This is a genomic window from Limnohabitans sp., from assembly GCF_046052765.1.
Classification (GTDB): Bacteria; Pseudomonadota; Gammaproteobacteria; order Burkholderiales; family Burkholderiaceae_C; genus Limnohabitans.
This window is the reverse complement of the sequence record NZ_JAVLFQ010000083.1, coordinates 1-56,929: the sequence shown is the minus strand read 5'-3', so window position 1 is coordinate 56,929 and position 56,929 is coordinate 1. Positions and strand designations below refer to the sequence as shown.

Annotated in this window: 55 protein-coding genes (1 of these 55 cut by a window edge); 27 read left to right on the top strand and 28 right to left on the bottom strand. The window is 54.7% G+C overall.

Features of this window, described 5'->3' with window-relative positions; all coding sequences use genetic code 11:
* The 4 genes from AC9UG7_RS12015 to AC9UG7_RS12000 form a co-directional block, all read right to left on the bottom strand.
* Positions 1-125, bottom strand: the beginning of a protein-coding gene (locus AC9UG7_RS12015) for a cytochrome-c peroxidase (RefSeq protein WP_509588100.1). The gene continues 1,153 nt to the left of window position 1, outside the view; 125 of the gene's 1,278 nt are visible here — the first part of the coding sequence; the start codon lies at positions 123-125; the stop codon falls past the left edge of the window.
* A gap of 184 nt (positions 126-309) precedes the next feature.
* Positions 310-1,731 carry a sensor histidine kinase gene (locus AC9UG7_RS12010; protein WP_509588123.1) on the bottom strand — a complete coding sequence of 474 codons (1,422 nt, stop codon included), beginning with the start codon at positions 1,729-1,731 and terminating at the stop codon, positions 310-312.
* Positions 1,732-1,747: 16 nt separating this feature from the next.
* Entirely contained in the window at positions 1,748-2,431 is a 684-nt protein-coding gene (locus AC9UG7_RS12005; protein ID WP_509588097.1) for a response regulator, read from the bottom strand.
* A gap of 89 nt (positions 2,432-2,520) precedes the next feature.
* The gene (locus tag AC9UG7_RS12000; protein ID WP_509588093.1) at positions 2,521-3,009 is read right to left on the bottom strand and encodes a MarR family winged helix-turn-helix transcriptional regulator; all 489 of its coding nucleotides are present in this window, start codon (positions 3,007-3,009) and stop codon (positions 2,521-2,523) included.
* Positions 3,010-3,151: 142 nt separating this feature from the next.
* Between AC9UG7_RS12000 and recA the strand changes: the two genes are divergently transcribed.
* A complete protein-coding gene (recA, locus tag AC9UG7_RS11995; RefSeq protein ID WP_509588090.1) occupies positions 3,152-4,213 on the top strand; it encodes a recombinase RecA in 1,062 nt (353 codons plus the stop codon).
* Positions 4,210-4,731 (top strand): recombination regulator RecX, encoded by a 522-nt coding sequence (recX, locus tag AC9UG7_RS11990; RefSeq protein ID WP_509588087.1) that lies wholly within the window; start codon positions 4,210-4,212, stop codon positions 4,729-4,731. The genes recA and recX overlap by 4 nt, the downstream gene beginning before the upstream one ends.
* 120 nt (positions 4,732-4,851) lie before the next feature.
* On the opposite strand, the gene argC is transcribed toward recX, so the two are convergent.
* A complete protein-coding gene (gene argC, locus AC9UG7_RS11985; protein WP_509588085.1) occupies positions 4,852-5,784 on the bottom strand; it encodes an N-acetyl-gamma-glutamyl-phosphate reductase in 933 nt (310 codons plus the stop codon).
* A 226-nt stretch (positions 5,785-6,010) separates the two neighbouring features.
* Here argC and sucC point away from each other — a divergent pair, with 226 nt between their 5' ends.
* From sucC to AC9UG7_RS11965, 4 genes are all read left to right on the top strand, one after another.
* On the top strand, positions 6,011-7,171 hold the full coding sequence (gene sucC / locus AC9UG7_RS11980; protein ID WP_509588082.1) for an ADP-forming succinate--CoA ligase subunit beta: 1,161 nt from the start codon (positions 6,011-6,013) through the stop codon (positions 7,169-7,171).
* A gap of 112 nt (positions 7,172-7,283) precedes the next feature.
* Positions 7,284-8,177, top strand: a complete 894-nt coding sequence (sucD, locus tag AC9UG7_RS11975) for a succinate--CoA ligase subunit alpha (RefSeq protein WP_509588079.1) — start codon at positions 7,284-7,286, stop codon at positions 8,175-8,177.
* 3 nt (positions 8,178-8,180) lie between these two features.
* Positions 8,181-8,882 carry a TerC family protein gene (locus AC9UG7_RS11970; RefSeq protein WP_509588120.1) on the top strand — a complete coding sequence of 234 codons (702 nt, stop codon included), beginning with the start codon at positions 8,181-8,183 and terminating at the stop codon, positions 8,880-8,882.
* A gap of 89 nt (positions 8,883-8,971) precedes the next feature.
* Positions 8,972-9,484 carry a pilin gene (locus tag AC9UG7_RS11965; RefSeq protein WP_509588076.1) on the top strand — a complete coding sequence of 171 codons (513 nt, stop codon included), beginning with the start codon at positions 8,972-8,974 and terminating at the stop codon, positions 9,482-9,484.
* A 49-nt stretch (positions 9,485-9,533) separates the two neighbouring features.
* Here AC9UG7_RS11965 and moaC read toward each other — a convergent pair whose 3' ends face one another.
* Positions 9,534-10,010, bottom strand: coding sequence for a cyclic pyranopterin monophosphate synthase MoaC (moaC, locus tag AC9UG7_RS11960; RefSeq protein WP_509588117.1), 477 nt, complete (start codon positions 10,008-10,010; stop codon positions 9,534-9,536).
* Positions 10,011-10,122: 112 nt separating this feature from the next.
* On the opposite strand from moaC, the gene AC9UG7_RS11955 reads away from it, so the two are divergent.
* Together AC9UG7_RS11955 and AC9UG7_RS11950 are read left to right on the top strand one after the other, a co-directional pair.
* Positions 10,123-11,658 (top strand): M48 family metalloprotease, encoded by a 1,536-nt coding sequence (locus tag AC9UG7_RS11955; protein WP_509588074.1) that lies wholly within the window; start codon positions 10,123-10,125, stop codon positions 11,656-11,658.
* The gene (locus AC9UG7_RS11950; protein ID WP_509588071.1) at positions 11,655-12,095 is read left to right on the top strand and encodes a DUF3717 domain-containing protein; all 441 of its coding nucleotides are present in this window, start codon (positions 11,655-11,657) and stop codon (positions 12,093-12,095) included. The genes AC9UG7_RS11955 and AC9UG7_RS11950 overlap by 4 nt, the downstream gene beginning before the upstream one ends.
* A 74-nt stretch (positions 12,096-12,169) precedes the next feature.
* On the opposite strand, the gene purB is transcribed toward AC9UG7_RS11950, so the two are convergent.
* The gene (gene purB, locus AC9UG7_RS11945) at positions 12,170-13,591 is read right to left on the bottom strand and encodes an adenylosuccinate lyase (protein WP_509588068.1); all 1,422 of its coding nucleotides are present in this window, start codon (positions 13,589-13,591) and stop codon (positions 12,170-12,172) included.
* Positions 13,592-13,678: 87 nt separating this feature from the next.
* On the opposite strand from purB, the gene AC9UG7_RS11940 reads away from it, so the two are divergent.
* Positions 13,679-14,293 carry a glutathione S-transferase C-terminal domain-containing protein gene (locus AC9UG7_RS11940; protein WP_509588065.1) on the top strand — a complete coding sequence of 205 codons (615 nt, stop codon included), beginning with the start codon at positions 13,679-13,681 and terminating at the stop codon, positions 14,291-14,293.
* A gap of 49 nt (positions 14,294-14,342) precedes the next feature.
* On the opposite strand, the gene AC9UG7_RS11935 is transcribed toward AC9UG7_RS11940, so the two are convergent.
* The 9 genes from AC9UG7_RS11935 to glnE all read right to left on the bottom strand — a co-directional run bounded on the left by AC9UG7_RS11935 (position 14,343) and on the right by glnE (position 24,211).
* Positions 14,343-14,804, bottom strand: coding sequence for a nuclear transport factor 2 family protein (locus AC9UG7_RS11935; RefSeq protein ID WP_509588062.1), 462 nt, complete (start codon positions 14,802-14,804; stop codon positions 14,343-14,345).
* Positions 14,805-14,806: 2 nt separating this feature from the next.
* Entirely contained in the window at positions 14,807-15,595 is a 789-nt protein-coding gene (locus AC9UG7_RS11930) for an SDR family NAD(P)-dependent oxidoreductase (RefSeq protein WP_509588059.1), read from the bottom strand.
* A complete protein-coding gene (locus AC9UG7_RS11925) occupies positions 15,595-16,131 on the bottom strand; it encodes a DUF3833 domain-containing protein (RefSeq protein WP_509588056.1) in 537 nt (178 codons plus the stop codon). Before AC9UG7_RS11925 ends, AC9UG7_RS11930 begins: the two co-directional genes overlap by 1 nt.
* A gap of 2 nt (positions 16,132-16,133) precedes the next feature.
* On the bottom strand, positions 16,134-17,417 hold the full coding sequence (locus tag AC9UG7_RS11920; protein WP_509588053.1) for an MFS transporter: 1,284 nt from the start codon (positions 17,415-17,417) through the stop codon (positions 16,134-16,136).
* Positions 17,414-18,637, bottom strand: a complete 1,224-nt coding sequence (locus AC9UG7_RS11915) for a class I SAM-dependent methyltransferase (RefSeq protein ID WP_509588114.1) — start codon at positions 18,635-18,637, stop codon at positions 17,414-17,416. The genes AC9UG7_RS11920 and AC9UG7_RS11915 overlap by 4 nt, the downstream gene beginning before the upstream one ends.
* A 13-nt stretch (positions 18,638-18,650) precedes the next feature.
* Entirely contained in the window at positions 18,651-19,442 is a 792-nt protein-coding gene (locus AC9UG7_RS11910) for a DUF1365 domain-containing protein (protein WP_509588050.1), read from the bottom strand.
* Complete coding sequence (locus AC9UG7_RS11905) at positions 19,439-20,740, bottom strand: NAD(P)/FAD-dependent oxidoreductase (protein ID WP_509588047.1); 1,302 nt, start codon at positions 20,738-20,740, stop codon at positions 19,439-19,441. The genes AC9UG7_RS11910 and AC9UG7_RS11905 overlap by 4 nt, the downstream gene beginning before the upstream one ends.
* 1 nt (position 20,741) lies before the next feature.
* Positions 20,742-21,344, bottom strand: a complete 603-nt coding sequence (locus tag AC9UG7_RS11900; RefSeq protein WP_509588044.1) for a glutathione peroxidase — start codon at positions 21,342-21,344, stop codon at positions 20,742-20,744.
* A gap of 167 nt (positions 21,345-21,511) precedes the next feature.
* Positions 21,512-24,211: a bifunctional [glutamate--ammonia ligase]-adenylyl-L-tyrosine phosphorylase/[glutamate--ammonia-ligase] adenylyltransferase gene (gene glnE / locus AC9UG7_RS11895; RefSeq protein ID WP_509588041.1), complete on the bottom strand. Its 2,700-nt coding sequence runs from the start codon at positions 24,209-24,211 to the stop codon at positions 21,512-21,514.
* Positions 24,212-24,288: 77 nt separating this feature from the next.
* Between glnE and AC9UG7_RS11890 the strand changes: the two genes are divergently transcribed.
* The 4 genes from AC9UG7_RS11890 to AC9UG7_RS11875 all read left to right on the top strand — a co-directional run bounded on the left by AC9UG7_RS11890 (position 24,289) and on the right by AC9UG7_RS11875 (position 32,349).
* The gene (locus tag AC9UG7_RS11890) at positions 24,289-28,383 is read left to right on the top strand and encodes a YhdP family protein (protein ID WP_509588038.1); all 4,095 of its coding nucleotides are present in this window, start codon (positions 24,289-24,291) and stop codon (positions 28,381-28,383) included.
* Positions 28,380-29,198: a carbon-nitrogen hydrolase family protein gene (locus tag AC9UG7_RS11885; RefSeq protein ID WP_509588035.1), complete on the top strand. Its 819-nt coding sequence runs from the start codon at positions 28,380-28,382 to the stop codon at positions 29,196-29,198. The genes AC9UG7_RS11890 and AC9UG7_RS11885 overlap by 4 nt, the downstream gene beginning before the upstream one ends.
* A 149-nt stretch (positions 29,199-29,347) precedes the next feature.
* Positions 29,348-30,535, top strand: a complete 1,188-nt coding sequence (mltA, locus tag AC9UG7_RS11880) for a murein transglycosylase A (RefSeq protein ID WP_509588032.1) — start codon at positions 29,348-29,350, stop codon at positions 30,533-30,535.
* Between the two features lie 35 nt (positions 30,536-30,570).
* Entirely contained in the window at positions 30,571-32,349 is a 1,779-nt protein-coding gene (locus AC9UG7_RS11875) for a lysoplasmalogenase family protein (protein WP_509588029.1), read from the top strand.
* On the opposite strand, the gene AC9UG7_RS11870 is transcribed toward AC9UG7_RS11875, so the two are convergent.
* Complete coding sequence (locus AC9UG7_RS11870; RefSeq protein WP_509588026.1) at positions 32,322-33,032, bottom strand: alpha/beta fold hydrolase; 711 nt, start codon at positions 33,030-33,032, stop codon at positions 32,322-32,324. The two genes, AC9UG7_RS11875 and AC9UG7_RS11870, sit on opposite strands and share 28 nt — an antisense overlap.
* A 97-nt stretch (positions 33,033-33,129) precedes the next feature.
* A complete protein-coding gene (locus AC9UG7_RS11865) occupies positions 33,130-34,185 on the bottom strand; it encodes a helix-turn-helix transcriptional regulator (RefSeq protein WP_509588023.1) in 1,056 nt (351 codons plus the stop codon).
* Between the two features lie 138 nt (positions 34,186-34,323).
* Here AC9UG7_RS11865 and AC9UG7_RS11860 point away from each other — a divergent pair, with 138 nt between their 5' ends.
* Positions 34,324-35,436 (top strand): histone deacetylase-like amidohydrolase, encoded by a 1,113-nt coding sequence (locus AC9UG7_RS11860; RefSeq protein WP_509588020.1) that lies wholly within the window; start codon positions 34,324-34,326, stop codon positions 35,434-35,436.
* A gap of 179 nt (positions 35,437-35,615) precedes the next feature.
* On the opposite strand, the gene gatB is transcribed toward AC9UG7_RS11860, so the two are convergent.
* Genes gatB through gatC form a run of 3 tightly spaced genes read right to left on the bottom strand, consistent with a single transcriptional unit; the run spans position 35,616 to position 39,035 of the window.
* The gene (gene gatB, locus AC9UG7_RS11855) at positions 35,616-37,151 is read right to left on the bottom strand and encodes an Asp-tRNA(Asn)/Glu-tRNA(Gln) amidotransferase subunit GatB (protein WP_509588017.1); all 1,536 of its coding nucleotides are present in this window, start codon (positions 37,149-37,151) and stop codon (positions 35,616-35,618) included.
* The gene (gene gatA / locus AC9UG7_RS11850) at positions 37,152-38,696 is read right to left on the bottom strand and encodes an Asp-tRNA(Asn)/Glu-tRNA(Gln) amidotransferase subunit GatA (RefSeq protein WP_509588014.1); all 1,545 of its coding nucleotides are present in this window, start codon (positions 38,694-38,696) and stop codon (positions 37,152-37,154) included.
* Positions 38,697-38,699: 3 nt separating this feature from the next.
* On the bottom strand, positions 38,700-39,035 hold the full coding sequence (gene gatC, locus AC9UG7_RS11845; protein ID WP_509588011.1) for an Asp-tRNA(Asn)/Glu-tRNA(Gln) amidotransferase subunit GatC: 336 nt from the start codon (positions 39,033-39,035) through the stop codon (positions 38,700-38,702).
* 94 nt (positions 39,036-39,129) lie between these two features.
* Between gatC and AC9UG7_RS11840 the strand changes: the two genes are divergently transcribed.
* The 4 genes from AC9UG7_RS11840 to mrdA are packed head-to-tail and all read left to right on the top strand — an operon-like array spanning position 39,130 to position 43,603.
* A complete protein-coding gene (locus AC9UG7_RS11840; protein WP_506611603.1) occupies positions 39,130-40,173 on the top strand; it encodes a rod shape-determining protein in 1,044 nt (347 codons plus the stop codon).
* The gene (gene mreC, locus AC9UG7_RS11835) at positions 40,174-41,088 is read left to right on the top strand and encodes a rod shape-determining protein MreC (protein WP_509588008.1); all 915 of its coding nucleotides are present in this window, start codon (positions 40,174-40,176) and stop codon (positions 41,086-41,088) included.
* Positions 41,088-41,618, top strand: coding sequence for a rod shape-determining protein MreD (gene mreD / locus AC9UG7_RS11830; RefSeq protein ID WP_509588111.1), 531 nt, complete (start codon positions 41,088-41,090; stop codon positions 41,616-41,618). The genes mreC and mreD overlap by 1 nt, the downstream gene beginning before the upstream one ends.
* Entirely contained in the window at positions 41,615-43,603 is a 1,989-nt protein-coding gene (gene mrdA, locus AC9UG7_RS11825; RefSeq protein WP_509588006.1) for a penicillin-binding protein 2, read from the top strand. Before mreD ends, mrdA begins: the two co-directional genes overlap by 4 nt.
* Before the next feature lie 2 nt (positions 43,604-43,605).
* On the opposite strand, the gene AC9UG7_RS11820 is transcribed toward mrdA, so the two are convergent.
* From AC9UG7_RS11820 to AC9UG7_RS11795, 6 genes are all read right to left on the bottom strand, one after another.
* Positions 43,606-44,361 (bottom strand): sulfite exporter TauE/SafE family protein, encoded by a 756-nt coding sequence (locus AC9UG7_RS11820; protein ID WP_509588004.1) that lies wholly within the window; start codon positions 44,359-44,361, stop codon positions 43,606-43,608.
* Positions 44,362-44,551: 190 nt separating this feature from the next.
* Positions 44,552-46,273, bottom strand: a complete 1,722-nt coding sequence (locus AC9UG7_RS11815; RefSeq protein WP_509588001.1) for a GMC family oxidoreductase — start codon at positions 46,271-46,273, stop codon at positions 44,552-44,554.
* A 1-nt stretch (position 46,274) separates the two neighbouring features.
* On the bottom strand, positions 46,275-47,786 hold the full coding sequence (locus tag AC9UG7_RS11810) for a CoA-acylating methylmalonate-semialdehyde dehydrogenase (protein WP_509587999.1): 1,512 nt from the start codon (positions 47,784-47,786) through the stop codon (positions 46,275-46,277).
* A gap of 80 nt (positions 47,787-47,866) precedes the next feature.
* Positions 47,867-48,004 carry a hypothetical protein gene (locus AC9UG7_RS11805; protein ID WP_509587997.1) on the bottom strand — a complete coding sequence of 46 codons (138 nt, stop codon included), beginning with the start codon at positions 48,002-48,004 and terminating at the stop codon, positions 47,867-47,869.
* 200 nt (positions 48,005-48,204) lie between these two features.
* Complete coding sequence (locus tag AC9UG7_RS11800; RefSeq protein WP_509587995.1) at positions 48,205-48,657, bottom strand: MaoC family dehydratase; 453 nt, start codon at positions 48,655-48,657, stop codon at positions 48,205-48,207.
* Positions 48,654-49,421 carry an SDR family oxidoreductase gene (locus AC9UG7_RS11795; protein ID WP_509587992.1) on the bottom strand — a complete coding sequence of 256 codons (768 nt, stop codon included), beginning with the start codon at positions 49,419-49,421 and terminating at the stop codon, positions 48,654-48,656. Before AC9UG7_RS11795 ends, AC9UG7_RS11800 begins: the two co-directional genes overlap by 4 nt.
* A gap of 102 nt (positions 49,422-49,523) precedes the next feature.
* Here AC9UG7_RS11795 and AC9UG7_RS11790 point away from each other — a divergent pair, with 102 nt between their 5' ends.
* Together AC9UG7_RS11790 and AC9UG7_RS11785 are read left to right on the top strand one after the other, a co-directional pair.
* Positions 49,524-50,135: a 2-hydroxychromene-2-carboxylate isomerase gene (locus AC9UG7_RS11790; protein WP_509587990.1), complete on the top strand. Its 612-nt coding sequence runs from the start codon at positions 49,524-49,526 to the stop codon at positions 50,133-50,135.
* Between the two features lie 12 nt (positions 50,136-50,147).
* Entirely contained in the window at positions 50,148-50,840 is a 693-nt protein-coding gene (locus AC9UG7_RS11785) for a dienelactone hydrolase family protein (protein WP_509587988.1), read from the top strand.
* Between the two features lie 15 nt (positions 50,841-50,855).
* Here AC9UG7_RS11785 and hemB read toward each other — a convergent pair whose 3' ends face one another.
* Positions 50,856-51,860, bottom strand: a complete 1,005-nt coding sequence (gene hemB / locus AC9UG7_RS11780; protein ID WP_509587986.1) for a porphobilinogen synthase — start codon at positions 51,858-51,860, stop codon at positions 50,856-50,858.
* A gap of 113 nt (positions 51,861-51,973) precedes the next feature.
* On the opposite strand from hemB, the gene AC9UG7_RS11775 reads away from it, so the two are divergent.
* The 7 genes from AC9UG7_RS11775 (at position 51,974) to rpsG (ending at position 56,813) form a co-directional block, all read left to right on the top strand.
* A complete protein-coding gene (locus AC9UG7_RS11775; RefSeq protein WP_509587983.1) occupies positions 51,974-52,402 on the top strand; it encodes a CopD family protein in 429 nt (142 codons plus the stop codon).
* A 6-nt stretch (positions 52,403-52,408) separates the two neighbouring features.
* The gene (locus AC9UG7_RS11770) at positions 52,409-53,536 is read left to right on the top strand and encodes a VanZ family protein (protein WP_509587980.1); all 1,128 of its coding nucleotides are present in this window, start codon (positions 52,409-52,411) and stop codon (positions 53,534-53,536) included.
* Positions 53,533-53,868, top strand: a complete 336-nt coding sequence (locus tag AC9UG7_RS11765; RefSeq protein WP_509587977.1) for a (2Fe-2S) ferredoxin domain-containing protein — start codon at positions 53,533-53,535, stop codon at positions 53,866-53,868. The genes AC9UG7_RS11770 and AC9UG7_RS11765 overlap by 4 nt, the downstream gene beginning before the upstream one ends.
* Positions 53,869-53,872: 4 nt before the next feature.
* On the top strand, positions 53,873-54,496 hold the full coding sequence (locus AC9UG7_RS11760) for an alpha/beta hydrolase (RefSeq protein ID WP_509587975.1): 624 nt from the start codon (positions 53,873-53,875) through the stop codon (positions 54,494-54,496).
* Between the two features lie 28 nt (positions 54,497-54,524).
* Entirely contained in the window at positions 54,525-55,676 is a 1,152-nt protein-coding gene (locus AC9UG7_RS11755) for a D-alanyl-D-alanine carboxypeptidase family protein (RefSeq protein WP_509587973.1), read from the top strand.
* Positions 55,677-55,808: 132 nt separating this feature from the next.
* Positions 55,809-56,186, top strand: coding sequence for a 30S ribosomal protein S12 (gene rpsL, locus AC9UG7_RS11750; protein WP_145895503.1), 378 nt, complete (start codon positions 55,809-55,811; stop codon positions 56,184-56,186).
* Positions 56,187-56,342: 156 nt separating this feature from the next.
* Entirely contained in the window at positions 56,343-56,813 is a 471-nt protein-coding gene (gene rpsG / locus AC9UG7_RS11745; protein ID WP_509587969.1) for a 30S ribosomal protein S7, read from the top strand.
* Positions 56,814-56,929: the final 116 nt, after the last annotated feature.

Below are 56,929 nucleotides of genomic sequence, written 5' to 3'. Positions count from 1 at the left end.
TTTTGCGCAGATGTGCTGACCTGCCACTCAACGGCAAAAGCACACAGAACGAGAAATACTGCCAGCAACCCAAAGGACTGGATGTGGGTGTAAAAAGTGTTGATTGAGCGATTGAAAAATGACATGGATTTGTTTGAAAGCAAACATGACTATATCAAATGAGAATTATTCGCATCTAAAATTTGCTCCAAAAAGCAATGATTCAGCATTTAACGCTCACCAAACCACAAGCGGTGTGAAATATTGACAGGTTGGATGCCTTTTGTTGTCAGTGTTTCGCCATCAGGCGTTTGAACAGAGCCAGTGAGCTTAGGTGGAGAAAACCACACTGAATTTCGCACCGGGCTGGGCCTGTCCTGGCCGGGTATCGGTTAAAAACACTTTGGCTTGGTGTTTTTCAGCGATTTCCAGCACGATGGCCAATCCCAAGCCTGAGCCATCGGCTTCGTTACCAAGGGTGCGGTAAAAAGGCTCAAATACACGTTCTCTCTCGGACTCTGGGATACCGTAGCCGGAATCTTCGATCTCCATGCGCCAGCCCGTGAGCGCTGATCCGCACACGCGGGCCGTCACCACGCCGGGGTTGCTTGGGGTCGAAGGCGTGTAGTTCAAGGCGTTGTCAATCAAATTGCGCACCAACTCCTTGAGCAAGGTGGTGTTACCGCGGACGATGGCAGTGCCGGTGTCCAGCCCCTCAAAGCCCAGATCGATTTTCAAATCCATGGCGCGTGGCAAAGAATCTTTCACCACCTCCATGGTCAACACCGACAAATCACAGTTTTGCTTGACCATGCTCGCGCCACTGCTTTCGGCGCGCGCCAAGGCCAGCAATTGGTTGACAGTATGCGTAGCACGCATGCTGGCGCGACCAATTTGTTTGAGAGATTGTTTTAAATCATCAGCGTTTGCGTCGCTGCGTTGCGCCAAATCGGCTTGCATGCGCAAACCCGCCAACGGTGTTTTCAACTGGTGCGCAGCGTCTGCCAAAAAACGTTTTTGGGTAGCGATAGAGCCTTGTAAGCGCAACAATAAATCGTTGATAGAAGACACCAAGGGCACGACTTCAGAGGGGACGGTCTGTTCGTCCAAAGGACTCATGTCTTCCGGTTTGCGCTGACGGATGCGGTCTTCCAATTCGCTGAGTGGTTTGATGCCGCGTGACAACGCCAGCCAGACCAACAACACCGACAAGGGCAAGATCACCAACAAAGGAAGCATCACGCCTTTGATAATTTCATGCGCCAGCACCTTGCGTTTTTCCAACGTCTCTGCCACCTGAACCAATGCCGGCCTGGCTTGGGAGGGTTCAACCCGCACCCACACATAAGCGACCCTAACGGGTAGGCCGTCCACGATGTCATCGCGCAATCGCAACTCTTCGGTGACCAGTTTTTCATCATCCAAAGGCAGGGGTAAATGCGCATCTCCGCCCAGCAATTCACTGCTGCCGCCCAGCACTTGGAAATACACTTTGTCCGTATCGTCTGCATGCAAAAAAAGCGATCCGTTTGACGGTAATTGAAAGCTCACAGCGCTGGCGTCGCTTTTGACCAGCTGTGCCAATACCACGGCGTTTTGCTTCAAGCCCCGATCGAAGGGCACCTTCGCGATGCCTTCAGCGATCAACCACGTCAAGCCGAATGTGATGGGCCATAAAAGCAAAAAAGGGGTGAGCATCCAATCGAGAATCTCACCAAACAGCGAGCGCTGTCGGCTTTGAAAAAGCTTCACCATGGCTGTGGCACGATCAAGTGGGAGGTGGCAGAATTTTTTCCAGGCAATAGCCAAGACCGCGCACTGTAGCGATACGGATGGGGCCCTTTTCAATTTTTTTGCGCAAGCGGTGTATGTAGACCTCGATAGCGTTGTTGCTCACTTCTTCGCCCCATTCGCACAAGCGTTCAACCAGTTGGTCTTTGCTGACCAGGCGACCGACACGTTGCAACAACACTTCCAATAAACCCAATTCGCGGGCAGACAACTCGACCATGCGACCGTCGATGGTGGCCATGCGACCGGCTTGATCGTAAACGAGCGGCCCGTGTTTGATAGTGACCGTGGTGCTACCCATGCCGCGTCTTGTGAGCGCACGCACGCGTGCTTCGAGTTCATGCAGTGAGAACGGCTTGGCCATGTAATCGTCAGCGCCGTAATCCAAGCCCTTCACACGCTCTTCCACACTGTCTGCGGCTGTGAGTATCAGTACGGGCATGCTGTTGCCGCGCGCACGCAAACGTTTCAAAACTTCCAAGCCGTGCATCTTGGGTAAACCCAGATCGAGAATGAACAAATCGAATTCGCTCGAAGTCATCAACGCAGCATCTGCTTCACTGCCGCTGGCGACATGGTCAACGGCAGCGCCAGAGGCTCGCAATGTGCGTAACAAACCGTCGGCCAGGACTTGGTCATCTTCAGCAATCAGTATGCGCATGAACCGTCTCCCGGAATGTAGCAATGCCGCTTAATTGATTCTAGGTGCATGCATTGTTTATGGGTATAGCAAGTGGTAAGTATCAAGGGTTAACGATAGGCATTGCCGTAGGCTTCCAAGCCTAGGCTCACCACCGTTGCTACCTCATGTCCTACCTCTTGGCGGAACTCCTCTTGCGCCTGTGCCACGGCTTGTTCAAACGCATGCAACCAATCAAGACCCGTGGCAGTGAACAGAATGCGTTTGGCGCGAGTGTCCAGCGGATCAGGCACGCGTTGCACCAAATCCCAAGCCTCGCATTGCGTGACCAAGTCCCCCATCGCCTGCTTGCTCATACCCGCCATTTGGCACAACTCGCTCAACCTGGCACCGTTGAGAGGCAGATGCCGTGTGATGTGAATATGCGCAGCGCTGATCTTGTCTCGTGCGGCCAAGTTGGAAAGCGCCAGAGGTACATCGATGTGCTGCGCCATCAATTCGAGTACGCGTTGGTCGAAGCGGCGCAAGGCGTGGCCTACCAATCGCCCTAGGTGGGTTTGCCGCCAGTCTAAGGCAGAGGCTAACAGGTTGAAATCCATGTCTATATGGTAAGGCAAACTGACAAAAAAATCTATTTACAGAATTTAACAAGACAGATAAAGTACTGTTCAAGTATCCAGCCTGTGTTTCAACACAGTCTTCGATAAATTCACTAAACCACTGACATCAAAGGAGTTTTCCATGGACAACGTCAAAAGCATCGCCGCCGCCGGTGAAAAAGCCAAAGCACTGCAAGCCGCATTGGCGCAGATTGAAAAACAATTCGGCAAGGGCACCATCATGCGCTTGGGTGAAGGCGAGGTGATTGAAGACATACAAGTGGTGTCTACCGGTTCGCTGGGTTTGGATGTGGCTTTGGGTGTGGGCGGCCTGCCGCGCGGACGGGTCATCGAAATTTACGGACCAGAATCTTCCGGTAAAACCACGCTGACATTGCAAGTCATTGCTGAAATGCAAAAAATGGCTGGTACTTGCGCGTTTGTCGATGCCGAGCACGCGCTTGATGTGCAGTATGCGCAAAAGCTAGGCGTCAACTTACAGGAACTGCTCATCAGCCAGCCTGATACCGGCGAGCAGGCGCTGGAAATTGTCGACAGTCTGGTGCGCTCTGGCGCGGTTGATTTGATCGTCATCGACTCGGTAGCGGCGCTCACGCCCAAGGCCGAGTTGGAGGGTGAAATGGGTGACTCCTTGCCTGGCTTGCAGGCCCGCCTCATGAGCCAGGCCTTGCGCAAACTCACCGCGCACATCAAGAAAACCAATTGCACCGTCATCTTTATCAACCAAATACGCATGAAGATCGGCGTCATGTTCGGTTCGCCCGAAACCACCACGGGCGGCAACGCGCTCAAGTTCTACGCGTCTGTGCGTTTGGACATCCGCCGCACCGGCACCATCAAAAAAGGCGAGGAATCGATTGGTAACGAAACCAAGGTCAAGGTGGTTAAAAACAAAGTCGCGCCTCCATTTAAAACAGCCGAGTTCGATATTCTGTTCGGCGAAGGTATCAGTCGCCACGGTGAAATCATAGACATGGGCGTAGCCGCCAAAATCGTTGACAAGTCTGGCGCCTGGTACGCCTACCAAGGTGAAAAAATCGGCCAAGGGCGTGACAATGCACGCGAGTTTTTGCGCGAGAACCCAGTGCTGGCATTCGAGATTGAAAACAAAGTGCGGGAGTCGCTCAACATTCCTTTGCTAACCGCTGAGGTGGAAGAAACCAAGTTGCAAGCTGTCAAGTGAGCCAGGTGTTTCAGTTGATACGAGGTGGCACCCACACGCAGTCGTCGGCCGCGCCAGAGCTGACGACGCAACCACCAGCCTCAGCAAAGGCGCGTGCCGTCAGTCTGTTGGCCCAGCGTGAATACTCGCGCCAGGCATTGCAAGAAAAATTGACGGCAGAAGGGCAAAGCCCAGAAGCGTTGGCGCTGGCCTTAGACCAATTAGAGGCAAGAGGCTTGGTAGACGATAGCCGTGTGGCCGAATCCTTGGTCAATCGGCGTTCTGGCAAATTGGGCGGTATGCGTATCAAGCAAGAGTTGCAGGCTAAGGGCTTATCCCCTGAGGTCGTGGCGACAACCATGGCCAGTTTGAAAGAAACGGAATTGGCACGGGCACAAGCTATTTGGCTCAAAAAGTTCGGACGGGTTGCTGCGGACGCAGCCAACCGCAACAGGCAGGCCCGGTTTTTAGCCACGCGCGGATTCTCCAGCGATGTCGTGCGTCAAGTGGTGTCGGGTTTAGGTGAAGAAGACACCTGAAGCGGCGGGGTGTGCCTGAGGACGAAAAAGCACAGTTGCACAAGTTAAGCAACGAAGGCCGCTTACCCCAACTTATGCACCAAGACCCAAAACAGACAACATAAAAAAATGGATGGGGATTTATGTTGTGTTGGTCAGCATCAAGCGGATGTTTTGTACAGCCGCGCCACTCGCACCTTTGCCGAGGTTATCCAAACGTGCCATCAACACTGCATGACCATGGTTTGTATTGGAAAAAACACGTAACTCCATCAGGTTGGTGTCATTCAATGCAGTGGCGTCTAACTTCAAATCATCAGTCGGTGGCATCACCCGCACACACGGGTCAGTTGCATCATTGGTTAGTGCGTAATGCGCTAGCAGCGCATCATACAAATCATGTGCAGTCACACCACCCGGCAGTAAAGAAAGATGCAACGGTATTTGAACAATCATGCCTTGTTTGAAATTGCCAACGCTGGGCACAAACAGGGGGCGGGTAGTCAATCCCGTGCAATGCATGATTTCAGGAATATGCTTGTGGGATAAACCCAGCGCATAGGACTCAAACAAAGCCGCTGTGCCAGCTTGATAAGCTTCAATCATGGCCCGACCGCCGCCAGAATAGCCGCTGACAGAGGGCAAGCTCAATGGAAAATCGACTGGAATCAATCCTGCATCAATCAAAGGACGGAGCAAGGCTATCGCACCGGTTGCGTAGCAGCCCGGATTAGCCACCCGAGATGCTTGCGCAATCGACTTTGCTTGTCCTTCACACAACTCGGCAAAGCCGTATACCCAATCGGGATCGGTACGGTGAGCAGTTGACGCATCCACTATTTTGGGGCGCTTGCCGGGGAGACTGTTAACCATGGCGACAGACTCCTTGGCGGCATCGTCATGCAAACACAAGACCACCAGATCCACCTCTGCCATCAAAGCCAATTTGGCCGCCGCTTGTTTGCGCTCACTCGCCGCAATGCTGACCACTGTCAAGTCAGGCAGTTGATCCAATGTGTCGCGGATGAGCAATCCCGTGGTTCCCGCTTCGCCGTCAATAAAAATCGAGTGCATCTCAGAATTACTTTCGAAAAAAAGAAAAAGACTGTACCCAAATCGCGTCAAAGTCTATTGACATGCAACTGACAAGCTAAGTTCAGTCACTTTCATGTCATTTTCCTGACAGAAAACTGGCAAGATGATGCAATGCAGCATGATACATTTCCACACCATTCAGCCCATTAAGGGCTTTAACACGGGCCTATCGCAGATGGCCGTACAGGATTGAAAGCGAGTTCTCATGAAAATTCACGAATACCAAGGCAAGGAGATCTTGCGCCAGTTTGCCGTGCCGGTGCCGCGAGGCATCGCAGCCTTTACCGTACAAGAGGCGGTGGAAGCTGCGCAAAAGCTGGGTGGTCCGGTTTGGGTGGTCAAGGCGCAGATACATGCTGGCGGTCGTGGCAAAGGTGGCGGTGTCAAGGTGGCCAAAAGCATTGAGGATGTCAAACGCTTGGCCACTGAGATTTTGGGTATGCAACTGGTGACCCATCAAACCGGTGCATTAGGACAAAAAGTCAGGCGCTTATACATAGAGGATGGCGCAGACATTCAAAAAGAATATTACGTGTCCGTGGTCACCGACCGCGCTTCACAAAAAATCGCATTTATCGCCTCCAGCGAAGGCGGCATGGACATCGAGCAGGTCGCGCATGACACGCCGGACAAAATCATCACAGAATTGATCGACCCGATCAACGGCTTGGGCGACGCCCAAGCTCAAAAAATAGCTGATGCCGTGGGCATTCCTGCAGACTCGACCGCTCAAGCCGTTGATGTGTTTAAAAAGCTATACAACTGTTACATGGAAACGGACGCTTCTTTGGTTGAAATCAATCCGTTGAACCGAGACAGCAAAGGCCATATCGTGGCCTTAGATGCGAAGTTCAACTTTGACGCCAACGCCTTATTCCGACACCCCGACATCGTCGCCTACAGAGACTTGGACGAAGAAGATCCGGCAGAAGTTGAAGCCTCAAAATTTGATCTGGCCTACATCAGTCTGGATGGCAATATCGGCTGCTTGGTCAACGGCGCCGGTTTGGCCATGGCCACCATGGACACCATCAAACTCTTTGGTGCAGAACCCGCCAATTTTCTGGATGTCGGTGGAGGCGCCACACCCGAGAAAGTCACGGAAGCTTTCAAAATCATGTTGAAGAACCCGAAAGTCCAAGCTATTTTGGTCAATATCTTTGGCGGCATCATGAAATGCGACACCATTGCACATGGGGTCATAACAGCGTGTAAAGCCGTGAATTTAAAAGTACCTTTGGTGGTTCGCATGAAGGGCACCAACGAGGACTTAGGCAAAAAAATGCTGGCCGACTCAGGGCTGCCCATCATCAGTGCCGACACCATGGCCGATGCCGCGCAAAAAGTGGTTGCCGCCTTGCATTAGCCACTGCGAGTCACACCCTCTCACCACATGTCTCACTGACTATCGGGAAATTTCAACGGGGATGTCCCCAAAGCCAAAGCCCGCAGCTTGAACTATCAAAAGGATTCGGAAAATGTCCATCTTCATCAATAAAGATACCAAGGTAATTACCCAGGGTATCACCGGTAAAACCGGTCAGTTTCATACCGAAAAATGCCAAGAATATGCCAATGGCAAACAGTGTTTTGTGGCTGGTGTGAACCCTAAAAAAGCCGGCGAATCGATTTTCAACATCCCGATTTACGCATCGGTCAAGCAAGCGGCACAGGAAACCGGCGCGACTGTCTCTGTCATTTATGTACCGCCTGCAGGCGCGGCTGACGCCATTTGGGAAGCAGTTGAAGCGGATCTGGATTTGGCAATTTGTATCACCGAAGGTATTCCGGTGCGCGACATGTTGATGGTGCGTAACCGCATGAAAGCCAAGGAGGCGGCGGGCGGTAAACGCACGTTGCTGCTTGGGCCCAACTGCCCGGGACTGATCACCCCAGATGAAATCAAAATTGGCATCATGCCTGGCCATATTCATCGCAAAGGTCGCATTGGTGTGGTGTCGCGTTCGGGTACCTTGACTTATGAGGCGGTCGCGCAACTCACCGAAATCGGTCTGGGTCAATCCAGTGCGGTAGGCATTGGCGGCGATCCGATCAACGGTTTGAAACACATTGATGTGATGCGCGCATTCAACGAAGACCCAGACACCGACGCCGTCATCATGATCGGAGAAATCGGCGGGCCTGATGAGGCTGAAGCCGCACGCTGGTGCAAAGCCCACATGAAAAAACCCATTGTTGGGTTCATCGCTGGTGTGACTGCGCCCGCAGGTAAGCGCATGGGTCACGCTGGTGCGTTGATCAGTGGCGGCGCTGACACGGCCGAAGCCAAGCTCGCCGTCATGGAAGAGTGCGGCTTCAAGGTCACGCGCAACCCGTCTGAAATGGGCAAGCTTCTCAAAGCCATGCTGTAAATGATGGATATGGTCGTCGGTCCTGACTTCTGGATCGGTTTGCTGAAGATCATCTGGATCAATATCGTGCTGTCAGGTGACAACGCCGTGGTGATCGCCATGGCTGCTCGCTCTTTGCGGCCTGAAGAACAGCGCAAAGCCATTGCCTGGGGGTCGGGTTTTGCGGTGGTATTGCGTATCGCCCTCACGGTGGTGGCGGTTCAGCTCCTGGCCTTGCCGTTTTTACAAATCATTGGTGGCGTGTTGTTGCTGTGGATTGGCATGCAATTGCTGAGCGAAGAAGAAGAAAGCGAAGAGGACGCCAAAACGCACCATAACTTGTATGCAGCCATTCGCACCATTTTGATCGCCGACTTGGTCATGAGTTTGGACAATGTGATCGGCGTAGCAGCTGCCGCCAAAGGCAATTTATTATTGTTGACCATAGGTTTGGGTTTGAGTATTCCGCTGGTCATTTTTGGCAGCTCACTGATGATTGGTTTGATGACGCGGTTTCCCGTCATCATCCAATGGGGTGCTGCGCTCATAGGATGGGTGGCCGGTGAAACCTTGATCAGCGATGTGGTGTTGGCACACCTGATCAGTGAATTGACTTGGTTACATGAGTTGGTACCTGCCGTGTGTGCCATGATGGTGCTGACTTCACAGCGCTGGATACCATGGTTGCGAAAGCAGCCCGCACAAAGCCTAGATAGCGAACCCTGATTAAGTCTTACAAAACGCTTCAGTTGTACTTGCATCGGGTGTTGGTCGGGACCCGGACAATGGTCAATCCCTCACCTAAAGGAGCATCCATGCAAAAGCACAAACAAAACGGGTTCACATTGATTGAGTTGATGGTGGTGGTCGCCATCATCGGCATATTGGCTTCGTTGGCAGTTCCCGCCTACCAAGATTACAGCGTGCGCGCGCGTGTCAGCGAAGGCTTGAGTCTGGCTGGCGCCGCTAAGTTGCAGGTTCAAGATGTTTTCAACAGTGCCAGTTTTTCTACTTCGGGTTATGCCGCAGGCTTCAAACCCCCGGCAGCAACTGCCAATATCAAAAGCGTGGAAATTGAAGCCAGCACAGGCATCATCACTGTGACCACACAAAAAAATGCAGGAAATGGCATTTTGTTGTTGGTGCCGTACACAGGCGCAGCCTCGGCCGCCTCCGCATTGCCAGATGCAACCGCTGAATTCAGTGCACCAGATCAGGCGGCAGTGGCCTGGCGATGTTTGGCCAAGGGTGCCAGCGTACCTGCGGGTTTGACGTTGACAAAAAGTCCTACGCTTGAATCGAAATATGTGCCGTCTGAGTGCCGCTGATAAGAGACCCTTGGACCCCTGTTTCATCAAATATTCATTGTCGACTTAATCAGTCAGCCACAAAACTCCCGCTCTTACCGCCATGCTTTTCCATCAACTTCACACCGTTGATGGTCATGCCTCTGTCCACCGCCTTGCACATGTCATAAATTGTCAGCAAGGCCACTTGCACCGCAGTTAACGCTTCCATTTCCACGCCGGTCTGGCCGTGGGTTTCGACTGTGGCGGTGCAATTCACGCGCGCCGGGTCATGGTGGGTGGAAAAATCCACGGCAACCCGCGTCAGTGCCAAGGGGTGACACAGTGGTATCAAATCAGAGGTTTTCTTGGCGGCTTGGATACCTGCGATACGCGCGATACCAATCACATCGCCTTTTTTGGCAGTGCCTGCTTCGATCAGCGCCAATGTGGCCGGCAACATGGTGATCTCCCCCGCTGCAATGGCCACACGATGGGTGCTGGTTTTGGGGCCGACATCGACCATGTGGGCTTGGCCTTGGTCATCGAAATGTGTAAGTGACATGATAAAAACCTGTTGCGACAGTCTGCTTGATGCCCCGGCTTTCGCCGCGGGCTCGTTCGAGGGGTAACATCTCCCTCCGATCATACGATTTACCTACCTGTCACCTTTGAAAACCATGTTCAAGCGCTCACAACAATTGGCTGCTGCATTGGCAATAGCCTGCTTGGCTGTAGGAGTGAATGCACAAACCGCAAGCAGACTGCCCAATATCGGTGACGGCAGCAGCATGAGCGTGCAACAGGAAAGACGCTTGGGTGAGTCCATCATGCGGCAATTGATGCGTGACCCGGATTACATGGACGACCCTGTGCTGCTTTTTTATTTGCAAAGTATTTGGCAGCCATTGCGCGAATCTTCAAAATTACTTGGGTATTTACAGCCTGAGCTTGATGAGTCCTATGCATGGGATGTGTTGTTAGTCAAAGACCGCACAGTCAATGCATTCGCGCTGCCCGGGGGATTCATGGGCGTGCATTTGGGTTTGATCGCCGTGGTGTCAAACAAAGATGAATTGGCTGCGGTATTGGGCCATGAGCTCAGCCATGTGACGCAACGCCATATCGCGCGTTCGCAAGACAGCCAGATGAAACAAACGCCATGGTTGATTGGCAGTGTGTTGCTGGGCGTGCTGGCTGCCAGCAGAAGCCCTGATGCTGCCAACGCATTGATCATGGGCAGCACCGCCAGTGTGGCCCAAGGGCAGTTGAATTTTTCCAGGGACATGGAGCGTGAGGCGGATCGACTGGGTTACGCCGTCATGACCAACGCTGGTTTTGAACCACAAGGTGTCGTCAGTATGTTTCAAAAACTGGCACTGGCGTCGCGCTTGAATGACAGCGGCGGCTTTCCCTATTTACGCAGCCATCCCCTGACCACTGAACGTATAGGTGATATGCAGGCTCGCATGGGCGCGAATGCCACCAGCACGCAAAGCAATGTAGGCAGTTTGGAGCATGTGCTGATGTCTGCCCGTGCCAGAGCGCTGATGAGCACGCGCGCTGAAGAAGTACAAATGCTGATCAAAACCTATGAAAATCTCACGCCCGCAGACAACCAGCTCTTGCGCACAGCAGGCGTGATGTATGCCGCTGCCATGGCCTACACACAGCAACGCCAAAAAGACAAGGCCAGAGAAGTCATTCGTAAGTTGCTCACCTTCAGCGCATCAGACGCCACAGCCTTGCGAGCGGTCCAGTGGCTGTCCGCAGACACCGAACTTCAACTAGGAAATCCTCAGGCTTGTATAAAGCTCATCAGCGAAATAGCGACAGACAGGCCTGATCATTTGCTCTTGATGCAATGCAAGCTAGCCAGCAAAGACAAAGCGCAGACACAACAAGTGATTGAAAAAATGCAGTTATGGCTGGCGCAATTTCCCAGAGATCCGTTGGCCTGGGACATAGAAGCCCAAGCCTATTTACAAAACGGTTTGTCTTTGCAAGCCATACGAGCAGATGCCGAGTCGCGCGCGGTGCGATGGGACGAAGTTGCTGCGATTGACAGATTGCGTGCCGGTCAAGAGTTGGCTCGCAAACTCAGCCAACAAGGGCAACTTGATTTGGCCGCTCAGCAAGAAGCCTCGATCATCGATACCCGTTTGCGAGCACTGGAAAAGATTCGCATTGAGTTGTTGCGACCGCAAAACCAATGAGTACGCGCGATACCATTCATATCACCGACATAGAGGCGGCCATCAACTATTGGCGCAAACTGAAACCCTCGCCTGATGGCGTGACCCTCGCGCCAGAATTGCGCGCACTCGCCGAAGTCTATGCGTTGATGGTGTTTCATCATGAAGAAGAGGCTGCTGAAAAAGGTTTTCCGCACAAAGCCTTTGCCGCATGGCGCACATGGTATGACACCACGCCAGACACGCCGTGCATTGCCATTTGCTCAACCAGTCAAGGCGATCCTTTGTGCAAAGGTTGCGGTCGTACGTTTGAAGAAGTGCAACACTGGACAGAGATGGGCCCAGGTGCCAAGCGGCAGGTCTGGCGACGCATCACATTGAACCGATCCTCGTGGCGCTTCAACCGCTATGCAGAGCGGGCAGCAGAAGGCTTGAATGCTGTTTCAACAGGCGAATAAAAAGCTGCGTACAGCCAATGCTTGTGATGTGCGCCAGCTTTGTTTTAAAGTGTGTTGAATCACGCGCAACTGGCTCATACACGACGCGCCAAAGCAGCAGCCATTCCGGTATAAGTCGCTGGTGTGAGTGTCAGCAGACGCTGTTTTTCTGTATCGGGAATCGCCAGTTGTTGGATGAGACCGTGCAAGTCTTCGCGGGTGACGCGTTGTCCGCGCGTGACTTCTTTCAATTGTTCGTAGGCACCGCTGACGCCAAAGCGGCGCATCACGGTTTGAATCGGCTCTGCCAATACTTCCCAAGCATTGTCCAAATCTGCATGCAAAGCCTCAGCATTCAATTCAAGTTTGTTCAACCCTTGCAGCAGCGACTGATGCGCCAGTACCGCATAGCCCAGCGCCACGCCCATATTGCGCAACACCGTGCTGTCGGTCAAGTCGCGTTGCCAGCGGCTGATGGGTAGTTTCTCGCTCAAGTGGCGCAACAAAGCATTGGACAAACCCAGGTTGCCTTCGGCATTTTCAAAGTCGATGGGGTTGACTTTATGCGGCATGGTGGAAGAACCGATTTCACCGGCTTTTAAACGCTGCTTGAAATAACCCAGCGAGACATAGCCCCAGATATCGCGCGATAAATCGATGAGTATGGTGTTGGCCCGCGCCACGGCGTCAAACAACTCGGCCATGTAATCATGCGGCTCGATTTGAATGCTGTAAGGCTGAAAAGTCAGGCCAAGGCCCATGGCCACAGAGGCGTCGGTAGGTGTGTCTGTGGTTTCAATCACGCGTCTTGCAAAAGCCTCCCAGTCGTAGTCTGCACGCGCAGAAACATGGGCATTGAAATTGCCGACCGCACCGTTCATTTTGGCCAGCAACGGGACTTGCGCAATCCGTGACATGGCGGACTCCAAGCGCACCAGAACATTGGCCATTTCTTTGCCTACGGTGGTTGGACTGGCGGTTTGACCGTGGGTGCGGCTAAGCATGGGCTGATCGGCATAAGCGTGCGCCATCTCACGCAGTTTGAAGGCCACTGCTTGCAACCCAGGCAACAGCACAAGCGCGCGTGCTGATTTGAGTTGCAACGCATGGCTGGTGTTGTTGATGTCTTCGCTGGTGCATGCGAAATGGATAAATTCAAGTGAAGCAGCCAGTTCAGATTTCAACGCATCTGCTAAATCAGCGCTCTGACATTGCGCCTTGAGCCAGTACTCCACGGCTTTGACATCATGGTTGGTGGTTTTTTCAATCTCTTTGATGGCCAACGCATCCTCAGCAGAAAAGCTGTCAATCAGTCCGCGTAAAAACACACGCGCCGCAGTTGAAAAAGGCTTGAATTCGGGTATGCCGCTGTCGGACAAAGCCAGCAGCCAAGTGACTTCTACCTGTACCCGCCGGTGCATGAATCCTTGCTCGCTCATCAAAGGCCTGAGCAGGGACAGTTTGTTGGCGTATCTGCCATCGAGTGGCGACAAGGCGCTGACGGGTTGTAAGTTCATTGCTTGATTTTAGGCCTTGTCACCATTGAAAGAAAAGATCAGCTTTGTATCTATAAAATGGCCAATCGATAACAAACCCCATACCTTATGAAACTGTTAGGCGCCGTGACCAGCCCGTATGTGCGAAAAGTACGCATCGTGATGGCTGAAAAAAAATTGGAATACCAATTTCTTCTTGAAGATGTCTGGGCTGCTGATTCCCGCATTGTTGAATACAACCCTTTAGGCAAAGTACCTTGTTTGCTGATGGAAGCGGGTGAAGCCTTGTTCGATTCACGTGTCATCGTGGAGTACCTTGACACGATGTCGCCGGTCGGCAAATTGATTCCCCCTAGCGGCCGAGAGCGTACCGAGGTCAAAGTCTGGGAGGCCTTGGCAGATGGCTTGTTAGATGCAGCGATTGCTGCTCGGTTGGAAGCGCATTGGGCAGGCCGCACGGATGCGCAACGCAGTCAAGTCTGGATAGACCGTCAACTCGGCAAAGTGCAAGACAGCTTGAAGGCCATGTCACTCGGCTTGGGGGAAAACAGTTGGTGTTGTGGCAACCACCTCACGCTCGCCGATATAGCGGTGGGCTGTGCGCTCGGTTATCTCGATTTCCGTTTTCCACAAACGAACTGGCGCAAGGACCATCCCCGTTTAGACAAACTGCAAGACAAACTCATGCAGCGTCCCAGTTTTCAAGAAACACTGCCGGTTTAATCCAAACCGTCATGACGCATGGCAACGGCCACACAGTGTCGCAGGGTGTTTAACTGTTGACGCGTTGTTTCAGCCAGCGCATCAAGCCACCCACCCAAGGCAGTTTTTCATAGAGTTCTTCTGCTGCATCCCAATAGTCTCGGTGCATCACAATGCGCCATTCATCTTGCGCGTTGCGTTCAAATACCAAGTGAGAGCCGCCGCGTATGCATTGATCGACTTGGCGCTGCATGGTTTGAAAGCGAAACAGAAAATCCCACACTAAAAAGCACTGGGTACCTTGCACAATGCGAGAAGTCACGACAAAACGTGGTCGCTGCAAGCTCTCAAACATATGTTCAAAAATCAACTGTATTTGCGCTAGGCCTTGCACCTCTTTGAACGGGTCTTTGAAACTCGCATTCGGCGCGTACCAGTCTCCCATGCGGGCAATGTCTTGCGGTTGAAGTTGCTCAAATGACTGAATCAATACATCAATCAAGGCCTCTGGTACAGCGTGTGTTGCTTGCATGATCACAATCCAGTGAATTGACGCACCAGCGGAAAATACCAGCGGTAAGGCAACAGGCGCAGCAATTTTAAAAACAAGGTGAAACGCTTGGGGAAATGGATATCAAATTCACCTTCGCGCCAGCCTTGCAACATGGCATGCGCGGCTTCATCAGGTGAAATGAGTGCGGGCATATGAAAATTGTTTTGTGCTGTCAGCGGGGTGGCCACAAAACCCGGGTGAACCACGCTCACACCAATGCCTCGTTGATGCAAATCCAAATACAAAACTTCAGCCAAATGGGTCAGTGCTGCCTTGGTGGGGCCGTAGGCCAGACTGTTTGGCAGCCCGGTGAAACCGGCGACGCTAGAGACCAAGCTGATGTGTCCACGCCCTTGCGCCAGCAAGCGCGGCAATACTGCATCCAGCATCAACAAAGCACCGCTGTAATTCACAGACAAATGGGTTTGCATGCTTTGTAAATCGTAAGCAGTGGCGGTTTGCGCTGTGTAATAACCCGCACAATACACCACCATATCGAGTCCGCCATCAGCCCATAATGTGGCGGCAGCCTGGCTCAGTGCGAGTGCATCGGTGACATCTAAGGGTAGAGCGACAGCACCAAGGTGCGTGTTGACAAAATCTTGCAACAAATTGACCTGACGTGCGGATACGCATACCTGTGCACCAGCAGCGTGTAAGGCCTGTGCACATGCCAACCCAATACCGCTGGAGGCGCCGACCAACCAGACGCGTTGGCCTTGCCAATCCGTTAGCGGATGATTGAGAGGTTTGAGCCAGCGCATAGCCATCAAATGCGTTTGGTGAACGACAAAGTGACTTCGCCAAGGAACACCCCCCATTTCGACATGGACGCTTTATTCAGCATGACCTGGTCATTCATCAGGTACATCCAGTCGTCAAACTGCACATGCAACACTTGGTCGCTGACCGGCAAGGCCAGCGTGTAACGCCAGTTGAACGCGTTGCCACGGGTTTGACCGTCGGCTGTACCGATCACATCGCCGGCTTGTCCTGTGTAATGTCCGTCACCCAAGTGCCTGAGTTTCCAAATGCGTTTTTGTTGGGTGCCGTCACTGTAAACAAAGTCCTCGTCCAGCACGCCTTCGTCGCCATTCCATTGGCAGTGCATGACCACGGTAAAGCGTTTGACCACCTTGCCAGATCGGTCGGTAAATATGCCCCAGGCGTCGACAACGCCATTGAAATACTGGCGCAGATCCAGCGGCGGTTGTTCGCTGGCGTAGTCGTTCACAGAAGGACCTGCGCAGCCGCTGGCGGCAAGCGCAGTGGCCGCCGCAGCGGAAAGCATCAAACGTCTTTGCATCATCACTCCTTGTGTTGCAGATGTGGGGCTGAAAAGAACAATACCAAGCCTGCCCATAATTTCAACAGACAGGGCAGTAGCGCATAGGCCCAACTGAGCGCCAGCAATGCCGGTGCATCACGTGAACCGCTTGCATATCCCAGCCATTGCAACAACGGTAAGCTGATGCCGGCGGCCAGTGCCAAATTGAGTTTGGTGGCGACTTGCCACCAACCGAAATAGGCGCCGCTGTGTTGGCTGTCATTCGGTGATTGTTGTAACAAGCCATTGAGCAATGCGCCTGGTGCAATCAAATCAGCACCCAGCGCCAAACCCGAGAGCAGGCACACCAAGGTATAGGCTATCTCGTCACCGGCGCCCAGACCCAAGGTCCAGACAAACACCGCCACCGCCAGCAACATGCCTGCAAGCCAACTGCGGCGTAAACCAAAACGCGTGATGCATGCCAGCCACAATGGCATGGAAATGGCAGCAGATAAAAAATAAGCGCCCAAAAACTGGCTTTGAAGCGCAGACGGTAATTGCAGTCGGTCCTGAACAAAGAACAGCATCAATGTCGCGGGGATGGCGGATGCAATACCGTTCAACATGAACACCCACAGCAAACGGCGAAACCCCGCGTGACCCCATGGCTTGAGCAAAACGCGCCATTGGGGCTCATAGGTCATGGGTTGAATTTCTGCAGGCAGAGGCCGAGGTGCGTACCACCAGGCCCCTAACGACAGCGCCAATAACAGCACAAAAAAACTGACCAATGCAGGCATACCGCCCCAACCTGGCGTCAATGAAGCCAGGATCACGCCGCATAAACCCAGCCCTTCGCGCCAACCCACCAAGCGACTTTGCATAACCACATCACCCCCTAGCCTGGCGCCCCAAGATTGCAAGGCAATATTGAGAAAACTGTAGCAAAGATAGCTGAGAAGTAACGCCCCCAAGACCAGCAACATCAGCAGTTCGATGGTGACAGTGGGACCGGTCAACCAATGGGGAAAAAACAGCAACAAGAACCCGACAGACAACAATGCGCCTGCCAGCCAAGTGCGGCGCAGCAAGGTTTGGCTGTGCCGCCGCATCAAACTGTCTACCCACAAGCCAAGTGCAGGGTCTAGCAGCGCATCGGTCAGACGCGCCAACAGTAACACCGCCCCGATCAAGCCCAGCGACACGCCAAATTGGTTGGCAAAGTAATGCGGCCAAATGACGTACAACGGCAAAGCCACAAAGGCCAGTGGCATGGCAGGTAAACCCAGAAGGGCCAAGGAGCGGTGACCGAAGGAGTTCATGCGGGTTGACGCAAAGTGAACTGAACCACGTCGGTGTTGTGTTCTAAAAATGCAGCTTCGCAATACGCCAGGTAAAACAACCAAGTGCGTTCGAAGCGCAAGTCAAAACCCAGCGCAGGCATCTGCGCTTGCACTTGCAAAAAGGATTCGCGCCAACGTTTCAGCGTTTCAGCGTAGTCCAAGCCAAAGGCCAATTGGTCCACCACCTCTAACCCTGCTGCTTGCGCCTGGGCGATGAAGGTGCTTTGACTGGGCAAAAAGCCGCCTGGAAAAATGTATTGCTGGATAAAGTCTGTGCCCAAGGCATAACGCTCGAACAAGGCATCGTCAATCACAATACTTTGTACGCAAGCGCGGCCACCGGGTTTGAGTAACTTGGCAATGGTTTGGAAATAGGTTGGCCAATAATCACGTCCGACGGCCTCGATCATTTCAATGGAACAAATGGCATCAAAGGGGCCGTCGTTGGTGTCGCGGTAATCCTGCAAGCGCAAATCAGCCGATAGCGCCAACGCGTCTAAGCGCTGTTTGGCAAACGCCAATTGTGAGGGACTCAAAGTGATGCCAGTCATGTGGGCGCCGAATTCAGCCGCACCTAATTCGGCCAAACCACCCCAGCCACAACCAATTTCCAGCACGCGCGCGCCGGGCTGCACACCGGCCATGCGCAAAGCACGCCTGAGCTTGGCGTGCTGTGCCGATTGCAAGTCTTGTTGCCGGTTGTCATCAAACCACGCCGAGGAATACGTCATGCTGGGGTCTAGCCACAAACTGTAAAACGCATTGCCCAGGTCATAGTGGGCATGGATATTTTTGCTGCTGTTTTTCTTGGTGTTACGTCGCATCCAATGGCGTAACTGGTAGGCCAATCGGCCCCACCAAGTACCGAAAATCATATCGTCCATAGGGCGGCGATTGATCACCAGCAATTGCAGTAAGGCGGTGAGATCGGGTGTGTCCCAGTCGCCTGCCATGAAGCTCTCTGCGAAACCGATATCACCCGAGCGTAATGCAGCACCAAACACATGCCAGTTGTGCAATTGGATATGCGCCTGAATGGCATCATCTTTGCCAAAACGCAAGCGTTGCCCGTCTGGCAAAGTCAGGTGCAGACAACCTTTTTGGATGGACTGCAACATGTGCAGACCGCGTTTGGCTGCGGCGGGTACGGTTTTGCCAAGTTTTGGCAAATGAAAGTCTGGCGTTTGGAAAGTGGTCATGGTTTTGAATGAATCAATGGTTGCCACGCGTGGCAAATTTCTCAGGCGGAGCCGGTTTGTTGACCAAAGGCACATGCTTGAGCCAGAGCAACAATGCTTGCCAATGGATGCGAGCGATCACGCCCAAGCTGTGCATGGGATGCGCCCACAGCGCCTTGTTCAAGCGGTGAGACGTCAGCGGTTGCAAGTGTCCACTGACGCTGGTGCTGATCAGCATACCTTGCTCGTCGCTGTGGTCAATACGAACCACGGTGCGTTCGCCGGTCTGTGTGTGTGTCCGCATGAAACGAAATGCATACTGACCATGAACTTCACAAAAAGGTGACACGTAAAACACTTTGTCTGCTGTCATGCTGACACCATAACGAGGCGCGGGCAGCACATAACAATGGCGCTCACCAAAGGTATTGTTGACTTCAGCCACGATGGCCGCCAACGAGTTATCGCGGCGGTGGCAATACCAAAAACTGACTGGTTTGAAAACATAACCGAATACGCGTGCATAGGTGTGCAACCAGACCTCGCCTTGTGCGTCATGGATGCCTTGGGCTTGCAGCAATTCGTCCAGCCAGGCCAAGGCGCCGCCTTGTGCCGCTGTGCGCCCGTCACCGTGGTCGGCGTCATGAAAAGACACCCAAGCGCGGCGATTCACCGCCAGTGCGCCGCTACCCATTCGCGCCATGCTGCGCATGGGCAGCAGCAAAAACCAAGTGCGGTAGGCAAAGGCGTGAAACCGTGGACGTTGTCGGGTATGACGCACTTGTCCTGTGCCAATCAGCGGGAGGTGCGCCGGTGCAGTGCTCACGCCGGTTCTTCCTGCATCAATTCCTGCAATATGCCTTGTGCGGCGGCACGCCCGGACTTGAAGCCGTCTTCGTGAAATCCATAACCCGTCCAGGCCCCGGCAAACCAAGTGTGTTGCATGCCTTGCAGACTGCCGATGCGTCGCTGTGCCTGAATGGCGGCCAGATCAAACACCGGATGCGCGTAATCAAAGCGTCCGATGACATGGTGTGCGGCGATGGGCTTGGCGGGATTGAGTGACACAAATACATTCTGTGAGAACGGCAGCGGTTGTAATTTGTTCAACCAGTAATGCAAACAGACATGGGCGTTTTCCTGTGCATCAGCGGTTCGCTGGTAGTTCCAAGCCGCCCAGGCCAGACGCTGTTGTGGCATCACACTGGCGTCTGTGTGAAGCACAGCCAGGTTGTGCTGAAAGTTGATGTGAGACAGCACGGCGTGTTCTTGTGAGCTCGGTGTAGACAGCATGCGCATGGCTTGATCTGCATGGGTGGCAATCACCACATGGTCAAAGTGTTCGGCGCCTCTCGCGGTGTGCAACACGACGCCAGTTTCGTCTCGATCGATGGATTGCACTGCGGTGTTCAGGTATTTGTTGGCTACGCGCGAGGTGATGGCTTGCACATAGTGTTTGGCGCCGCCTCTCACAGTCCACCAGCGCGGTCGATCGTTGACTTGTAACAGTCCGTGGTTATCGCAAAAACGCACCATGGTGGCGGCCGGGAATTGCAGCATTTGCGAGGTCGGGCAACTCCAAATACAGCCGAGCATGGGCAGCAAATAGGTATCGCGAAAGGTGGCACCAAAACCATGCTGGTCGAGAAAATCTTGCAGCGGTTGCATCAACGAACCATCGTCGTAAGACTGCGCCAGTTGTGTGCAGCGTTTGTTAAAGCGCAGAATTTCTCTTAATAACCACCAAAACCTGGGCCGCAGCAAATTGCTACGCTGGGCAAACACACTATTGAGGTCGGCGCCGTTCCACTCTATCGTGCGGCCCGAGTTACCCCAAGGCGCTTGCACAGAAAACGACATGTCAGAGGGAGCCGTAGCCACGCCAAGTTGCTGAAAAAGATCGATCAGTCCGGGGTATGTGCGTTCGTTGTAGACCAGAAAGCCGGTGTCTACGCCGAAGCTGCAATCCCCTTTGTCACCTGGCAAGGTGATATCCACAGTGTGTGTATGCCCGCCAAAATAATCTGCCGCTTCATACAAACTGATGTCTGCGTGACCGTGAAGGTGGTGGACTGCCGACAGGCCGGCAATGCCAGAGCCGACGATAGCTACCCTCGCGATCATGTCAGGGAAGTTTGGCGCTGAGTTGTTTGTCGACCTCGGCCAGAAAACCGGCTTCTAGCGGATCGGTGGAGCTGTTGTAACTTTTCACCTGACGGCCGTCACGGCTGATCAGGTATTTGTAAAAGTTCCATTTAGGTGCGGTATCGGTCAATTGGGTGAGCTGTTTGAACAACGGCGACGCATCAGCACCGCGCACCGTGGTTTTGCTGAACATCGGAAATTTCACACCATAGGTGTTTTCACAAAAATCGGCGATCTTCTGGTTGTTTGCAGGCTCTTGGGAAAAGTCGTTAGAGGGAAAGCCCAGCACCACCAGACCTTTGTCTTTGTAACGGGCGTAGAGTTCTTCCAAGCTTTTGTATTGCGGGGTAAAGCCGCAAAAGCTGGCGGTGTTGACAACCAACACCACTTGCCCAGCGTATTGACACAGGTTTTGTGGTTTTTCGTCTTGCAGTCTATCTACCGTGTATTGCAGTACCGCCGGACACTTGCCATTGGTCGTCGGCGCAGGCTTGCTGTTTTGAGCCAATGCGGGTTGTGACAGTGCTAGACACGCCCACAGCCAAATCAGGTTCAGAGGTTTCAAGCATTGTGAAGTATTCATGTAATCAATCATGCGTTAAGTTGTATGTATTGTCTACGACTGCGCCTAAAGCCCCTAGACCTGCCGAAAAAACTTGCATGACATGTGCCTATTGCTCGGGCACCTTGGTCTTTGGCAATGGAATGACGCCAGCAACCCCTGCAGTTGCCATGGTGCGTGTTGAATGCTCAGGGTGGGGCATGGCTTGAAAAAACGCAATCCCACAATGTTTGTATGGCAACGCGCTGGCTGCTGAGTTGGCCGAATGTGACCCTGCCCATGTGCTCATCCAAGCGGGCCTGATGTTGCCAATGGCGCAATTCACGGTAGGCGTCGGCAGCATCCGTACCGACGCCGGGCGGCAACAAGCCAGCAGATTGGGCTTGCAGCATCAAACCGATATTGCCTATGTTGTCTTGCAAGCCTGGATGGCGTGCGGCAAATGCGAGCACCAAAAACTGCACTGCGAACTCGGCATCTATCATGCCGCCCGGGCTGTGCTTGAAGTCAAACTGGCCGGCAGGCACCGGGTAGGCAGCCCGCAATTTATGGCGCATTGCGATGATTTCAGTGGCCAATGCCCGTGGCTCGCGCGTTGCGCACAACACTTGTCGACGTATAGCTTCAAACGGGGCGCGCAAAGCCGGCTCGCCAACGCAAAAACGCGCCCGTGTCATGGCTTGGTGTTCCCATAGCCATGCGGTGTTGCTGCCTCGTTGGCTTTGGTAATCGGCAAAGGCTTCTATGCTGCTGACCAGCAACCCTGAGTTGCCGTTGGGTCTGAGGGCGGTGTCTATTTCATACATATCGCCTTCGCCGGTTTGGGTGGTCAGCCATTGGATCAATTTGCGGGCAAACGCCGCATACACCTCGGCAGCTTGCGGGTGGTCGTCTTGGTAAATGAACACAATGTCTAAATCGCTGCCATAGCCCAGTTCTTTTCCGCCCCATTTGCCGTAGCCGATGATGCCAAAACAAGGCGTCTCACGGTGCCGTTGCTTCAAGCGTTGCCACACCCATTGCGCGGTGATGTGCACCATGGTGTCAGCCAAGGCGCTCAAATCGTCCGCCACTTGTTCGACTGTCAAGCGCCCTTGCACATCGCGTGCAAGCGTTAAAAACAATTCGTTATGGTGGGCGCGGCGCAGCACATTGAGCAGGCTTTCTTCGTCATCACCCGCATGCGCTTGCAAAGCGGCATATCGCGTTTGGATATTGCGCGTTAAGTTTGCCGCGTCCAATCGCTCATCGAGCATGGCCGGATCAGCCAACTCGTCGATGACGCCAGGATATTTCATCAAATACGCCGTGGTCCAGCGCCCAGCATCTAGCAATTTGAGCAATTGCGCATGAACTTGTGGACGTTCGAGCAGCAATGACACATAGGTTTCTCGCCGCAGCAGCGGCTCCATCCAGTCGCACCAACGCAGCGCCGAGGTTTCGCTGATGCGGCCTTCGTCCAGCCAGTGCTGTGTGCGTTGCAACAATTGCAGTAATCGCTGCTTGGCGTCCTCACGCAAAGCCCTGACACGTGGAGAATCTGACCATGAGGCCGCGCGCGCGCGCAATGCCGGGCTCAGCTGGGCCTGTAGGGTTTCAAAATCCTGCGTGGACGCCATCGTGGTTGGCATGCCTGTGCTTTGCGATACCGGGCGCAACAAACGCTCAAACTCCAGTGCCACAAGGTCGCGCCAATAGCGCAGTTCGGATTTCAATGTCTGACTGTCCGCCAACCGCAGGCTGTGTGCAATCCATTGCAAATCGTCTTCATCTTCCGGCAACACGTGGGTTTGTTTGTCGTCCAAGTACTGCACCCGGTGCTCTACCCGTCTTAAAAATACATAGGCTTTGGCCAATTCGCTGGCGGTGTCCGCAGGCATCAGTCGTGCTTGAACCAAAGCGGGTAATGCTGCCAGCGTCGCGCGCATACGCAGCTCCGCAAACTGACCGCCTCGCACCACTTGCAGCAATTGCACCGTGAATTCGATTTCACGAATACCGCCTCGCCCCAGCTTGATGTCATCGGCGCGTTCAGGCCGCCCGGCGCTCAGCCGCAAAGCGTGCGCACGTATTTGAGAGTGCAAGTTACGCAAGGCGTCAATCACGTTGTAGTCCAGGTAACGGCGAAACACAAACGGTGTGACGATGTCGCGCAAATCAGGCACGTTGTCTATGCATGCCGCGGGCGCCACCACCCGCGCTTTGAGCCACGCCAGCCGTTCCCATTCACGCCCTTGCACTTGGAAATAGGTTTCTAATGCGGACAAAGAAACCACGCTGGCGCCAGAATCGCCATTGGGACGCAGTGCCAGGTCCATGCGAAAGACTTGACCGTGTTCAGTGATGTCGCCAATCAACTGAAACACTTGCTTGACCACCTTGTCGAAAAACGCATGGTTATCGATGCTCGCCCGACCTTGCGAATCTCCTTGCGTCAGCCCGTCTTCGTCGTACACATACACCAGGTCAATATCGCTGGATACGTTCAATTCGGCCGCGCCGAGCTTGCCCATGCCGACCACCCAGAGTTGGGCCGGCGTGCCATCGGCGCGAAGCGGCATGCCGTGTCGCGCCGCGACCCGCGACAAGGCGTCGGTGAGCGCGACATCCAGACTGAACTCGGCCAGCCAGGTCATGCTGGCAGTCACAACTGACAAATCTGCTTGCTGTTCACTATCGAGCACGACCAAGCGCTCCATCAGCAACTGGCGCAACACGCGCAACGCATCTGCTGTCTGCGGGTATTGCGTCAACAACTGTGCATAACAGTCTTGTAGTGACGCCGGGGACGGGTTGCCTGCTGCCAGCCAGTGCAATTGTTCGGCGTAGCGACGCCGCAGTCTTTGCACCAGACGCGAACCATTCGCAGAAAATCCCGGGCTATTCATGTCAGTATTGACTCAGCAAGCTGCTTGGCGGTGATAATTTCAATGAAGCCTCCCCTTTTCCTTGATACTACTTCTGCATGTCTGATCAACCCACACCATCTTTAGCTGCCGTCAACGGCTTGCGTTGGTATGTCAGATTGACCCGTTGGTTGTGGTGGCTGGTGATGGGTTTTTGGTCACTGATGTTGTTGTCTACGGTGACATTGCATTGGTTGATTGTGCCGCGTATCTTGGATTGGCAACCCCAAATTGAAGCCATGGCTTCGCAGGCTTGGGGGGTGAAAGTCAGCATCGGGGAATTGCAATCCGAATCGGACGGCTGGGTGCCGTCGTTTATCTTGACCGATTTCGTGTTGCGAGACCAGCAAGATCAGGAGGTGTTGCGCTTGCCGCGCGTTCGCATCAGCTTGTCGCCAGCGTCGTTGCTGAGTTTGACGCTCGACAGCATTGATCTGCAAGCACCGCAATTGGAAATCATGCGTGACCAGCAAGGCCATTGGCAGATAGCCGGTATGCCAATAGGTGGTGCAGACGATTCGTCAATGGCCGATTGGTTGTTACGCCAACCGAATATATCCATTCACGACGGACGTTTGCGTTGGGTAGACCGCATGCTGCAGCAACCTGAAGTCGATTTAACCGCCGTCAACGTCACTTTGCGTAATGGTCTGCGTAGCCATGCGTGGCGTTTTGATGCACTGCCACCGCCTGAATGGGGCCAGGCCATCAGTATCCAAGGCCGTTTCAATCAGGCCTTACTCAATGGCCGTGCCAGCGATATAACGACGTGGAAGGGCAGTTTTTATGCACAGATGCCGCATGTGGATATCCCTCGCTTAGCGGCATATGCCAAGGCCTACCTGAACATAGAAATACAGTCCGGCGAAGGTTGGCTGCGTGCCTGGGCTGATATTGACAACGGCGTATGGAACAACCAGACGGTGGACGTCGGCCTTCGTGATGTCAAAGTCAAATTGGCGCAGCAACTCGATGACATTCACTTTCAGCAGATCGAGGGCCGACTGCGCTTGCAATCCTGGATGGGCAGCTTGGGGCAGGAGTTGGTCACAGAACACATCAAGGTCACACCCGCACAAGGCCCGAGCTGGTCCAGCGGCAAAACACGGTTTGCCTGGAGACATGCCAGCCATGCGCAAGAGCCTTGGGCCAGCACCGGTGAGATTCAAATAGAGGACATGCCGCTGGAGGTCATTAGCCGCATTGCACAACGCATACCCATGGATGAAAACATGCATGCGCTGATGGCGCAAACGCAGCCGCGCGGTCAGTTGCATGCGCTAAAGATGCAATGGTTTGACGCCCATACACCCGGTTTTCATTTCAAGGCAAGCGGCCAGGTCAAGGGTTTGGAAGTCAATGCCAGTCCTGCACACAAAACCCCTCGACCTGAAGACGACTGGTGGCCGGGGGTGACAGGTGCCACAGTCGAATTTGAACTTGATGAATCAAGCGGCAAGGCGCAGGTGTCGGTACAAGATGGCAGTGTCACCTTGGTGGATTGGTTGGAAGAACCCGTCGTGCCATTGAAAACTTTTTCAACAACGCTGAGTTGGACCAAGGTAAATCAGTTGTTGAAACTGCAATTGCAAAATGCCCGTCTTGCCAATGCGGATACCCAAGGCAGTTTCGATTTGACTTGGTCAGAGCGCGACAGCAAGCTACCGCAAGGACATTTGGAACTGGACGCGCAAATCCAACGTATGCAAGCTTCCAGGCTTTACCGCTACCTGCCGCTGGAGATGCAAGCAGAGGCAAGACAGTATGTGAAAGAGGCGACCGGAGCGGGTTGGTTTGAAAAAGTGTCCGTACAGATCAAAGGGCACATGGATCACTTTCCCTTCAATAAAACCAATGACGGTGTGTTCATGGTTCGTGCGCCGTTTCAGCAATTGGGTTTTCAATACTCGCCCGCGCCTGCGCCTGCGCCCAGCGTCTTGGGTAAACGCGCTGCGCCGCGTTGGCCTGCGCTGCAGCAACTCACCGGTGAGTTGTCGATCAACCGTAACCAAATGCAACTCAAGTCCACATCTGCTCGAATCGGCCAGCCGGTTGCCTTGCAGCTCACGCGACTGGAGGTGCAAATTCCTGATTTGAATGACATCGTGGTGGATGTGTCGGCGCAACTCAAGGGCAGCCTCAACGATGCCTTGGTCATCATTAACAATTCGCCGCTGGCCGAGTCGGTGGGCAGTTTGTTCAACCCGGCGGGCGTCAGTGGTCTGGCAGAACATCAATTTCATTTGATCGTCCCTGTATCCAACTTGGACAACACCAAGTTACAAGGGTCGGTGAATTTGCTGGGCAATGACATACAACTTCAACCCCCTGTGCCCAAGATTTACAAAGCCAAGGGGGTTGTTAACTACACGCAGTCGAGCATGAGTGTGCAAAACGCCAAACTGAGCTTGTTGGGCGGTGAAGCGCGACTGGATGGTGGCTTGCGGTTTGCAGACGGTGCGCCCGAAGCTCAGACGCGCTTGGTATTACAAGGCAGTGTTTCAGCGGATGCCATCAAGCAAGCGCCAGAATTGGTCAGCATGTCTGGGGTATGGGCCAAGCTCAAAGGCAGCACCAGTTACATTGCCACCATGGGGCTGAGCCAAGGGGTGCCTGAATTGACCATTCTCAGTAACCTGCAAGGCATGGCGATTGATTTGCCCGAGCCTTTGGACAAGCGTGCGTCTGCCTTGTTACCAATGCGTTATGAGACAACGGTACTGGGTTCCAGCGCTGGGCGCTCGCACCCCTCGCTGGAGCAAATGCGTTTCACGCTCGGACAGTTGCTATCGCTGAACTATGTCAGGGACATCAGCGGCGCTGTCCCCACTGTCTTGCGTGGCAACTTACAGCTAGGCAATCTGCCAGCGCCCAAAGAGGCATCGGATCAAAGCGTGGTGTTACAAATCAAACAGCCTTATTTGAATATGGATGAGTGGCAACCCGTTTTAGCCAGTTGGATGGAGGATGAGCCGCCAGCCAAGGGCAATGCACCAACGAAAAATTCAGCCGTTGCATACATGCCGACCAAAATAGACATCCAAGCGCAAGACCTGGTGTGGTCTGGTCGCACCTTCAGCCAGTTTCAGGCCAGCGCTGAAAAGCAGCCCAAACAATGGCGAATCCAAGCGCGCGCCAATGAGTTTCAAGGAAGCATGGACTACCGTCCTGCCTTGGACGGCGCCAGTGCTCGCATCACCGCGCGCTTGTCGCATCTCACCATCCCTCCCTCGGTGCTGGAAGAAGTGGAATCCACCTTGTCCGAATCCCCCAAGGACATGCCTGCGCTTGATATTGTGATCGACAACTTGGAGTTGCGCGGCGTTGCCATGGGACGCGCTGAGATCGAAGGTTTTGCCCGCACCAACACCGCAGGCTCACGCGAATGGGTGCTGAGCAAACTCAATCTCACCTTGCCAGAAGCCAGTTTTCAAAGCAAAGGCCAATGGGGGGGTGCTGCCAAAGCGGTCGCCAAACGTTCGCAACTCGAGTTCACTTTACAAATTCAGGACTCAGGCGAATTGCTTGATCGGCTCGGTTACAAAGGCGCGATTCGCAATGGCAAGGGCCGCATGGTGGGGCAAGTCAGTTGGCAGGGCTCGCCCTTTTCGCCTGACTACAACAGCATGAATGGGCAATTCAATGTCAACATGGAGCGCGGCCAGTTTTTGAAAACCGAGCCGGGTGTGGCACGCTTGCTTGGGGTATTGAGTTTGCAGTCCTTGCCCAGGCGCTTGATGCTGGACTTCAGCGATCTGTTCAGTGAAGGTTTTTTATTTGATTTTGTGCGTGGCGATGTGACGATTCAACAAGGTATAGCCAGCACCAACAATTTGCAAATGAAGGGCGTCAGTGCGGCGGTATTGATGGAAGGCAAAGCAGACATCAAAAATGAAACCCAAGACCTCAAGGTAGTGATCGTGCCGGAGTTGAATGCAGGCACTGCCTCACTGGTTTACAGTGCGATCAATCCCTTGGTTGGACTCACCACGTTTCTGGCCCAGTATGTGTTGCGTAAACCGTTGATCAAATCGAACACCGAGGAGTTTCACGTGCAAGGCACCTGGAAAGAACCCAAGGTCACCAAAGTGGAAGACGCGCAGCCCGACGCCAAGACGCCGGCACCAGCTAAACCAGGAGCAGTCAAACCATGAAAGCCGCATTGCTGCAAATGGTGTCGTCCTGTTCGGTTCAGGTCAACATGGACATGGCAGAACAACTGTCAGCACAAGCGGCTGCGCAGGGTGCCGAGCTTGCTGTCTTGCCAGAGTATTTTTGTCTCATGGGCAAACACGACAGCGACAAATTGCATATTGCCGAAACCTTTGGCGATGGGCCGATGCAACACGCTTTGTCAGCCATGGCCAAACGCCATGGCCTCTGGCTAGCAGCAGGCAGTTTGCCAATCGCAGTGCCTGGCGACAGCAGCCGTGTACGCAACACCTGCCTGGTCTTCAACCCGTCCGGTGAATGCGTGACCCGTTACGACAAAATTCATTTGTTTCATTTCGACAATGGCGTTGAAAGCTATGACGAGGCGCGGGTACTGCAGGCTGGCGATACGCCGGTGTGTTTCGATATACCCTCGCGCGATGGTCACAATTGGCGCATTGGTTTGAGTATTTGTTTTGACATGCGGTTTCCAGCGCATTACCAACAGCTTGCCGCCATGGGCGCTCACCTGATGCTGATGCCCAGTGCATTCACCTACACCACAGGTTCGGCGCATTGGGAGGTGTTGTTGCGAGCCCGTGCGTTAGACAGCTTGGTTTGGGTGGGTGCAGCAGCGCAAGCGGGTACGCATGAAAACGGTCGCCGCACTTGGGGCCATTCGATGTGGGTGGATCCCTGGGGACAGGTGGTGGCTTGTCAGCCGCAGGAGGCGGCTTGCGTGGTGGCCGAGTTGGACATGCAGGTGCTGCGTGAAAGGCGAAAACAATTACCTGCTGTCAATACTGGTGCGGCTTGAATCATTCTTCGTCACGGGGCTCGCCATGCTGACGACCTGAAAACATGGTCCACCAAACGATAAACACCAGTATGCCCCCAGCGAGCAAAGCTTCAAGCAAAATCAGCCACATGTTTTTTCTTCCAAGTTCAACCCCCACTGTAATCTGTTTGCGCCGTGTGGGTTTGACAGCGGGTCAATTCATGGCGCGGTGGATGCTGCCGGTGTTGCTGTCTGCCTGCGCCAGCAAAATGCCGCCCTTGCCGACCTCGCCGCAGACCACACCTGCTGCCAAGTCGGCCCCTGCGCCGATGACCGCACCAACGACTGTGCCTACCGTGACGGCGACAACCCCTGAGGCAGTGCCATTGACTGACAGGCGAAGTCAACGGGTACCCGTGCCATGGTCTGATTTGCCGGGCTGGGACAACGAGTCCATGCCGCAAGTCTGGGCGGTGTTGCTGTCCAATTGTGAGCGCCCTGGTCCACTGATGGCTGCGGTGTGTCCGGATGTGCGACGACTGACGCTGGCGACTGACACCGAGCAAAAACAGTGGTTGATGCAACGTTTGCAACCACATCGGATTGAAAACGGCCAGGGCGAGTCGTCTGGTTTGTTGACCGGTTATTTTGAGCCGGTATTGGAAGCCCGTCGTGTACCGAGCAGCGGGTTTTCGATTCCTTTGTATCAACCACCAGCTGGATTGAAATCAGGTCAGCCTTGGTTCACCCGACAAGAAATCGACACGCTTGCATCGGCGCAAGCCGCATTGCACGGCAGAGAAATCGCTTGGATCAGCGACCCTGTCGATGCCATGGTGTTGCACATACAGGGGTCGGGGCGTTTGAGAATCACCGAGGGCGATGGGCGGGTGCGCGTGGTACGTGTGGGCTTTGCAGCCTCCAATGAACAGCCTTACCAAAGCATAGGACGCTGGTTGCTTGATAAAAATGAAATAAAAGATGCGTCATGGCCGGGCATCAAGGCTTGGATTCAGCGCAATCCACCAAAGGCGCAAGCATTGTTGTGGGTCAATCCGCGTTATGTGTTTTTCAAAGAAGAAGCCATCACTGACGCCAGCATCGGACCGCGTGGCGCACAAGGACTGCCATTGACGCCAGGCCGCTCTATCGCGGTTGATCCGCAAAGCGTGGAATACGGAACGCCGGTATGGATGGTGTCGCCCGGGCCCACGCAGGCATTGCAACGCTTGGTGGTGGCGCAAGATACCGGCAGCGCCATCGTCGGCGCGGTGCGTGCCGATTTGTACATGGGCACCGGCGCAGCAGCGGGCGAGCTGGCCGGACGCATGAAACAGCCATTGCGCTTGTGGGCATTGTTGCCTAGAGTGCAGTGAGAATTGACACTGAGTGAAACATTGAAAGGACAACCATGGGCTTCATCATCGTGTTGGCGGCACCGGTTTTTTTTCTGGCGATAGCGTTCGAATGGTGGTGGGGTTGGCGTTTGTCTCGCCAAGGGCATACAGCGGCACAAAGCTACCGATGGGACGACGCGATCAATAGCATCAGCCTCGGGGTCATCAGTCAGTTGAGCGCGGTATTCACCCGTTTGCTGCGCATCACCATCTACACCTTGGTGTTCGAGCATGTAGCGCTGTTTCCTCAACCGGAGTTTTGGAACAGCTGGTATGGCGCTCTGATCGCGTTGGTGTTGTACGACTTTTGCTATTACTGCTACCACCGTGCCAGTCACGAAGTGGCGCTGTTTTGGGGCGGTCATGTGGTGCATCACCAGAGCAACCATTACAACTTGTCGACTGCTTTGCGACAGACCACCTCTGGCGCAGCGGTGGGCTGGATTTTTTATGTGCCCATGGCCGCGATCGGTGTCACGCCTTTTATCTTCGGCATCGTGGCGTTGATCGATTTGCTCTACCAGTTCTGGGTGCATACCGAACACGTAGGCAAACTCGGCTGGTTTGACCGTTGGTTTTGTTCTCCCTCCAATCACCGTGTGCACCATGCGGTGAACGACGCGTATGTGGACCGTAACTATGGCGGTATCTGGGTGGTGTGGGACCGCATGTTTGGCAGCTTCAAGGAAGAAGACGCACAAACACCTTGTGTGTATGGCACGCGCGCACCGCTCAACAGTTGGGACCCGTTGTGGGCCAACTGGCAGGTCTACAGCGGTTTATTTCACGACAGTTGGCACGCCTCAAATGGGCTTGACAAACTGCGCGTCTGGTTTCGCCATCCCGGTTGGCGACCTGCAGATGTGGCAGAACGTTTTCCCAAGCCCGCGTTTGCCATCGAACAGCATCTGTCATTTGAGCCGGTACAAAGCCGTCGCACATTGCAATGGGCCACAGGATGGTTTGTGTTGTTGCTGGCAGCCGCCATGGATGTGTTGTGGCACATGGACAGCATGGTTTGGGGTGATGCTGCGGTGTGTGTGCTGGCAGTGACCGCTGGATTGTGGGGCGTCAACGCCTTGCTGCAAAACCGTGTCACACCCTTGCTGTGTGCGTTTGTGCAAATGGCGGCGTTGTCTACGGCCGCATCTGCTTGTGGTTGGGAGGATGTGTATTTCTTGGCCAAACCTATGGCTTTGATGTTGTTGATGTTTGTCGCGTGGCTGCCCAATGGGCTGGCGGACAAACCGCAAACTTGGTTGGTGCGTGCGCTTGGTTTGAGTTGGGTTGGCGATGTGCTGTTGCTTTACCCGGGTATGTTTTTGCCAGGGCTGGTGGCGTTTTTAAGCGCGCACATCTGCTATTTCAAGTTGTTGACCATGGATGCGCAGGTGTTGCCGAGCCGAACCGCCATGTTGCGCTGTTTACTCGCAGGTGCGCTCATGTATGCGGTGTTGTTCTTTAACGGATTACCCGCAGACATGCGATGGCCGGTAGCGGTGTATGTGGCGGTGATTGCACTGATGGCGTCACAAGCATGGGGCCGAAGTTTTCAATTCAAAGACATACCGAGCTTAAAGACGGCCGCCGGTGCAACCGTGTTCATGCTGTCGGACAGTGTGCTGGCGATGGATACGTTCATCAGTCCTTTGCCGTATGCAGGGCTGTGGGTGTTGGGCACATACTATGTGGCGCAAGGGCTGATGGTCGATGGCGTGTTGGCTTCGTTGCGCCAGCAGGCTGAGTCAGCCAAAAAACCTTCGCCTCAGTTGAGCCAATTTAGAAGCGCCTGAGCCACGGCCACCGGTTCTTCCATGCTCAGCATATGACCGGCGTTTGCAATCACAGTCACCTCGGTTTTCAAAGGCAGCTCATCTGCCATGGCTTGGTGCTGCGCCACGTTCGCCCAGCCGTCATGTTCACCTGTCATGACCAGGCATGGGACATGGATGCGTTTGAGCACATCGCTGGCGTCCGGGCGGTTGAGCAAGGCGTGTTGTTGGCGCTCAAACACGGTGGCTGATTTACGCTCGAACATGTCGATGATGGCGTTGATCAATACGGCGTCATGCAGCCGTGCTGGCGCCACCATGTGTTGCACCCATTGCGCAGCCATGGTGCGTACGCCTAGGGTGTGAGCGATAGCCAGCAACTGCATGCGACCAGCACGTTCTTTTTCCCCAGCTTCACCGGCTGCCAATGGCAAATAGCCGGTGTTCATGAGTGCGATACGGCGCACGCGTTCGGGTGCGAGCCGAAACACTTCCAACGCGACCCGTCCGCCCATGGAATGCCCAGCCATATCGAACAGCGGCGGCGCCTTGTTCAAAAGGCGCTGCGCCATGTCGGTGAGCGAGTTGCTGTCGCTGTGATCTGCTGTGTGCGTGGGCAGGTCTTTGGGCAGCAAAGGCAACAGCGGTGACCACACACTGTGGTCACACATCAGGCCGGGAATGAGGAGGAGAGGGGTGGGCATAGGGTTGACTGTAGCGGGCGGGTGGTTTGTATGCATGACCTTTTCAAGGCTGAAAATGGGGACGCTGTGACCATCCAGAAACGGCTGGGCCTGTTGCTCAAGATAGCTCTTGGGCCAGTGCCCAGGCAATAGCACCTTTGTCCTGGATATTCAGCTTGGCATAAACCTGACGCAGGTGGTGGCGCACGGTGGATGGCGCCATACCCTGCGTGCGTGCCACTTCCTTGTAGCTGTTGCCTTGTGCAAACTGCAGTGCGACCGCTCGTTCGCGGGGCGTGAGGTTGTCACTGCGCGGTTTTCTGCGTGCAGTGACGATAAGCAAGTCTCCACGGGTCTGACCAACTACCGAGTTGCGCGTGCCGTTGAAATGCGCCGTGTCGCTCGCCAATGCCTGCAGCAGCGGTGTAGGCAACAGGGCGCCCGGCCAGTCGGGCCACTCATTGAGCATGAAGTCGCCAAAGGCAGCATCTGCGTATTGAACCAAGCCCTTGTTGCTCACTATGGCCACACCTGTGCGCGGCGCTGTGCTGCCCGCGTGCACGCGCTCTACTTCTCGCATGCGGTTCATGGCAATCGCACTGGCGAGATTGGGCATGGCAGCGGCCATCAATGCTCGTTCGGATTGCGTAAAAGCGGGTTGCGCTGCATGGCGGTACAGCGACAGGTGCACACAGGTCTGCAAGGTCGGGTCGAGATTGGTCGTGCAAAGCACTTTCCCGATACCAAACTGTTGCAAGAAGGCGCGAAATTCGGGGTGCAAATGGACGTCGTCTACGGTCAGCAAGGTGGGCATCCCCGGCTGGCCAATGGCCTCGTGCACCAGCGGATCGTGTGCCTGCACCGCCTCCCAACAGGCTGCGTAATCGGGTGTGAGTTGGTGCAACACGTTGCTGTGCATCACTGGCCCTGCGGGCGTGAGGGTACTGTGTCCAATCCATGCCGAATCAAAAGCGAGGGCATCCTGCAAGAGCTTAAAAAGCAGTGCATCAAAGCTGCGTATGCCTTCGGTATGCGCGTAGCGATACAGGTTGTGGGTCAGAACGCCCAGGCGTTGGAGCAGTGGCGCGTCAAGCTCGGTAGGCGCCGTATGCGGCGCAGGCGCAGGAGCAGGAGCAGGGGCAGGGGCAGGGGCAGGGTTGGCGGCGTGGATCATGGCATCGCATATTTCAGCATGGAGGTGCAGCCGTGCCAATAGGGAAAGACGCGCCATCGTTCAATTGAACGACTGTTGCAAAGCGCATGCGCTTCGTATTCTTCGGGCCTCGCACCACAACAAACCGGAGACAACACCATGAACAAGACTGCTTTCTTTCACGATGAAAAGTGTCTGTGGCACTGCACCGCAGGGGGCTTCGCGCTCATTGCCCATGTAGGCGGCTGGGTGCAGCCACCCGCCGGCATGGGACTGGCCGAGTCGCCCGATTCCAAGCGCCGTATCGTGTCGCTGCTGCAAGTGTCTGGTCTGGTCTCCAAGTTGGATTTTCGCAGCGCACCCATGGCCACCGAGGAAGACTTGCTGCGCGTGCACCCGCAGTCGTACCTAGAGAAGTTCAAGGCCGCATCCGATGCGGGCGGCGGCGAGTTGGGGCCATATGCGCCCTTTGGCCAAGGCAGCTACGAGATTGCCAAGCTGTCTGCAGGCTTGGCCCTGCATGCGGTAGATGGTGTGCTCAGTGGCAGCTACCGCAATGCCTACGCCATGTCGCGCCCACCGGGCCACCATTGCCTGGCCGACACCCCCATGGGTTTTTGCTTGCTGGCCAATATTCCGGTTGCTATTGAAGCGGCCAAGAAGAAGCACGGCGTGCAGCGCGTGGTGGTGCTGGACTGGGACGTGCACCACGGCAACGGCACGCAAAGTATCTTTTACGGGCGCGACGATGTGCTCACGATCTCGCTTCATCAGGAGGGCTGCTTCCCGCCCGGCTACAGCGGTGCCGAAGACCGGGGTGAGTCCAAAGGGCTGGGCTACAACATCAACGTGCCGCTGCTTCCTGGCGGTGGGGACGACGCTTACCAATACGCCATGGAGCGCATCGTCACTCCCGCCATCAACCAGTACAAGCCCGACATGATCATCGTGGCCAGTGGCTTCGACGCCAATCTGGTGGACCCGCTAGCACGCATGCTGCTGCACAGCGATTCGTTTCGCATGATGACGCGCCAGGTGATGGCCTTGGCCGACCAGCATTGCAACGGCCGCTTGGTCATCGTGCACGAAGGCGGCTACGCCGAATCTGCCGTTCCCTTTTGCGGCCACGCCGTTGTCGAGACGCTGGTGGGTGTCGACATGGGTGTGGAAGACCCTTATCTGGAGCTGGGTCAGGCTTGGCAAGTCAATGCCCGCCAAGCCGTTTTTCAGCGCGGGCTGATTGACGAAATGGCTGTGGGATTGGGGTACTGACAATAAAAACGGCGCGTGCTGGTGGATATGGTTGGGGCGGTGCATCAGCAAGCGCAGTATTTTTCTCAGTTGGGGTATGTGCTGAATGAGGAAAGTGCGATCAATAAGCGGGCTGCCAAGCTATCGCACGCTATAAAAGTTGGTCATGTGGTCACCGATTTTCAGGGTGACCCACAAACTCAACCCAGCTTTTTCACTAACAGTGCATTGACTTGCGCCGGATTCGCCTTGCCTTTGCTGGCTTTCATGATGGGGCCGACCAAACCATTTAAAGCTTTGGTGTTGCCGGCCTTGAACTCTTCGACGTTTTTCGGGTTGGCGGCCAGCACCTCGTCGATGATTTTCTCCAGCTCGCCGGTGTCGTTCATTTGCTTGAGACCTTTGGCTTCGATGATGTTGTCAATCACTGAAGCGGCTTGAGTCACATCATGCGAGATGTCGCCAACGGTGGCAACTGCGCCGACACCTGTAAGAGGAACATTTGTACCGTGAGGTGACGCTGACCACAACGCCTCAAAAACCTGCCGCGCTGAATTGTGGTTGATGGTGTTGTCGTTGATGCGTGAGATCAAGGTGGCCAGATGCACAGCGCTGATGCGTTGTTGTACTTGCGAAAAGTCCAGGTTGTCCGCATTCATGCGCCTAGACAACTCACCCATGATCCAGTTGCTCGCTAACTTGGCTTGGCCACAAGCCTTGGCGGCTTCCTCAAAATAAGCCGCCATTGATTTGCTTTGCGTGAGTTGCGTAGCGTCGTATTCAGGCAAACCGTATTGCGTGACAAAGCGCTCGGCCATCACGCGCGGCAACTCGGCCATGTCATGTCTCACCTGCGCCACCCATTCACGCGAAATCACCAACGGGGGCAAATCCGGGTCGGGGAAATAGCGGTAATCGGCGGCATCTTCTTTGGTGCGCATGGCGCGGGTTTCACCCGTGTCAGGGTTGAACAAAACGGTGGCTTGCTGGATGGCGTGGCCGTCTTCAATTTGTTCGATCTGCCAGCGCACTTCGTAGTCGATGGCTTGCTGCATGAACTTGAAGCTGTTGAGGTTTTTGATTTCACGCCGTGTGCCCAGTGGTGCGCCGGGTTTGCGCACCGACACATTGGCGTCACAGCGAAAACTGCCCTCTTGCATATTGCCGTCGCAAATGCCTATCCAGGTGACGATTTTGTGTAGCTCCTTGGCGTAGGCCACAGCCTCAGCGCTTGAGCGCATATCGGGCTCGGTGACGATTTCCAAGAGTGGCGTACCCGCACGGTTCAGGTCGATACCTGATTGACCAATGAAATCCTCGTGCAATGACTTGCCCGCATCTTCCTCCAAATGTGCACGCACCAAGCGCACGGTTTTTTTCTCGTCGCCCAAAAAGAAAGACACCGCGCCGCCTTGCACCACGGGTATTTCAAACTGGCTGATTTGGTAGCCCTTGGGCAGGTCAGGGTAGAAATAATTTTTACGCGCAAACACGCTGCGCTCGGCGATGTGTGAACCCAGCGCCAGCCCGAGTTCGATGGCGCGTTCGACCGCGCCTTTGTTCATCACCGGCAGCGTGCCGGGCAAGGCCAAATCTACGGCGCAGGCTTGCGTATTCGGTTCGGCACCAAACGCGATGGACGCGCGGCTGAAAATTTTGCTTTGTGTAGAGAGTTGGGCGTGGGTTTCAAAGCCGATAACGACTTCGTAACCATGGACTAAAAGGGAGGTGCTCATTTACACGCCCTCCGGCTTGGCATGTTGAAAGGAGGTCACTTGCTGAAAACGGTGCGCCACATTCAACAACGATGCTTCTTGTAAATAGTTGCCAATCAACTGCATGCCCACGGGCATACCGATGTCGTCCAAGCCCACGGGAATACTCATACAAGGCAAACCCGCAAGAGACGCTGGCAAGGTGAATATGTCGGCCAAGTAGTTGGCGAGTGGGTCGGCGGCTTTGTCGCCAAGTTGCCATGCGGTCGTCGGCGCAACAGGCCCGGCAATCACATCGCATTGCGCGAATGCTGTTTGAAAATCATTGGCGATCATGCGGCGGATTTTTTGCGCTTGCAAATAATAAGCATCGTAATAGCCGTGCGACAACACATAACTGCCGATCATGATGCGGCGTTTTACCTCGTCGCCGAAACCTTCGGAGCGGCTGCGTTGGTACATATCTGCCAAGTCTGAAAATACTTTGGCGCGGTGGCCGAACTTCACGCCATCAAAGCGCGACAGGTTGCTGGACGCTTCTGCTGCACACACGATGTAATAAACGGGGATGCACAAATGGGCTTGCGGCAAGCTCACTTGCACGATGTCAGCGCCCAGAGATTGGTAAAGCGTGAGCGTCTCTTCCATTCGACGCTGTATTTCTTTGTCAGTACCTTCGCTGCGTCGTGCTGGCGCATGGCCATCGAATTCAACTTGCGAACCACTGCCTAGCCACTCACGCGGCACACCAATTTTTAAAGCCCCGCCCTCTTTCCCCGCTGTCGCTAAAGGCTTGTCGCCCGCAGGCACAGCCAGCAGCCTAGAAAAATCTTCGTTGGCCACATTCAAGGAGGTCGAATCTCTGTCCAAATCCGGCCCGCACATGGCGGACAACAACATCGCGCAATCTTCGGCGCTGCGTGCCATGGGTCCTGCCTGGTCCAAGCTGGACGCAAACGCCACCATGCCATAGCGCGAGGCGCGGCCATACGTGGGTTTGATGCCAGTGATGCCGCAAAACGCCGCTGGTTGGCGAATCGAGCCACCGGTGTCGGTGCCGGTGGCCGCCGGTGTCAAGCGTGCTGCCACAGCGGCCGCGCTGCCGCCAGACGAGCCGCCGGGTATGCGTGTGGTGTCCCACGGGTTGGTGACTGCACCGTAGGCCGAGTTTTCATTGGCCGAGCCCATGGCGAATTCATCGCAATTGAGCTTGCCCAAATTCACCATGCCAGCTTCGCGTAACTTGGTTACCACCGTGGCGTCAAACGGCGAGCGGTAGTCTTTCAACATCTTCGATCCCGCTGTGGTGACGAAATCTTTGGTGACAAAAATGTCTTTGTGCGCGATAGGCACGCCTTCTAAAGGTCCTGCGGTGCCATTCGCGATTTTCTCGTCAGAGGCAAGGGCTTGCGCCAGCGTCACTTCGCTGTGGATGTCTAAAAACGCGTGATGCGGATTACCGCCCATGCGTGCCAGAAAACGCGTGGCCACTTCTACCGCGCTGAAATCTTTCTTTTTCAAACCTGCCGACAATTCGGCAACCGTCATATGGTGTAAATCAGCCATGGCTTATTCGATCACTTTCGGCACCAAAAACAAACCGCGCTCAACCGCTGGTGCACTGCGTTGGTTGGCTTCGCGCTGGTTGGCTTCGCTCACCACGTCTTCGCGCAAACGCAGCGTGATGCCGTGTTCGTCGGTGTCAGCTATCACTTGGCTTAAACCGTGCATGGCGTCGACCGGGTGCGCCATGGGAACCACGCTTGTGGTGTCGACCGCGCGCATTTGTTCGACGATGTCAAAAAAGCCGTTGAGCTGGCCCAGCAGACGATCCGCCGCCTCAGGTTCGAATTGCAAGCGGGACAACTGCGCCAAACGCTGTATATCTTGGGGAGTCAGGGACATAGGCTAAAACTGAAAAACGGCATTGGCCGTCTGATGGAGTAAGGGTGATCAGGTATTATCTCGCCTTTACTGGAATTACCCAGAGAGGATTGTGATGTTTGGAGCATTTCGTCGGTATTTCTCCACCGACTTGGCCATTGACTTGGGCACCGCCAATACCCTGATTTACGTGAGAGACCGCGGTATTGTGCTTGACGAACCATCGGTGGTATCCATACGCCACGAAGGCGGACCACAGGGCAAAAAAAGTATTCAGGCTGTCGGCCATGAAGCCAAAGCCATGTTGGGCAAGGTGCCTGGCAACATCGAAGCCATTCGCCCCATGAAAGACGGCGTGATTGCCGATTTCACTGTCACCGAGCAAATGCTCAAGCAATTCATCAAGATGGTGCACCCGCGTTCGCTGCTCAAGCCCAGCCCGCGCATCATCATTTGTGTGCCTTGCGGTTCCACCCAGGTGGAGCGTCGCGCTATTCGCGAATCTGCACTCGGCGCTGGTGCTTCCGAGGTGTATTTGATTGAAGAACCTATGGCCGCGGCCATCGGTGCCGGTTTGCCCGTCAGTGACGCCAGCGGCTCCATGGTGGTCGATATCGGCGGCGGTACCACCGAAGTCGGCGTTATTTCGCTCGGCGGCATGGTCTACAAGGGCAGTGTGCGTGTGGGCGGCGACAAATTTGACGAAGCCATCATCAACTACATCCGCCGCAACTACGGCATGCTGATCGGCGAGCCAACGGCAGAAGCCATCAAAAAGCAAATCGGGTCGGCTTTCCCTGGCAGCGAAGTCCGCGAAATGGAAGTCAAGGGCCGCAATCTATCAGAAGGTGTGCCGCGTTCTTTCACCATCTCTTCCAATGAAATTCTGGAAGCCTTGACAGACCCGCTCAACAACATTGTGTCTGCCGTGAAAAACGCGTTGGAACAAACCCCGCCCGAGTTGGGCGCTGACATTGCTGAACGCGGCATGATGTTGACTGGCGGCGGCGCATTACTGCGCGACCTTGACCGATTGATGGCCGAGGAAACCGGTTTGCCAGTGTTGGTGGCTGAAGATCCACTGACCTGTGTGGTGCGCGGTTGCGGACTTGCGCTCGAGCGCATGGAGCGTCTGGGTTCAATCTTTACCAGCGAATAAATGCCACTCGGCTCGCTGGATCGAACGCCACCGCCTTTTTTCAAACAAGGCACTTCAGCATTGACCAAATTGGTTTTTTTCAGCGCCCTCTCCAGTGGCCTGATGTTTGCTGATCAACACTACAACATTGTTCAACCCGCACGCTGGGCCCTCTCACTCATCGTCTACCCGGTGCAATGGATGGCGCTCAGACCCAAGGTCTTGTGGGACCATGTAGATGATGTGCTCGAGAGCAAACAAGAATCATTGAACGCGGCGGAACAAGCGCGGGCCAAACTGCTGACTCAGGCGGTCAGCGCCAGCCAGGTGGAGCAACTCAAGCTTGAAAACGACCATCTGCGACGCCTGTTGGAATTGAAACAGCGCAACCCAACGTTGGCTATGGCAGCAGAAGTGATTTATGAGGCGGCCGATCCCTTCACCCGAAAAATGATTTTGGACAAAGGTGCCGCACAGGGTATCCAAAACAGTTCGCCAGTGATGGACGACCAAGGCATTTTGGGTCAAGTGACGCGGGTGCACCCACTGGTCAGTGAAATCACTTTGGTGACCGATCGCGAACACTCTATCCCCGTGCTCAATACCCGCACTGGCGCGCGCGGCGTGGCCTTTGGCGAGTCCGGTGGCGCACCCTTGCTCGAGTTGCGTTACATGGCCACCAATGCCGATATTGAAGAAGGTGATGTTTTGACCACCAGTGGGGTCGATGGCGTGTATCCACCCGGTATACCGGTGGCCAAAGTGGTCAAGATAGAAAGACGCGCTGACTCTGTATTTGCACGCATTTTGTGCGAATCCTTGGCCCGTGTACAAGGCGCCCGTCATGTGATGGTGCTCGAACCGGTCAAGCTGTCGCTACCTGGCTTTAAAGAGCTTCCGCCCCCACCGCAACCCAACGCCAAAGGAAGCAGATGATGATCATGCCTCGCGGCCACCAACTGCTGTTACCGGTGAGTCCGCTGTTCATGCTGATCACCATGGTGATTGCTTTGTTGCTGGACATGTTGCAAAGCATGGCATGGCTGGGCAACGCAGCATGGGCACCGGACTGGTTGGCGTTGGTGCTGGTGTTTTGGGCGATACACCAACCGCTGAAAGTAGGCGTAGGCGTGGCGTTCATGCTGGGATTGCTGACTGATGTACATCAAACATCTTTGCTTGGACAGCATGCACTCACCTACACCGTGCAAGGCTATTTGGCCACCATGATTCACCGCCGTATTCTGTGGTTTGATGTACCTTCGCAGGCTTTGCAGGTGTTGCCAGTGTTCATGGCTGCACAGTTACTGGAGTTGTCAGTCAGGATTGCGGCTGGAGGCCTGTTTCCCGGTTGGTTTTTCTTGGTGCCGCCGTTGTTGCAAGCCTTGGCTTGGCCTGTGGTTACTGTGATGCTGCTCGCACCTCAGCGCCGCGCTCCAGACCCTGACAAACACCGGCCTTTATGAGTCTGCTGAGAAACGTCGAATACGATCTTCGACGCTTTCGGGCGCGTTTGATGGTGGCTTCTTTCGCAGTGCTGGTGGCATTTGGTCTGCTTTGCTTGCGCTTGGTGTATTTGCAATTGTGGCGTTACCAAGATTTCAAAGCCCAGGCCGAAAGTAACCGCACGGCCATCGTCCCCATCGTGCCTAACCGCGGCGTCATCATGGATCGCAACGGCATTGTGTTGGCGACCAATTACTCAGCTTATACGCTGGAGATTACCCCGTCTAAAGTGGTTGAACCTTTGGATGAGGTGATTGAAAAATTGGCCGAACTGATTGATATCCAAGGCCGTGACAAACGCCGTTTTCGCAAACTGCGCGAAGAGTCAAAAAGTTTTGAATCTGTGCCCATCCGTACCCGACTCAGTGATGAAGAGGTGGCACGCTTTGCGGCGCAGCGTTACCGGTTTCCCGGGGTCGAAATCCGTGCGCGTTTGTTTCGTAACTACCCCTACAGCGAACTGGCGAGTCACGTCATCGGCTACATAGGCCGTATCAATCAATCAGAAAAAGAAAAACTCGAAGAACAGGAAAACGTCGGTAATTACCGTGGCACGGATTACATCGGCAAACTCGGCGTTGAGCAAAGCTATGAGCGACAACTGCACGGCCAGACCGGTGTGCATCAAATGGAAACATCCGCTGGCGGGCGAGCGGTACGTCGCCTGAGCAGCAGTCCTGCGACGCCAGGCAATACGGTGGCGTTGTCTATTGATATCAAATTGCAGCAAATGGTTGAGGAGATGTACGGAGCCAGACGCGGCGCATTGGTGGCGATTGACCCGTCTAACGGCGAGGTGTTGGCTTTTGTCAGCAAGCCGACCTTTGACCCCAACTTGTTTGTCGAGGGCATTGATGTGGACAACTGGCAAAAACTCAATGAATCCCCTGATAAACCTTTGCTCAACCGAGCCTTGCGCGGTACATACCCGCCTGGTTCGACCTACAAACCATTCATGTCCTTGGCTGCTTTAAACACCGGCAAGCGCAATGCTTCACAAATTATTTTTGATCCCGGCTTTTTCATGTTCGGTAACCACCGGTTTCGTGACGACAAAGAAGGCGGTCATGGGTCGGTTGACATGTACAAATCTATCGTTCAATCTTGTGACACCTACTACTACCTGTTGGCGCGGGACATGGGCGTGGACCTGATCCATGAACAAATGAAGCACTTGGGGTTTGGGCAATTGACCGGGATAGATATTCAAGGCGAATCCAGAGGTATTTTGCCGTCTACCGAGTGGAAGCAAAACACCTACAAACGGGCAGAACAACAGCGCTGGTATTCTGGAGAAACCATCTCCTTGGGCATCGGTCAAGGCTACAACAGTTTCACCATGCTTCAATTGGCACAAGCGGTGTCTGTCATTGCCAGCAATGGTTACCGCAACAAACCGCATTTGGTGCGCGAAGTCATTGATATTGAAACCAAGGAAAAGCAGGTCACGGTCAAAGACCCGCCGCAGTCACTCGGCTTCAAACCCGAGGACCTTGACGTGATTCGCAAAGCCATGGTGGGGGTCAATCTGGAAGGAACCTCGTCAGGCAGTTTTGTGGGTGCCGAATACACCAGTGCTGGTAAAACCGGCACGGCGCAGGTGTTCACCATCAAACAAAACGAAAAATACGTGGCAGGCAAAGTCGATGAGCGTTTGCGTGACCATGCACTGTTCATTGCATTTGCGCCTGCAGAAGACCCCAAAGTGGCGTTGGCCATGGTGGTGGAGAACGCTGGTTTTGGTGCGCAAAGTGCAGCCCCTATTGCCCGCCGTGTGTTTGATTATGTATTGCTGGGGCTATACCCGTCACAGGAAGACTTGGACGCGGTTCGCATAGGACAGGCCACGCGACCCATAGGCAAGCGCAGACCCATAGCCACGGTGGCTTGGCCGCCCAAAGCCATCAACACACCCGCAGAGCCTACGCTGGACGATGAGCCCTGAGATCACCACCAAGCGTCATGCGCTGTTTTGATTGCTAGCGCAGACACCACCAGCATAAACAACCACCGCACAAACCCCGTGCCATGGCGCAATGCCATGCGACTGCCCAATAAACTGCCAGCCACATTGGCCAGTGCCAACGGAATGCCAACCTCCCACCAGACATGGCCTTGAGACGCGAGCAACACCACAGCGGCGAGGTTGCTGAACAAATTCATGACTTTGCTGTGGGCAGAAGCTTGTAAAAAATCAAAACCCAGCAACTTCACCAATAAAAAAACCAAAAAACTGCCTGTGCCGGGACCGAAAAAACCATCGTAAAAGCCAATCACGCCGCCAATGCCCGCCATGAAAAAAGCTTGTTTGCGCGAAGAAAACTTGGGCTCATGGTGTTGACCGAGTTGCTTGTTCCACAAGGTGTATGCCAATAAGCCGACCAACAGCGCGGGCAAGGCTTGGCGCAAATAGTGAGGAGACACCATGGTTAGCAAATACGCACCCGCCCAGGACCCGAGAAACGCCAACAGGCTGGCTGCCAACAAGGCCCGCCATGCGAGTTGCACGCGTTGGTTGTATTGCCAAGCGGCAAACAAAGTGCCCCAGACCGAGGCGGATTTGTTGGTGCCGAGCAAAGTGGCGGGGTGTGCGGTGGGATAAGTGGCGAACAACGCAGGTACCAGAATGAGGCCGCCGCCGCCGACCACTGCGTCCACAAAGCCGGCCAGCGCCGACATCAGGCTGACCAGCACTATGTCCATTGCACCCTTTGTTCAGTCGAAAAAAAAGCACCGTTGTGCAGTGCTTTTCTCATGCGACGCTTGCCACCTTGTGGAGGTTGCGTTTGTTTTGTCTCCTCAGACCCTCGTTGGCCAGACTGTTTCCAGCCCGACATTGAGTGGGTGAACTGTAGGCCAAAGTCGCAGCCAATCGGCCTAGGTATTACCCGCATCAAGCGTGAAAGTGCGCCAGCGCCAGTAACTCCGCCGCACGTTCAGCAATCATCAATACGGGGCTGTTGGTGTTGCCACTGGTGATCACAGGCATGACAGAGGCGTCTGCGATGCGCAGGCCTTGGATGAAACCGCCCCGCGCGTCGCGTACCCGCAATTCGCTGTCGACCACCGCCAACGGGTCGTCCGAGCGTCCCATGCGTGCGGTGCCCACCGGGTGAAAAATAGTGGTGCCTATGTCGCCAGCCAGACGGGCGAGTTCATCGTCAGTTTGAAACTGTGTGCCTGGTTTCCATTCCGCGGGTTGGTATTTGGCCAGTGCCGGTTGCGCTGCAATACGCCGGGTCACGCGCAAAGAGTCGGCAGCGACACGCCGGTCTTCTTCGGTGGATAAATAGTTGGGCGCGATCAGCGGTGCTTGCGTGAAATCTGCGCTTTGTAGGTGGACCGAACCGCGACTGCTGGGCTTGAGGTTGCACACACTGGCGGTGAAGGCAGGAAAACGGTGCAAGGGTTCGCCAAAAGCATCCAAGCTCAAGGGCTGCACGTGGTATTCGATGTTCGGCCAGGCTTGTGAGGGGTCGCTGCGGGTAAACGCCCCCAGTTGTGAAGGCGCCATGCTCATCGGGCCACTGCGGTGCAGCAGGTACTCGAGTCCGATGGCGGCTTTGCCCCACCAGCTGTTGGCCATGGTGTTTAAGGTTTTGACACCGCTTACTTTGAACACCGCACGGATTTGCAAATGGTCTTGCAGATTCGCGCCTACGCCAGGCAGATCCACCCGTGGCGTGATGCCATGGTGTTGCAATAGCGCGGCCGCACCGATACCTGAGAGTTGTAACAACTGCGGCGTGCCGATGGCGCCGGCACACAGTACGACAGATTGGCGGGCCACAGCTTGCACACGTTCTTTGCCGTTCCACACATCCACACCGCTGCAACGCAGACTGCCGTCGGGCTGTGTGTCGAGTCTCAGTTGCGAGACTTGCGCCGAAGTCCACATTTCAAAGTTAGGTCGTGCATAACAGGTCGGGCGTAAAAACGCTTTGGCCGTGTTCCAGCGCCAACCGCTTTTCTGGTTCACTTCAAAGTAGCTGACGCCCTCATTGCTGCCGCCGTTGAAGTCATCGGTGGCGGGAATGCCGGCTTGCACCGCGGCTTGCGCAAACGCATCCAGCACATCCCAGCGCAAGCGCTGTTTTTCGATACGCCATTCACCGCCTGCGTTGCGGTGGCGCAAAGTCTGGTGGTACACGCTTTGGCCTTGTTGCACCACTTCAGCGGGCGTGCCTTTGGCGCCGTGCAATGCATTCGCGCCCAGATAGTGGTCTTCGTGTAGTTTGAAATACGGCAAGCTCTGTTCCCAGCTCCAACGCGCGTCGCCGGTGATGGCCGCCCATTGGTCGTAATCGCGCGATTGGCCGCGCATGTAAATCATGCCGTTGATGCTCGAGCAACCGCCCAGCACCTTGCCGCGCGGGTAACGCAAGCGGCGTCCGTTCAAGCCATCGGCGGGCTCGGTCTGGTACAGCCAGTCGGTGCGCGGGTTGCCAATGCAATACAAATAGCCCACTGGAATATGCACCCAGTGGTAATCGTCTTTGCGCCCGGCTTCGATCAGCAACACGCGTTTTGACGCGTCGGCGCTCAAGCGGTTGGCCAGCAGGCAACCGGCGGTGCCCGCGCCGATGATGATGTAGTCGAATGTGGTGTCGTTCATGTCATTGGGAGGTCGGCATGACGAACTCCGCGCCCTTGGGCGTGCTCTCGGGCCAGCGTTGCATGATGGATTTTTGCTTGGTGTAAAAACGCACGCCTTCTTCGCCGTAGGCATGCATGTCGCCGAACAAGGAACGTTTCCAGCCGCCGAAACCATGCCAAGCCATGGGCACGGGAATCGGCACGTTGATGCCGACCATGCCGACTTGTATGCGGCGTGAAAACTCACGCGCCACATGGCCGTCGCGGGTGAAGCAAGACACACCGTTGCCGAACTCGTGGTCGTTGATGATTTGTACTGCAGTGGCAAAGTCGGGCACGCGCACACAGGCCAGCACCGGGCCGAAGATTTCTTCTTTGTAAATCCGCATGCTGGTGGTCACATGGTCAAACAATGAACCGCCCATCCAAAAACCGTTTTCGCAACCTGCCCCGGCTTGTGCGGCTTTGAAGTCGCGACCGTCAACCAGCAACTTCGCACCTTCTTCCAGGCCCAATGCGATGTAGCCGCTGATGCGATCGTGCGCAAGTTGCGTGACGATGGGACCCATTTCTGCGGCCAGGTTTTCGCCGTTCAGCACTTTCAAGGCTTGGGTGCGCTCAATAAGTTTGGGCATGATTTTCTCTGCCACATCGCCGACCAGCACCGCCACGCTGATGGCCATACAGCGTTCACCGGCCGAGCCGTAGGCGGCCCCGATCAAAGCATCGATGGCTTGTTCAAGGTCAGCGTCGGGCATGACGACCATATGGTTTTTCGCGCCGCCTAAGGCTTGCACACGTTTGCCGTGGTGGGCGCCGGTTTCGTATATGTAATTGGCAATAGGGGTCGAGCCGACGAAGCTGACGGCTTTGACATCGGGATGTTCCAGCAAAGCGTCGACGGCTTCTTTATCGCCTTGCACCACGTTGAACACACCGTCAGGCAAACCGGCTTGTTTGAGTAAATCGGCCATCATCAACGACGGTGTCGGGTCGGTCGGGCTGGGTTTGAGGATGAAGGTGTTGCCCGCTGCAATCGCCACCGGGAACATCCACATAGGCACCATGACAGGGAAATTGAAAGGCGTGATACCGGCCACCACGCCTAGCGGTTGGCGCAGCGTCCAGTTGTCTATGCCGGTTGCGACTTGTTCGGTGTAATCGCCTTTGAGCAATTGCGGTATGCCCGTGGCAAATTCGACGATGTCTATGCCGCGCGCGACTTCGCCTTGGGCATCGGTAAATACTTTGCCGTGTTCGGCGGTGATGGCATGGGCCAGCGCATCTTTGTGCTGGTGCAGCAGTTCCAGAAATTTGAACATGACGCGGGCACGGCGCAAAGGCGGTGCGTCTGCCCAAGCAGGGAAAGCGGCAACGGCTGCGGCAACGGCAGTGTTCATCTCTTGCTTATCGGCCAATGCGACGTTACCGGTCACTTTGCCAGAAGCGGGATTGGTCACGGCTTGAGTGCGCTGACCTTGACCTGCAACAGCCTTGCCGTTGATGTGGTGACCGATGTGTGTGGTGCTCATGGCGTTGTCTCGTTCTTTAAAAACGCATTATCTGTGCAGAATTAATTGGGGTAATTGGGGTCAGATTCCAATTAATTTACTCACGCCACGGCGGCTCGGTCGCCGCTCACCGCCGCTGCGCGGCAACGTTCGCGTCGGCCCGCCCGCCATGTCGTTTGTCCGCTCGTTGATTTTTCTCCGACTGCATTTCTGCAGTGCGACATTTCAGAATGACTCATTTAACGAAACAGCTAGCACTCCATAAAAGGTGCTGAAGGCCGCACAGGCGGGGGCGTTTTTTTCGAGCGAAAGCGGAGAAAAAAAGCGCACCGGACGGGTCGGCCTAAGCGTGCCTTCAATTGCAGTACCGTTCGAGAGCAGAAATGCCAACCCCTAACGGATGGGTCGGCCATAGCGCTCCATTAAAAAGCACTAGCAGTCAAGGCCGCCGCCGAAACATACCCCAGCCTTCCATGTGCAGCACCTGCTCGCCATGTTGGTTAAACATCGCCCAGACATTGCGTACAAGTCCCACATCAGGCCGTTTGCTGATGGGCCGTACATCGGTGGTGGTCGATTGCAGTCGCAGTGTGTCGCCGGCAAATACCGGCTTCATCCATTTGATGTTTTCCAACCCAGGTGAACCCAAGCTGGACGTACCGTTCAGAAAATGAAGCACCATCAAACGCATCGCCATCGCGCAGGTATGCCAGCCGCTGGCACATAACGCGCCAAACACCGAGGCTTGGGCCGCCTCGTCGTCGAGGTGGAATGGCTGCGGGTCGAATTGCGTGGCAAATGCGATGATTTCTTCTCGTGTTGGCGTGATGCTGCCAAGGTCTCGCACTTGACCGGGCAGCATGTCCTCCCAATAGAGTTTGTCGGCTGTCATGCTCTGCCACCGCTGACGCTGATGTTGCTGGCTGTGGCATAGGAAGCCGCATCGCTCAACAGCCAGACAACGGCTTGTGCCACTTCATCCGCTGTGCCGGGGCGTTGCATCGGCACTTGGTGGGCCAGTTGATGGGCGCGGTCAGGTTGGCCGCCACTGGCATGGATGTCTGTCAATATCAAGCCTGGCCGCACGCCATTGACGCGTATGCCTTCATTGGCAACTTCCTTGGCCAATCCCAAGGTGAACGTGTCAATAGCGCCCTTGCTGGCCGCGTAATCCACATATTGATTGGGGGCACCCAACACGGCCGCTGCACTGCTGAGATTGACAATGCTGCCACCCGAGCCGCCGTGTCGCGTGCTCATGCGCTTAACAGCTTGCGCAGCGCATACAAAACTGCCGATCACATTGATGCGCATCATGCGCTCTAGGCGATCCCATGACATGTCTTCGACACGGCAAGCCACATCGACCACGCCCGCGTTGTTGACCAGTCCTTGGATACGGCCCATGGCATGGTCAACCTCTGAAAATAATCTATGAATGTCAGACTCAATGCCCACATCTGCTTGAAAAGCCTGAGCCTTGCCACCCATGGCATGAATTTGACTGACCACATCAGCCGCAGCTTGTGCGTCGCGTGTGTAGTTGACGGCCACTGCCCAGCCTTGTTGGGCAGCCAGCAATGCACTGGCCGCGCCAATGCCACGGCTGCCGCCGGTGATCAATACGAGGGGGGGTGTAGAAGAAGGTGTCGACACTTGCACTCCAGTACAGGGTTGAAGGTGAAATGAAATAGTAGGATGTGGCTTGAGATCCAAGCCCAACGATTGCCCAAAAAGATAACACGATTGAAAGCTCTTATGCCATTGACGATTGATTACTTTCTAGTACCGCAAAGCCCGTGGACCTATTTGGGTCATGCACGGTTCACCGCCATGGCTGCACAAGCCGGTGCCACTGTGCGCATCAAGCCGATGGACTTGGGTCAGATTTTCCCGGTGACGGGCGGGCTGCCTCTGGGGCAGCGTTCAGCTCAGCGTCAAGCCTATCGCTTGGTGGAATTGCGCCGATTTGCCGACTATTTGGCGTTGCCGTTGAACCTGAACCCCCTATTTTTCCCGGTCGCTGGGGACGATGCAGCGCGGCTCATCATCACTGTGGATCAATACGACGGCGCTGAAGCCGCCCAGCGTATCTGCGCTGCCTTGTTGTCAGCAGTATGGGTTCAACAGCGCAATATCGCAGACCATGCCGTATTGACAGAGTTGCTTCGCGAGCAAGACTTGAACGAGTCGCGGTTAGAGCAAAGCACACAGCCCGGGGCTCAAACCACTTACCAAGCCCACACCGATGAAGCGCTAAAGCTGGGCGTGTTCGGCGCCCCCACTTATGTGTTGGACGGCGAATTGTTTTGGGGCCAGGACCGGTTGGATTTTTTAGAGCGACGGTTGCAGGCAGTGGCTGCAGCCTAAAAGGAGCAACACATGGGACATTCGATTGAATTGAAATCAACCGATGGTTTTGTTTTTGATGCCTACGTGGCACAACCGAAAAAAACACCGCGCGCCGCCATCGTGGTGCTGCAAGAAATCTTTGGCGTCAATGCACATATCCGCGCCGTCGCCGATGGTTTTGCTTTGGCAGGATTTTTGGTCATCGCACCTGCGACGTTTTCACGTCTGCAAAAACATGTCAATTTGGGCTACAGCGCTGAAGAGGTGACGCTGGGGCGCGACTTGAAAAGCCGCGCCGAAAGTTTGCCGCCCCCAGGCGTGATGGCCGATGTGCAGGCCGCTGTCACCCATGCCTCAATGGCGAGCAAAGGCAAAGTGGGCGTCGTCGGTTATTGCTGGGGCGGCTTGCTCAGTTGGCGGGCTGCGACACAGTTGAGCGGCATCAAAGCAGCGGTGACGTATTACGGTGGCGGAATGACTTTGGCGCCTGAACTCACGGCACAAGCGCTGTGTCCCGTGTTGTCGCACTTTGGCGCTTTGGATGCCCTCATACCCATGCAAACAGTCGACGCATTCAAACTGGCACAACCCAAGGTGGATGTGCAGGTGTATGACGCAGACCATGGCTTCAATTGCGACCACCGCGGCAGTTACAACGCGGCAGCGGCAGAGTTGGCGTTAGAACGCACACTGGGTTTTTTCATTGACCAGTTAGGCGTCTGAAACAAAAGCAGCGGTTTATGCTTGCCGCAATTTCTCTGCGGCTTGGATAGCGAAATACGTCAAGATGCCATCGGCACCGGCGCGTTTGAACGCCAGCAAACTCTCCATCATCACGCCGTCGTGGTCAAGCCAGCCGTTTTGTGCTGCAGCTTTGAGCATGGCGTACTCGCCCGATACTTGGTAGACAAAAGTGGGCATGCTGAACTCGTCTTTGACCCGTCTCACAATGTCCAAATAAGGCATGCCGGGCTTGACCATCACCATGTCAGCGCCTTCAGCTATGTCCATGGCCACTTCGCGCAAGGCTTCGTCGGAGTTACCCGCGTCCATTTGGTAGACCTTTTTATTGCTCTTGCCCAAGTTGGCTGCTGAGCCAACCGCGTCACGAAACGGCCCGTAAAACGAACTCGCGTATTTGGCGCTGTAAGCCATGATGCGGGTATGTATCTGCCCCTGTGCTTCCAGTGCTTGACGGATGGCACCGATACGTCCGTCCATCATGTCGCTGGGTGCCACAATGTCCACCCCTGCATCGGCTTGTGTGAGCGCCTGTTGCACCAGCACTTCTACTGTCGGGTCGTTCAAGATATAGCCTTCGTCATCCAGCAAACCATCTTGGCCATGGCTGGTGAAAGGGTCGAGCGCCACATCGGTCATCACGCCCAAATCCGGAAAATGTTGTTTGAGACTTTTCACCACGCGGGGCACCAAACCTTTGGCGTTGGTGGCTTCGCGTCCGTCGGGTGTTTTGAGCGACGCATCAATCACTGGAAACAAAGCCATCACAGGGATGCCTAACTTCACGCATTGCTCAGCCACAGGCAGCAACAAGTCAAGGCTCAAGCGTTCAACGCCGGGCATAGAGGCGACTGCTTCGCGTTTTTTCTCGCCGTCCAGCACGAATACCGGGTAAATCAGGTCGTTAACGCTTAAGGCGTTTTCGCGTACCAAGCGGCGGGTGAAATCATCGCGGCGCAGTCGGCGCAAGCGGGTGTGGGGAAATGACGTAGGAATGTTCATAGGGAAATTGTGCCGCATCTGCACGCGGTGTTTTTGGGGTGAAACCCGAGTGCCTGTTTGGGGGCACTTTCAACGAACAGGGTATGTATGGAACTTGGCACTAAACTTCAGCCATGCTATGGGTCAAAGCCTTTCATATTGTTTTCGTGGCCAGTTGGTTCGCGGGTTTGTTTTATCTGCCGCGTATTTTTGTGAACTTGGCCATGGTGCCGTCGGATTCCCAAGCAGAGCGTGAACGATTGTTGTTGATGGCGCGTAAGCTGATGCGCTTTATGACTTTGCTGATGTGGCCAGCGCTGGCCTTGGGACTGTGCTTATGGCTGGTCTACGACATCGGTGGATTACCACCTGCCAACTGGATGATGCTCAAACTGCTGGCGGTGCTATTGGCTATCGGTTATCACCATCTTTGTGCCCAACATTTGCGTTATTTTGAATCAGGCGAGGCAACCCATTCGCATGTCTGGTACCGCTGGTTCAATGAAGCACCCGTGCTGTTGATGGTCGCTGCGGTGGTGTTCGTGGTGGTCAAGCCTTTTTGAGGATCTATGGCGGCTAAACGTCGAACCACCGCTTGGCTATTGACATGGATTTGTGTGCTGGTGATTGTGTATGCCAGCATCTACCCGTTTGAAGATTGGCGTAATCAAGAGATTGCGCCTTGGTCTTTTGTGCTCGCTCCCTGGCCTCACTACAACACTTGGTTCGATATCAACAGCAATGTGCTGGGTTATTCCCCATTGGGATTTTGGTTTTGTCTGGCCTGTATGCGCAGCGGATACCTGCGCCAATGGTCGTGGGTGTTTGCGCTTGTCGCCTCTTGTGCGTTGTCATTTGCCATGGAATGCATGCAGACTTTTTTGCCCATGCGCGTGCCATCACAACTGGATTGGACGCTCAATACCTTAGGCGGCATGGTGGGCGCTTTACTCGCTGTGGTACTTGAGAGAAGAGGCTGGCTGTATCGCTGGACGCAATTCAGACGCCAATGGCTCACACACGATGCCAGTGGCAGCTTGGTTTTATTGGCGCTGTGGCCACTGGCCTTGTTGTTTCCCGTGACAGTGCCCTTGGGTTTAGGGCATGTGGCAGAGGGAATGCGGCGTTTGGGGTTAGAGGTGTTTCCACAGATGGATGTTCGGTTGTTGGGGCAACTGGTCGACGATTTTTCACAACCTATGACACCTTTTTTTGAAATGCTGTGCGTGTTTCTGGGCTTGTTCGTACCTGGCATATTGGCCATGCTGGTGTGTCAGCGCTTGGGCCAGCGCTTAGCTGCCTTGGTACTGTTGACAGTGTTGGCCATGATGGCCACCGGTTTGTCTGCCGCACTGACTTACGGCCCAGAACATGCATGGCATTGGCTCACGCCGCCGTCTGGCAGCGGGCTGGCGCTGGGGGTGTGTGGCTTGACTTTGATGCTCAATCGGTCTGAGCGTTTTTTATTGCTGTTTTTGTTCGTCGCTCAACTGGCCTTGCTCTTACTGCTGAACATTTCCCCGGTCAGCACGTATTACGAACAAACCACGCAAACATGGGAGCAGGGTCGTTTTATTCGTTTTCACGGACTGACGCCTTGGTTGAACTGGTTATGGCCGTGGGCGTTGTTGATATGGACGGGCTGGCGTTTGAAGCACCAAGCGCTGGCTGGCGAGGGTTCTAAAATCAGTCCATGACATCACAAAGTTATTTCAAACACCATGTGTTTTTTTGCCTGAATCAGCGAGAAAACAATGAAGCTTGTTGTTCAGACCATCAGGCGCAATCAGCTTGGAAACATTGCAAAACCCGGGTCAAGGCTTTGGGTTTGAACGCCGTCGATGGCGTGCGAGTCAACCAAGCCGGTTGTTTGGACCGGTGTGCGGGCGGGCCGGTGCTGGTGGTTTATCCCGAGGCGGTTTGGTACACGTATGTGGACAACCAAGATATCGATGAAATCATAGAGTCGCATTTGCAAAATGGCCAAGTAGTTGAGCGCTTGCTGTTACCCGATCACATCGGTCGCTGACACAGTGTCATCTATTTCACAGCCGCTGAAATTAACTGTAGAGGACCGTCAGGTTCAGGCGGTACTTGACAAGCCAGCAGGCGTGGCGCGTGGCTTGGCGGTGGTGGCGCACCCGCACCCCTTGTTTGGCGGCACGATGGACAACAAAGTGGTGCAGACACTGGCGCGTGCTTGTGTGGCGACAGGGTGGAACTGTTTGCGTTTCAATTTCCGTGGCGTTGGCAGTTCTGAAGGTATGTATGCCCAAGGCCGTGGCGAAACCGAGGATTTACTCGCCTTGGTCGCGCAACTCGCGCCCGACGAACCTGTGGTCTTGGCTGGTTTTTCTTTTGGCGCTTTTGTGGCGTGTCAGGCGGTGCAGGCGTTATGGCCTGGCGGTAGATTGAAAAAAATCCTATTGGTGGGCACGGCAGTCAGCCATTTTTCTGTCAGTCCTTTGCCCACCGATGCGCATGATCACAGTTTGGTGATCCATGGCGAGAGCGATGACACCGTCGCACTGAGTGCCGTGATGGACTGGGCCAGACCACAGCAATTGCCTGTGACGGTCTGTCCTGGCAGCGGACATTTCTTTCATGGACAATTGCCCTTGTTGAAATCTTTGGCCATGCGCCACTTAAGGGCTTGAAACCCCTTTGACTGCTAACTGCCACCCCATGAATCATCCTGTTGTATTTGCCTTTTTAGGCATGTTTTTGTGTGTTTGCGCCCATGCTCAAACACCGCAGCCTCCTGAAGTTGCCGCGCGTGCCTATTTGTTGATGGACGTCACCGCATCACAAGTGCTGGCGCAAAAAGAGGCCGACACGCCGGTTGAGCCGGCATCATTGACCAAACTGATGACCGCCTATTTGGTCTTCGATGCGTTGCGACAGAAAAAAATCACCTTACAACAAACCTTCTCCGTCAGCCCCAAGGCTTGGAAGATGGAAGGTTCGCGCATGTTCATCGACCCCAAGATGCAAGTGCCGGTCGAGGACTTGCTCAAAGGCATGATTGTTCAGTCAGGCAACGATGCAACCATGGCATTGGCCGAAGGCGTTGGCGGCACCAGCGAACATTTTGTCGAAATGATGAACGCTCAAGCCAAGGCACTTGGCATGAACAGCACGGGCTATAAAAACCCTGAGGGCTTGACCGAACCCGGGCACACCACCACCGCTCGCGACTTGTCGATTCTGGCGACCCGTTTGATGCAGGACTTCCCCGCCTATGTCGGCTTCTACGCCATCAAAAAATACCGGTATCCCGGCACCCCTGCCGCCAACGACAGCAACCGCAATTTGCTGTTGTTCAGAGACCCCACGGTGGACGGTTTGAAAACCGGACATACCGATGCCGCCGGGTTTTGTCTGGTAGCCACTGCCAAGCGAGACTTCCCCAATTTACTGGGGCGTCGTTTGTTGGCCATTGTGTTGGGTGCGGCAAGCGAAAACGCCCGCGCCGAGGAAGCACAAAAATTGTTGAACTGGGGCTATACCGCGTATGACGGCATCAAGTTATTTGATGCCGGGCAGGCCGTGGTTACACCCAAAGTATTCAAAGGCCGTCAAGCGCAGGTGAGTTTAGGCAGGAACCAACCGATTGTGGTGGCAGTACCACAGGGCCAGGCCGCGAAAATCAAAACCATGGTTACCCGCCCCGATCCCTTGCTTGCACCTCTGCAGTTGAACCAATCGGTGGCGGTACTCAAAGTGTTGCTGGACCAGACGCCATTGGCAGAAATACCCTTGGTGGCACTGGCCTCGGTGGAGGAGGCTGGCTTTTTCGGCCGCACATGGGACACGTTGACTTTGTGGTTGAAGTAGCCATTCTGTGCGTGTTTCTTGCGGAAATTTAATCTCAAAGCCAGTTTGCGAGGCTTACTGCTATACTGTCAGGCTTTTCGGAAATTCCCGGAACCATTCTTTTTTTAGTTCAAACGTTGAAGGACGTTTTCAATGCCAACCATTAACCAACTGGTGCGTCACGGACGCGAGGTCGAAAAGACCAAGTCCAAGAGCCCTGCGATGCAAAATTCGCCCCAGCGCCGTGGCGTTTGCACGCGTGTTTACACCACCACACCCAAAAAACCAAACTCTGCCTTGCGCAAGGTTGCCAAAGTCCGTTTGACCAATGGTTTCGAGGTGATTTCCTACATCGGCGGTGAAGGCCACAACCTGCAAGAACACTCTGTGGTGTTGGTGCGTGGCGGCCGCGTCAAGGATTTGCCTGGTGTGCGTTACCACATCGTGCGCGGTTCACTCGATTTGCAAGGCGTGAAAGACCGCAAGCAGTCACGTTCTAAATACGGCGCTAAGCGCCCCAAGAAAGCCTGATTTTTTTCAGGTGGTTGGGTTTGCCCCGGCAAGGGCAAGCCGGACCAAGACCTCACAGTGCGGACGCGGTGTCTGCACGGGTCAAGTAAGTGAGGGCTTGTATGGCCCTCAAGGTTGAGCCAAGGCTCGACCAACTGAAGCAACAAAGGAAGTCACATGCCACGTCGTCGCGAAGTCCCGAAACGGGAAATATTGCCTGATCCTAAATACGGCAATATCGAACTCTCTAAATTCATGAACGTAGTGATGGAAAGCGGCAAAAAAGCTGTCGCCGAACGCATCATTTACGGCGCACTCGAGCAAATCCAGTCTAAATCCGGTAAAGACCCGCTTGAGCTGTTCAGCAATGCCATCAACAACGTCAAGCCCATGGTCGAGGTGAAGTCCCGCCGTGTCGGTGGCGCCAATTACCAAGTGCCTGTAGAGGTGCGTCCTGTTCGTCGCTTGGCATTGTCCATGCGTTGGATCAAAGAAGCTGCTCGCAAGCGTGGTGAAAAATCCATGGCGCTTCGCTTGGCCAACGAATTGCTCGAAGCGGCTGAAGGCCGTGGCGGTGCCATGAAAAAGCGTGACGAAGTTCACCGCATGGCCGAAGCCAACAAGGCGTTCTCTCACTTCCGCTTCTGATCGAAGCTGCTGCTTGCAGTTGACGGGTTCGCATGTCTTCAGATGTGCGCTGTTGAAATACCCGGGCTGCAGCAGTGCAATTTGCTGTCACAAATGACGCAGACAATTTCCTGTTT

Coding starts and splice junctions, on each gene's coding strand:
- sucD (WP_509588079.1), top strand. CDS start 7,284: ATGTCCATCTTCATCAATAAAGATACCAAGGTAATTACCCAGGGTATC.
- AC9UG7_RS11890 (WP_509588038.1), top strand. CDS start 24,289: ATGTCTGATCAACCCACACCATCTTTAGCTGCCGTCAACGGCTTGCGT.
- AC9UG7_RS12000 (WP_509588093.1), bottom strand. CDS start 3,009: ATGGATTTCAACCTGTTAGCCTCTGCCTTAGACTGGCGGCAAACCCAC.
- rpsG (WP_509587969.1), top strand. CDS start 56,343: ATGCCACGTCGTCGCGAAGTCCCGAAACGGGAAATATTGCCTGATCCT.
- mrdA (WP_509588006.1), top strand. CDS start 41,615: ATGAGTCTGCTGAGAAACGTCGAATACGATCTTCGACGCTTTCGGGCG.
- AC9UG7_RS11805 (WP_509587997.1), bottom strand. CDS start 48,004: ATGAGTCATTCTGAAATGTCGCACTGCAGAAATGCAGTCGGAGAAAAA.
- AC9UG7_RS11820 (WP_509588004.1), bottom strand. CDS start 44,361: ATGGACATAGTGCTGGTCAGCCTGATGTCGGCGCTGGCCGGCTTTGTG.
- AC9UG7_RS11790 (WP_509587990.1), top strand. CDS start 49,524: ATGCCATTGACGATTGATTACTTTCTAGTACCGCAAAGCCCGTGGACC.
- gatB (WP_509588017.1), bottom strand. CDS start 37,151: ATGAGCACCTCCCTTTTAGTCCATGGTTACGAAGTCGTTATCGGCTTT.
- rpsL (WP_145895503.1), top strand. CDS start 55,809: ATGCCAACCATTAACCAACTGGTGCGTCACGGACGCGAGGTCGAAAAG.
- mreC (WP_509588008.1), top strand. CDS start 40,174: ATGCCACTCGGCTCGCTGGATCGAACGCCACCGCCTTTTTTCAAACAA.
- gatA (WP_509588014.1), bottom strand. CDS start 38,696: ATGGCTGATTTACACCATATGACGGTTGCCGAATTGTCGGCAGGTTTG.
- AC9UG7_RS11870 (WP_509588026.1), bottom strand. CDS start 33,032: ATGCCCACCCCTCTCCTCCTCATTCCCGGCCTGATGTGTGACCACAGT.
- AC9UG7_RS11955 (WP_509588074.1), top strand. CDS start 10,123: ATGTTCAAGCGCTCACAACAATTGGCTGCTGCATTGGCAATAGCCTGC.
- AC9UG7_RS11915 (WP_509588114.1), bottom strand. CDS start 18,637: ATGACCACTTTCCAAACGCCAGACTTTCATTTGCCAAAACTTGGCAAA.
- AC9UG7_RS11770 (WP_509587980.1), top strand. CDS start 52,409: ATGGCGGCTAAACGTCGAACCACCGCTTGGCTATTGACATGGATTTGT.
- AC9UG7_RS11810 (WP_509587999.1), bottom strand. CDS start 47,786: ATGAGCACCACACACATCGGTCACCACATCAACGGCAAGGCTGTTGCA.
- AC9UG7_RS11860 (WP_509588020.1), top strand. CDS start 34,324: ATGAACAAGACTGCTTTCTTTCACGATGAAAAGTGTCTGTGGCACTGC.
- AC9UG7_RS11900 (WP_509588044.1), bottom strand. CDS start 21,344: ATGAATACTTCACAATGCTTGAAACCTCTGAACCTGATTTGGCTGTGG.
- argC (WP_509588085.1), bottom strand. CDS start 5,784: ATGCACTCGATTTTTATTGACGGCGAAGCGGGAACCACGGGATTGCTC.
- AC9UG7_RS11840 (WP_506611603.1), top strand. CDS start 39,130: ATGTTTGGAGCATTTCGTCGGTATTTCTCCACCGACTTGGCCATTGAC.
- AC9UG7_RS11800 (WP_509587995.1), bottom strand. CDS start 48,657: ATGACAGCCGACAAACTCTATTGGGAGGACATGCTGCCCGGTCAAGTG.
- AC9UG7_RS11970 (WP_509588120.1), top strand. CDS start 8,181: ATGGATATGGTCGTCGGTCCTGACTTCTGGATCGGTTTGCTGAAGATC.
- AC9UG7_RS11950 (WP_509588071.1), top strand. CDS start 11,655: ATGAGTACGCGCGATACCATTCATATCACCGACATAGAGGCGGCCATC.
- gatC (WP_509588011.1), bottom strand. CDS start 39,035: ATGTCCCTGACTCCCCAAGATATACAGCGTTTGGCGCAGTTGTCCCGC.
- recA (WP_509588090.1), top strand. CDS start 3,152: ATGGACAACGTCAAAAGCATCGCCGCCGCCGGTGAAAAAGCCAAAGCA.
- AC9UG7_RS11885 (WP_509588035.1), top strand. CDS start 28,380: ATGAAAGCCGCATTGCTGCAAATGGTGTCGTCCTGTTCGGTTCAGGTC.
- mreD (WP_509588111.1), top strand. CDS start 41,088: ATGATCATGCCTCGCGGCCACCAACTGCTGTTACCGGTGAGTCCGCTG.
- AC9UG7_RS11925 (WP_509588056.1), bottom strand. CDS start 16,131: ATGCAAAGACGTTTGATGCTTTCCGCTGCGGCGGCCACTGCGCTTGCC.
- AC9UG7_RS11865 (WP_509588023.1), bottom strand. CDS start 34,185: ATGATCCACGCCGCCAACCCTGCCCCTGCCCCTGCCCCTGCTCCTGCT.
- sucC (WP_509588082.1), top strand. CDS start 6,011: ATGAAAATTCACGAATACCAAGGCAAGGAGATCTTGCGCCAGTTTGCC.
- hemB (WP_509587986.1), bottom strand. CDS start 51,860: ATGAACATTCCTACGTCATTTCCCCACACCCGCTTGCGCCGACTGCGC.
- AC9UG7_RS12005 (WP_509588097.1), bottom strand. CDS start 2,431: ATGCGCATACTGATTGCTGAAGATGACCAAGTCCTGGCCGACGGTTTG.
- AC9UG7_RS11920 (WP_509588053.1), bottom strand. CDS start 17,417: ATGAACTCCTTCGGTCACCGCTCCTTGGCCCTTCTGGGTTTACCTGCC.
- AC9UG7_RS11965 (WP_509588076.1), top strand. CDS start 8,972: ATGCAAAAGCACAAACAAAACGGGTTCACATTGATTGAGTTGATGGTG.
- AC9UG7_RS11940 (WP_509588065.1), top strand. CDS start 13,679: ATGAAACTGTTAGGCGCCGTGACCAGCCCGTATGTGCGAAAAGTACGC.
- AC9UG7_RS11815 (WP_509588001.1), bottom strand. CDS start 46,273: ATGAACGACACCACATTCGACTACATCATCATCGGCGCGGGCACCGCC.
- AC9UG7_RS11930 (WP_509588059.1), bottom strand. CDS start 15,595: ATGGCTATGCGCTGGCTCAAACCTCTCAATCATCCGCTAACGGATTGG.
- AC9UG7_RS11785 (WP_509587988.1), top strand. CDS start 50,148: ATGGGACATTCGATTGAATTGAAATCAACCGATGGTTTTGTTTTTGAT.
- AC9UG7_RS11775 (WP_509587983.1), top strand. CDS start 51,974: ATGCTATGGGTCAAAGCCTTTCATATTGTTTTCGTGGCCAGTTGGTTC.
- AC9UG7_RS11765 (WP_509587977.1), top strand. CDS start 53,533: ATGACATCACAAAGTTATTTCAAACACCATGTGTTTTTTTGCCTGAAT.
- purB (WP_509588068.1), bottom strand. CDS start 13,591: ATGAACTTACAACCCGTCAGCGCCTTGTCGCCACTCGATGGCAGATAC.
- AC9UG7_RS11905 (WP_509588047.1), bottom strand. CDS start 20,740: ATGATCGCGAGGGTAGCTATCGTCGGCTCTGGCATTGCCGGCCTGTCG.
- AC9UG7_RS11875 (WP_509588029.1), top strand. CDS start 30,571: ATGGGCTTCATCATCGTGTTGGCGGCACCGGTTTTTTTTCTGGCGATA.
- AC9UG7_RS11755 (WP_509587973.1), top strand. CDS start 54,525: ATGAATCATCCTGTTGTATTTGCCTTTTTAGGCATGTTTTTGTGTGTT.
- AC9UG7_RS11935 (WP_509588062.1), bottom strand. CDS start 14,804: ATGCAAGCAACACACGCTGTACCAGAGGCCTTGATTGATGTATTGATT.
- glnE (WP_509588041.1), bottom strand. CDS start 24,211: ATGAATAGCCCGGGATTTTCTGCGAATGGTTCGCGTCTGGTGCAAAGA.